This window comes from Caballeronia eucalypticola (assembly GCF_047608185.1).
Classification (GTDB): domain Bacteria; phylum Pseudomonadota; class Gammaproteobacteria; order Burkholderiales; family Burkholderiaceae; genus Caballeronia.
In genome coordinates, this window is sequence record NZ_JBLKRU010000005.1 from 113,681 (window position 1) to 170,466 (window position 56,786).

The following is a 56,786-nucleotide window of genomic DNA, read 5'->3' on the forward strand; positions in this document are numbered from 1 at the left end:
CTTAATGGTTTTTGCTCACGCGCAGCAAGCAGGTTTTCCGCCACTACGACTATCTGCTTGCGAGCCGCCGCGGCCGTTTTTGCGTTGGGTGCTGAGCACGCATCGCCGAGTGCAAAGATGTCCGGATAACGCGGGTGCACGAGCGTGGCGTGATCGACTTCGCACCAGCCGGCCTTGTCGGCAAGCGCGCTCTTGCTGATCACGTCCGGTGGCAGTTGCGGCGGCACGACATGCAGCATGTCGAACGGTTTGTCGACACGCATGACGCTGCCGGTACTGTCTTTCACGCTGAACGAAGCGATCCGGCGAGCACCGTCCACGCCGACCAGGTTCGATCCGAACGCAAGCGACGCATGATAGCGCTCGACATATTTCATCAACGACGGCACGAACGCAGCGACTCCGAAAAGCACGTCGCCGGCCAGGTTGAATTCGACGTCGAGTTGATCAAGCACACCTTGCCTGAGCCAGTGATCGCAAGACAGGTACAGCGCTTTTTGCGGGGCGCCGGCGCATTTGATCGGCATGGCTGGCTGCGTAAAGAGCGCCTTGCCGCGCTTGAGTTCGTTGACGAGTTTCCACGTGTACGGTGCGAGATCGAATCGATAATTCGACGTCACGCCGTTCGCGCCCAATGTGTCTTCCAGACCTTCGATTTTTTCCCATGCGAGCCGCAGTCCGGGGCAGACGATCAGGTGCCGATAACCAACGGCGCGCCCATCGTCGAGCCGGACAAGATGCTGCCCGGGCTCGATCGCGCTCGCACTGGCACGCAGCCAATGCGCTCGTTCCGGCATGACCGACAACATGGGCCGCACGGTGTCGTCTATGTTGAAGGCACCTCCGCCGACCAACGTCCATGCGGGCTGATAGAAATGCCGCTCGCTCGGCTCGATGATCGCGATGCGAAGATCGAGCCGCCGGCGCAGCAAGCTTGCCGCCACGCCAATACCCGCAGCGCCGCCGCCAATGACTACTACGTCGAAATTTCCTGTACTGCCTGAGGCCGCTGCATTCGTGCTCATTGCTATACCCCTGCTTCAAAGTTCAATTTCTTACCCTGCCAGACTGCTTTTGCAAACGTGCTTTAAAAGGTGTTCAACGGCAGCGTCGGATAACTCACGCCGTTGGATTCGGCCGGTGGAAAAACACCCGCGCGGATGATCGCACAGCAACTGACCGTTGCCGGCTCAACGATCGCACCCCTCCGAAAAACATCGGCGGCATTGATCGCAGATGCTCAAGTCCGAATCTCCGCGTGCCGATAAACAAACATGGCCGGCAGCAACTGATTTAAGTAACCGTTGCAAATCAGTGGGGATCAATTCGGCGCTTTCCTCTTTATGACAAAGTGTTGCGATTTTGCCGACAAGCCGCCCAAACGGGCGATCCAGGCATACAGTTAAAGTGTTTTATCAAGTTCAGGTTGCGGTGCGGGAGGTGTGTGATGAAGCGCAGGACAGCTAGGCAACTTGTTGCTCAACTCGCAGATTTAAATCATCTCGCGCGGTGTAGCGCACTGAGGGCGGCGGCGGTCAGCAGGACCATCACTCAAAGCTCGGATAAAGAAACGGGGCGTACCGCGGACGGCATCAAGCCCGCGCGAGACGAAGCCGGGCAGGCGTCATTTGCCGGAGCAGCACATGAAATCCACGCATGAATATTCGCTACGGACACAAGTCGACAAATGGTTGGCTCCCGGTCTTTCCACCCCGGTTCGAGTCACCGAGTTCAGCCGCACGCGTTTAGGCGGAAGGCGATATGTGTGTGTAGAAACTGCGTTGCCTTTTGGATCGCGCGCGCTGCTTTTCTTCCGGCATGACGACGGTTGCTGGTGCGTATTCCCCCCGGCTCTGGATCGGCCTAATATGACAATGGGACGGTTTGTTGGACATTGACCGGCGCTTTATTCGGTTCAGTGAATGCGCCAATAGTTCGGGATGCTTATTTCGTTAAGCTGTTTGTATTAAATCGATGACCACCGGACGTCGGCGGTTCGTGAGGCGGCGAGCTAATAAGCTAAAAAAGGAGGGTTATGCCAGAAACAACAATATCTTTGTACGCCAACCCCCTTTTAGCGGAAGCGGATAAGCCCATGTCGCCGCGCGAGTGCGCGCACGAACTCCAAGCTGCCGACTTTCCGCGAACTTAAAAGTCCAACGTCGGGAGAGTCACCATGTACATCGGGCTGCTTGTCTCACAGGTTCGGCAGGTTCGGGAGGTCCATTACCATCCGGACGAAGAGGTGCCGGCGGAAGTTGCGCACCCACACCGTCTCGCGTTCTGGCAAAGAATCAGGCGCTTGTTCGCGTGAAGGTTGTCTGCGGAAGAATCGTCTACTGAGTATTGAAACGTATTAAACGTCGCAGCGATGCTTGCAAAAGCCGTTTCCAACCATCGGGAAGAAACGCATTCGCTGCGATTTTCAGTTTACTGGCCCGGGTTCGACGCCTTGCACTCGCTGTGGGTGGCCGGCAATTGCCGCGGGTGGTCCCGTTCATATTTCTCGTTCTGTTGAACCACGCGGTCCAGCGCCCTTGGGCCGTCGGCTTGCGCAGCCAACGAAACGGCGGGCAGCATCAAGACCGAAGCGGCGATGACCGCGGACATAAGCTGTTTCAAGATGAACTCCCGGACCCCATGTTTGATGCAACGATCCCATCGTCATGATGGTGTCTGTGTACGGCCGCTGCGTACGGCCGCTAAGACAAGAGTAGGCGGAAATTCATAACAAAACACGAGTAAATATCCGCCGATCCGGACGAATTGACTGCTCGGGAACGACCAGTCAGCCGGGCCGGTTACCCAATATCCTCGGCATCTTCGACGAGCTCAGGCCGCAGCATTACGCGGCCCAGTAACTTACGAGCCTGGTCCGTCTGAGCATGCTCAAAGGCATCGTCGAAATCATCCAACTCGTGAGCGCCGAGACCGACGTCCGGCGTCACGGCCACTCGCCGCCATTCCATTACCGCGTCCAGGACTTCCCCAAGGATCATCCTGGCCTGTGCATCGGATAGTGAAAAATAGGCGCACGTATCCAGAAGCATCTCGACCGATTCAATAGGACCCGCATCTTCAGTAAGCCAGGTCGTGGACTCTCGCACCTTGCCGGGCATCGGATTCACGTCGAATGCCGGCGAAATGCGCCATAGGCCGTTGCCGTCATACAGAAAACCGAGGTTCTGCAGATGGTCGTCGGTGTTGGTGATGAGCAGGTTGAAAACCAGGCGGCGCCATAACTCTCGAGCGTCGTCGTCCGGATGCGAGCACTTTTGCTGCATCACATCGACGATCTCGGTGTAGGCGTGGGCATGTTGCCGCGACGCCTGCAGCATGGACGCAGCCGAAAGATAAGGGATGCGCAAGTCGCCTTCCTCCCGGTCGAATCGTTCGATGATCGCGACCGGCGTGTCATTGAGCGTGACGCACCGCGCATTGGCGGTCGTAATGCCCGCCTGGCGCGCGAGCTTGAGCGCCAGGACTTCGGCCCGGGTGACATTGATCGTGTCATTGACACTCGGAAATTTGCCGATGGCGAGCTTGCCGTTTTCATCGAGTACGGTGCATTTGGGACGCATGCCGCCGAGTGAGGTGCCCTTACCTTGCAAGTAACGCAGGTCCTCCGCAGTTTCCCGGGTTGTCTCGACCGCGCGCGTGGCCCTGTACATGCGTTCAAGTTCGATCATGGGCGGCGTCGTGCGCCGGCCTTCATCAACCGTCCTCAGATAGATCTCTTCGTCGCAAAGGCGGAGCGCGCCAATGCGGCTGAAATCGTCCACTGCACACAGATAGTCGAGCTCGTTCAGCGGGAGCAGGCGGGGATTATCCTTGCGCGCCTTGGCGTGGATACGGTTGATGACACGACGCCCCCATGCGTCGGGAGCCGTATCGGCCAATGCAAAGTGAAACACCGAATCCACGGGGTTCGTCGCCCGACGCGGCTGATAACCAGGTTCGAGGGGCAGGTCAGGAGAGACTTCAAACCGATCCGGACTGTCGAGCCAGGTCTCGTCGTATGCGAACTGCGACACTTCGCGCCGCCCCTGGCTGACGTAGTTCAAGTGGCCGACAAGCGTGCCGGTGGCCCCGAGGTGAACCTCCAAAGCCGTACTGATACCGGGCTTGCCGGACCTGGAAGGTTTGCTTTTCATCCACTTGACCCGTTAGAACGCTTTGGTGGTTTTCTTCGCGGCTCTCACCCGCTGCGGCAGCTTTTCATCCATCAACGCGAGGCCGATATCGTCTTGGCCGCTGTCGAGAAGATCATTGAGCCGCTGCAGTTCACCGAAAAAATGGAGCGCGCGCACGAGGAAATGTAATTGCACGTGCGGATCGCCGTTCTCCATGCGCTTGACTGTATTAAGTCCAGCGCCGATGCGCGAGGCGAGCGCCTGCTGCGTCAACCCTCTGCGGCGGCGCGCGCGGTTCAGGTCTTCACCGAGCTTCATGAGCGTCCGTTGCACCGGAATGGGAAGCGGTTTTCCGGCTTTACGGCCTTCAAGTGGGCTCTTAAAGGGTTTAGTAGACTCCATGCGGGCTATTATAACAATTCAGAGGCAATATGACAGGACGATCTGAATAAAAGCCCTTGTATGGACTGTTATCTAAATTTGTATTCCTTTTGAGGGCTTTTATATAGAAAGTGACGTTCGGCTTCGGAGCCGTTGTCTGCGCGATTGCGTTGCGGGTTTCATTGCACACCGCCAAGTCGTGCGCTTTCCCCGGCCCAGGTTTCGCCAGTCTGCAACCAAAAGAAAACGTCATTGAAAAAAACGTGAGCGCGTGTTTAAGTGCCCGCTGAACGTCGTTTTTCTCGCTCGCCACGAGCGTCACGCGACGGACCTTTGGCCGCCAACGTGAATTTCAATGAACGCCGTATTCAAGACTTTTCTCGCGCTGATCCGTCTTCCCGGTTATCCCGGCATTTCTCTAGCGATGTTCCTGTCAGGCATTGCGTCCTCATTCGCGGTGCCTTACACGTCGCTGTTCGGTGCGACCGAGGCGCACATGACGCCGGTTCGGCTAGGCATCTTCATGACGCTGACCGCGGTGAGCAGCGTGGTCGTGAGTACGTATCTCGGCCGTATTGCCGATCGCCGGACCGATAAAAAACGCATCGTGTTGCTGTCCATCGCGGGGTCGGCGCTGGGTTATGCATTGCTGTGCGTCACGCGCAACTACGTGCTGCTGACAATTTTCGGCTGCGTCTTCCTGAGTATCGGTGCGGCGGTGTTTCCGCAACTTTTCACGTTCGGCAAAGCGAGGCTGCACGCGGAAGGCGTCGAACATACCGAACTGCCGATGGCAACCTTGCGCACCACGCTTTCCTGCGCGTGGGTGTTTGGCCCGGCGGTGGGCGCAATCGTGCTGGGCGTATCGGGATTTAACGGGCTGTTTTTGTCGGCGGCGGGCGCGTTTGCGGTGGCTGGGTTCATCGTGTTGTGCATGCGCGAACCCAAGGCCTACGACGCCTTCGAATCCGCTGATCAAACCACCAGCGAAATTCCGCCCCAAGGCAAAAACGCGCACGTGTACGCGGCGCTGGTGAGCTTTACGCTGATTGGCATGGGCTCGGCGATCGCGACCATCATGCTGCCGGTGCTGATTGTCGATCAGTTGCACGGCACGACCGCGCACGTCGCGCAGATGGTCGGCCTCGGCGCGTTCGCCGAGATTCCGATGATGCTCCTGCTCGGCGGCGCGTCCCGTCGCATCAACAAGGCGAACATGATTGCGTTCGCGTCGCTGTCGCATATCGTGTATTTCGCGGGTATCGCGCTCGCGCCGAACCTGTGGGTGCTCGTGCCGCTGCAGATCCTGAACGCCGTCGTGGTCGCGGTGACGTCGTGTCTTGGCATGTCGTACTTTCAGGAACTGATGCCCGGCGCACTGGCTCGCGCGACCACGTTGTTTTTCAACACGATGCGCACCGGCTCCGTGCTTGCAGGCGTGGCGTCGGGATTCGTGGCGGCGACGTGGGGTTATCGCGCAGTGTTCGTGTTTTGCGTGTTGCTGGCGTCTACTGCGTCGGGTGTATTGTTCATCTTCAACTATCAGCGCGGTGCGAAGATTTTCTTCGATCCCACCCTGGAACCCGTCGATGACAGCAACGCGGTCACCACGATCGTCGCCGTTGGCGAGCGATCGGAAACCGCGTCATAACGGGTTGCTGGGGGGCTTTCTAAACCGGATGCCCGTCGGGCGGCGCATCGGGATGCTGCGGCTCCTCCGGACGATGCCCGGGCGAAGGCGGCGAGAGCGGATCCGCCTCGGGATCGCGGTTTGGATCGGCGAGCGGGTCAGGAATCGGATTGGTCTGCATATCGTATTTCCTGGGCTGCGGGATGTTCATCTGGTTCATGAGTGGCCTCGATTTGTTTTGTCGCCGACAGTCAATGTCGTCTTCTCCAGCATAGGCGCATGCGGACTGAAAGGCAGGCTCGCAAACTCCGGCCGTGCACTTTTAACCCTGCGGGGCCTTGCGGACGTTGGTTCACGCCCTCAAGCCGCCATTTTCCGCAGACGTACAGGAATCGCCTTGGCCGCCGGCACCTTGCTGCGTTTCGCGTGATGCGACACGGGAATCAGACGATTGCACTCCGGGTAATAGCCCATCACGCAGCCGGCGGGGATATCGAATGCATGTACCCGCAGCCCGCCGAGTTCGCGCAGGACGTCGTCCTTCGCGACTGTGATTGCCGTGACCGTATCGTTTTCGGCCAGGCCCAGCCGGGTCATATCGTCCTGGTTCATCAAGAGCACGTCACGCGTGTCGTACACGCCGCGGAAGCGGTCATCGAGTGCGTACACGGTCGTATTGAACTGGCTGTCGCCGCGTGTGGTCATCAGGCGCAGCGTGCGTTCGCCTTCGAAGTCCATATCGGGATCTTCACCGAAACCATCGGGCACGATGAAGTTTGCCTTGCCGGTTTTTGTTTTCCACTCACGTTTCGCGGCCGGCAATGGCCGATGAAAACCGCCGGGCTGAGTCATGCGCTGGTTGAAATCCTTGAACTGCTCGGGGTAAGTACGCTCGATGGCATCACGAACCAGCCCGTAATCGCCGACCCACGCATCCCAGTCGATAGTCGGATTCGGCGGCAAGATTGCCTTCGCCAGCCCGGCAACAATAGCCGGCTCCGACAACAAGTGTTCGCTCGCCGGCTCAGTCATCCCCTTCGATGCGTGAACGCACGCCGTGCTGTCCTCCACGGTCACCGTCTGCTCGCCGCTCGCCTGCCGGTCCACCTCGATCCTGCCGATACACGGCAGCAAATATGCCGCGCGCCCGTGGACAATATGGCTGCGGTTGAGTTTGGTCGCGATCTGCACGGTGAGCGGCATCTGTTTCCACGCCGGGTCCAGCACGCCTTGATCGGGAATCGCCCGCGCGAAATTGCCGCCGAGTCCGATAAATGCATCGAGATCGCCGTCCCTGACGGCTTCGCACGTATCCACGGTGGTCAGGCCGGTTTCCTGTGGCGGCTCGAATTGATACAGTTCCCTGAGCTTGTCCATGGGAACCAGCGCGGGTTTTTCGGTGATGCCAACCGTCCGTTGCCCCTGCACGTTCGAGTGGCCGCGGATCGGACAAATCCCGGCTCCCTTCTTGCCGATGTTCCCGCCAAGCAGCATCAGATTTGTCAGCATCTGTACGGCAAGCACGCCTTCCCGATGCTGCGTGATACCCATGCCGTACAAGATGATCACCGCTTTCGCACGCGCATATTCGGCGGCGGCCGCCTCGAGCGCGGAGCGTGTCAGCGCCGACATCGACTCGATGTCTTTCCAGTCGGCGGCGCGCATGGCGTCGGCGAAGGCATCGAAACCGTGCGTATGTTCCGCGATGAAATCCGCATCCAGCACGCGAGGTGCATTGGCTTCGCGGGCTTGGTCGTCGGCTTCTATCAGCGACTTGCAAATGCCTGTGATCGCCGCAATGTCTCCGCCGATCTTGACCTGATGGTATTGCGTGCTGATACAGGTTTGCTCGGTGGAGAGCATTTCCTTGGGCGACTGCGGATTCGCAAAACTCACCAGCCCGCGCTCGCGCAACGGATTGAACGTGATGATCTGCGCGTTGCGTTTTCTCGCTTCTTGCAGAGGATGCAGCATGCGAGGCGCGTTCGTGCCGGTGTTGTGGCCGAAGAAAAACAGGCAGTCGGTGTGTTCGAAGTCTTCGAGCGTCACCGTTCCAACCGGTACGCCGATGGTGTCGGGCAACGCCACCGACGTGCTCTCATGGCACATGTTCGAGCTATCGGGCAGGTTGTTGCAGCCGTATGAACGGGCAAGCAGCGCGTACATGTACGAGGTTTCCAGCGACGCGCGGCCCGATGCATAGAACACCACGCGTTTCGGATCGAAGCTGCGAAGCTTTTCGCCGATTTCATCGAAGGCTTGTTGCCATGGGATAGGCAGATAGCGATCGGTGGCGGCGTCGTAACGCATGGGGTGGGTGAGCCGGCCCTGTGACTCAAGCTCGAAATCACTCCAGGCTTCTAGCGCGGCCAGAGTGTGATGGTCGAAGAACTCGGGTGTCGCGCGTTTGGTGGTGATTTCCCAAGCGGTGGCCTTTGCACCGTTTTCACAGAACTCGAACAGATGCGGATCGGCTGGTTTGGCCCACGAGCAACTCACGCACGCGAACCCATCCGGTTTGTTCTGCTTGAACAACACCCGCGTGCCGTTCACGGCGACGTGTTCTTTCATGAGTATCGATGAAACGGCTTTGACCGAGCCCCAACCGCCAGCCGGGTGGTCATATTGCTCGATGCGAGGTTGTTTGCTCATGGATGTGTCGCTCCGCAGGTGAACTGGGCGAACGTCGAGAATGCGTTCGCGGCGGAATTCATCCAGCAAAAAACAGGCTCGACCCATGAGCGGAAAAATGAAAGCCGCCGGCCCGTCAATGCGGGGCGGCGGCTTTCAGGTTTATTCAGACCCGGATTTTTACCGGGGAACGACGATTTTTCTACCACGTCTTGTACGTCGGCCTTCCGCCGTGGTTCATACGGCAAAAGGCACGGCGATCAGCTTTCTGCCGGTTCTAGCCCTTCGGTTTGCGGTTTGAATGCATCGGCACGACGGCGAATTTCTTCAGCTTCCACGGTCACGAACGTCCGGTTGTCGGCGGCGAGAGCGTTTTGATACGACATGCCTTCCGGCACGCGATGCAATAGCGCGCGCAACTCGCCCTGCGTGGTTTGTTCCACGGGTTCGTAGTTGTACAGGCGCAGCGTGAGCTCGGTGCGTTCATGCAGCAGGAACAGGCACGCCGCGAACACAGCCACGCCGACCACTTCCTGAGCGCCGAAACTGAAGTCGTCTGGAACTGATGAGAACGGCAGCATTGCGACGGCGATCACGCCAGCAATACCCAGCGCGATGGTCGCGTAGAGGAAAAACTGTGCGCGGCCGACGATGCGGTCGTGCTCAGCCTTGAGTTGGCCGGCCGATCTCGGAACGAGTGCCGCGTGGCCTTGTTTTTGTCGACGTTGCTGAAGTGCTGAAAGCGGAAGGGCGGCCATGGAGTCGGTTGCCTTGGGAAGTCGTCGCCAGGATTGGCGTTGTCCACGGGTTAACGCCAAGCTTTCAGGAAAGTTGACTCGCGTTACGTGTTGTTTCAGTTAGATCTCAAAATGTTTCGGGTGGTTTTTACTCGTTAGCCGTTTGGACAGCTATCGGAGGTCAAGTGCGTGTGTAATATTTACCACATCGAAGCACCTGCCCACCGATAGTTGTAAGCAACGTTTGGTTTAACGAGGGAGAATAAAACCGATGAAAGTGGGTCAATATAAGGGAAGGCGAATCGCTGTGTTCACGAGAGACGAGCATTGTCCGCCGCATGTGCATCTGGATGGCGGCGACTGGTCCGCGCGGTTTGAATTTTCGTTTTGGCACAACGGCGTGAGTCTGCTGGATGTCATTCCGGATACAGCTTGGGTGCCTTCTCAAGTGAGAAATGACGTCATTGCCATTGTCAAAGAACGCTTGTTCGTGGCCAGGGAAGGTTGGATGGAAGCTACCAAGAATACGTGTCTGGAAAATCAGGCGTGGGACGAAACGAAACAGTATGTTGTGAAGCCGAATCTGGCGGGAAGGGCGCTGGTCAACATCCAGCGGGGAACCTATGATCCTGTCGAGCGGTTGACCGTGTTGCATTTGGCAGATTGCACGCAAGTAGGGATCAAGTTATGAAAATTATCAACGCGCCTGACGAAAAACCTGTCGATCTCGACGAGGGACGTAACACGCTTTTCGTTCTGGAGCGTCGTCCGACCGGCGCAATGTTCAAGCTCAAAGCCGCTTTCGAGACCATCCAGAGCGTCTTGCATGGATCACACTCCAGTGCCCTTCCGGGCGTTGCGGACAGCGTGGAATATCTTCCGGACCACGCGGTGATCATGATTCATTTTCCGCTTGGGAAGAGTGTCGTGATCCCGGTGGACCAGATATCGGAATTGGATAACGTTCCGGCTGAAGCACTTTCCTCTATTACGCTGTCCTTTGCGGGTACGGCGCTCACGCTGGTCGACCACAATATTGACATCTCTGTGCTCGGGCTACTGAAGTCCCATCAAGGTAAGGATGGCTCAGGATCGGCGGATGACCGCTCTAATGGGAACGCTGCGAAGCACTTCGGTTGAGCCCGCCGATTGCGAATCCCGGCGGCAGTAGCCACGTCCAAACTCTAATCTTCCAAGCTGGTCAGGAACCTGCTAACGGTTGCCAACATATTCCTGGTCTGATGGCTAATTAAGCCATCCAACGCCGTTTTCTGCGGCGCAGTCTCTCGCTGAACTCGGGAACCCGGCTAACGCGTTGCCTCTCTCTTCGCGTGCGTGTTAGTGCCAGGCTCCTAACGCCGTCGAAATATTGTCCGCGCTCCTGCCATCCTCCTAAATGTTCGCTCGCCCACGTTTCACCCGGGCGCACGTAGACCTTCCAACTCGCTTGGGAATAGCCATTGCTGTGTCTTTCCGCAACCGTGCCCGGGTCATCCGGACGCCGAAAATGCGAATGGAGAGAACGACATGCTTGGCATCATCATTCCCGCTCATGACGAAGCGGCACATATCGGGGCTTGCGTCAGCGCGGCAAAACGCGCGGCGAATCATCACGAATTGCTGGGGGAGGAGGTGCGCGTGATCGTGGTCGTCGATCATTGCAGTGACAATACTGCGGCCATCGCTGCCGCGTTAGGCGCCGAGGTGCTCAGCGTGAGTGCGCGAAATGTGGGCGTGGCGCGGGCTGAGGGGTCGCGCCACGCGTTGTCGCTGGGCGCGCGATGGCTGGCGTTCACCGACGCAGACAGTGTCGTCGCCGATGACTGGCTGGTCCGGCAACTCGATTGCCGCGCCGACGCGGTGTGCGGCGTGATCTCCGTTCATGACTGGTCTCCGCATCTGGCGGCCGTGCGGGAGCATTTCGCGCGCACTTATACCGATGCCGACGGTCATCGGCACATTCACGGCGCGAACATGGGGGTATCGGCGGAGGCTTACGTGCGCGTCGGTGGCTTCGCGCCGCTCGAAACCAGCGAGGATGTGGCGCTGGTGGAGGCGCTGATTGCGGACGGGGCATCAATTGCGTGGAGTGCCATGCCGCGGGTGGTCACGAGTGCGCGTACGGATTTCCGCGCGCTCAAGGGGTTTGGTGCGACGCTGGTGGATGTGAGCCGACGGTGCTTTTCGGCGAAGACAGACGAGGACGGGGCGTTGGCGGCTTGAGACTGACCCCATTTTCGGGCTGGAACCGGGCTTAAAGCGGAAAATTCGTCACGGTTTCGTCATTGCCGTCGGCCAGCGTGAAGGCGGTGACGTGTAAGACGCCGCGGACGAGCGCGCGTAAAACAAAACTCAATCAGGACGCAAATCCTCCGGCAAGTCCACGTCGCGCAAAATATTCGCGTCCTCCACGTCGATGCGCTCCACCGCCTCCGACATAAACAGCGCCCGCGCGCCGGCATCGCCGTCAAGGGCGCTGAGCGCGTCCAGATGCATGGCTCCAAATCCCGCCGGATGTCCCCTCTGTCCGCGATAAAACGGCGCAACAATCGATGCTCCCCCGTCCAGCGACCGGGCCACCGCTTCGACCGTCCCCGGTTCGATCCACGGCATGTCGCCCAGCGTGACCAGCCAGCCTTCCGCGTCCTGCGTCGCGCGCACCGCTGCGGCGAGCGTCGCGCCCATGCCGCGTTCGGCATCGATAGAAAACATCACGTCGCAGCCCGCTTCGTTCAACACCTCCGCCAGCTTCTCCGACCCCGGCCGCACGACGGCCATGACCCGCGACACCGCCGATAACAACCGGCGTGCGGATTGAAACGCGACCGGCGTGCCGTCGGGGAGCGTAGCGAGGAGTTTGTTGTGAAGACCGCTCGGATCGAAGCGGGAACCGTAACCGGCCGCAAGCAGAATGCCGGTCGCACTCGATGAATAACTCATGGCCGGCTTCCCGATAGTCGATGGTAAGAAGCGTCGATTCTGACAAGCGCCAAGGCATGTCGCAAGCAAGAAAAAAACCGCACGGCATGCACCGGAAGTGCACCCGCACGGTTTTCCTGGACAAAAACGTCAGACCGATGTCTTCGGCATCACTTTGTCCAGCGTGATCGGCAAATCGCGCACCCGGACGCCCGTCGCGTGATACACGGCGTTAGCGATCGATCCCGCCACCCCCGTAATGCCGATTTCGCCTATCCCCCGCGCGCCGAGCGGGTTGATGTGCGGATCGGGTTTGCCCATCAAGGTGATATCGAGCAAACCGATATCGGCATTCACCGGCACGTGATATTCGGCAAGGTTGGCGTTCGTGTAGCGGCCATAACGTGCATCGAGTTCACTTTTCTCGGTCAGCGCCGAGCCAATGCCCCACACAAGACCGCCCATCAACTGACTATGCGCGGTCTTTTCGTTGAGCAAACTGCCGACGTCATACACGCCCACAATGCGCGGCACGCGGATCGTGCCCAGGTCCGCATCGACGTGAACTTCAGTGAACACCGCGCCGAACGAGTGAAACGCGAACTGTTGTTTTTCATCGCCGGGCTTGGTGGTCGCCATGGCTTCGATCGGTTTGCCGCCGTTGCGCGCGATTATCGCGGCGGCCGGGTCACGCTTCGATGGGTCCGCTCGGCTAATGACCCAGCCGTTGTCGACGGTGACATCGTCGATGGAAGCTCCGCTTAGCGGTGACCCTGAATCCGCTATGGCCATGGCGATCAGCTTGGCGCGTGCCTGCGATGCCGCCTCGCGCACCGCCGGCGACACGCTCGCCACCGATTGCGAACCGCCGGAGACCGGCGCGTGCGGCAACGACGAATCGCCGAGCGCGAAGTCGACCTTCTCTACCGGGAAACCTAATGCATCGGCGGCCACTTGCGTCATCACCGTATAGGTTCCGGTGCCGAGATCCTGCGTGCCCGATGCGGCCATCGCCGTGCCATCCGGCAAGATGCGCGCGATCGCCGATGCCTCGCTGCGGTTCGCCGGATAGGTTGCCGTGGCCATGCCGAGACCGATCAGCGTGTTGCCGTCGCGCATGGAACGCGGCTTCGGATTACGCCGCGACCAGCCGAATTTATCGGCGCCAATCTGATAACACTCACGCAGCGACTTCTCCGACCACGGTCTCTTTTCCTGAGGCTCCATCTCGGCATAGTTCTTCAACCGGAACGCGAGCGGGTCCATGTTCAACCCGTACGCCATTTCGTCCATCGCGGATTCGAGCGCGAACGAGCCGCTCGTTTCACCGGGGGCGCGCATGAACGTGGGTGTGCCGACATCGAGTTTCACCAGCTTGTGCGTGGTCGCCTGGTTCGGCACGGCGTACAGCATGCGCGTGAGGATGGCCGAGCTCTCGTTCCAGTCCTCGAACGTCGACGTGGTCGAGATCACGTCATGACGCATGCCGGTAAGCGTGCCGTCGTCGCGGGCCGAGATCTGGATGTGCTGATCCGTGAACGGCCGATTGCCGACCATGCCGAACATTTGCGGACGTTCCAGCACGAGACGAACCGGCCGGCCGGTTTGTTTCGCGGCCATGGCGGCAAGCACGACATGCGACCACGCCGAACCCTTGCATCCAAATCCGCCGCCGACGAACGGGCAGAGTACACGCACGTTTTCTTCCTTGATGCCGAGCGTTTTCGCGACCGCGCCGCGTGCGCCGGAGACGCCTTGCGTGGCATCGTAGAGCGTGAGATTCGGGCCGTCCCAGCGCGCCAATGTTGCGTGCGGCTCCATCGGATTGTGGTGTTCGTTCGGCGTGGTGTAGACCACGTCGAGGCGCGTCGGACCCTGACGCAGACCGGCAGCCACATCGCCGCGTTGGGTGTTGATCGGCCTGCCCATCATTTTTTCCGGCTGATACGCCGTGGCTTTCGCGCGCTGATAGTCCGCGTTTGGCGTTGCGGCTTCGTATCGAATCGATGCCTGGAGTTTGCGGGCGCCATCGGTTGCGCGTTCCAGCGTATCGGCAACGACGACGGCTACGGGCTCGTTGCTGTAGCGCACTTCATCGGTTTGCAGCAGCGACAATCTGCGCACAGCTGGCGGCTCGGCATTCGGTTTGCCCCCATTGGGCAGGCGCATCGCGGTTTCATGCGTCATCACGAGCAAGACTCCGGGCATGCCTTGTATGCGCGCGGTGTCCATTGACGCGACCCTGCCGTGCGCGATCGTGCTCGTCACCAGCACCGCATGCGCGAGCTTGGCTTCGGGATTATCGGCGGAATATTTCGCCTGGCCCGTGACTTTCAGAAGACCGTCGGTGCGGTCGAGCGGTTGTCCAAGAACACTCATGCCACACCTCCTGCAGTCGACACCGCGCGGATAATCGCGCGCTGCGCCAGTTCGATCTTGAAGCCATTGTCGCGATAACTGCGTGCATCGCGAACGGCAAGCGCTGCTGCGCTACGCAACGTGTCGGGTGACAACGGCTGGCCAGTGAGTGCTTGCTCAGTCGCCGTGGCGCGCCACGGTTTATGCGCGACGCCACCCAGCGCGATGCGCGCGGTCCTCACCGTATTGCCGTCCATCTGCAATGCGGCGGCCACCGATACCAGCGCGAACGCATAGCTCGCGCGGTCACGTACCTTCAAATAGTGCGAGTGCTGCGCGAAGAGCGGGGGCGGCAGATCGACGGCCGTGATCAGTTCGCCGGGTTGCAGGGTGGTATCGACTTCAGGATGATCGCCAGCCAATCGATGAAACTCCGCGAATGCAATCGACCGTTCACCTTGGGGACCATTCACGTGCACCACGGCGTCGAGTGCGGCGAGCGCCACGTTCATATCGGATGGATTCGTCGCAATGCACTGCGCGCTCGCCCCCAGGATGGCGTGGATGCGGCTATTGCCTTCTATCGCCGCGCAGCCGCTTCCCGGAGTGCGTTTGTTGCATTGGGGAAAGCCGGTGTCGTAGAAGTAATAACAGCGCGTGCGTTGCATCAGGTTGCCGCCAACGGTCGCCATGTTGCGCAACTGCGCCGATGCCCCCGCGAGAAACGCCTGCGACAGCAGCGGATAACGTTCGCGGACCCACGTGTGATTCGCGGCGTCGCTGTTGCGAACCAGCGCACCAATTCGCAGGCCGCCGTCGGGCAGTTCGCTCACCGTGTTCAAGCCGGTTATGTGGGTGATGTCGACGAGCTTTACCGGCCTCGCGACACCGCCCTTCATGAGGTCGAGCAGATTCGTTCCGCCGCCTATAAACGCAACACCCGGCTGCTGCGCTGCCTTGATCGCCGCGCTCACATCCGTGGCGCGTTCGTAAGAAATGGCATCCATGTGCGCTCCTAAGCTTTATTGATCGCAACGGTTTTCACCGCCGCAACAATGTTCGGATACGCACCACAGCGACAGATATTGCCGCTCATGCGCTCGCGGATTTCATCGTCGGAGAGTTGGGCGGGACGGTAGCGGACATCGGCAGTCGCGGCGCTGGCGTCGCCGGCGCGGAATTCATCCATCAGCGCAGTTGCCGAACACAGTTGGCCGGGCGTACAGAAACCGCACTGGAACGCGTCGTGATTGATGAAAGCCCTTTGTATCGGACTGAGCGTAAGCGTCTGCGCGTTGGCAAGGCCCTCTACCGTGACGATCGAATCGCCGTCGTGCATGACAGCGAGCGTCAGGCACGAGTTGATGCGGCGGCCGTTCGCGATCACCGTACACGCGCCGCACTGGCCGCGGTCGCAGCCTTTTTTCGTGCCGGTGAGGCTGGCGTATTCGCGCAATGCATCGAGCAGGGTCGTGCGTGCTTCAAGCTGCATGTCGTAAGCACGGCCGTTGATGGTCAGCTTCACGGGCATTAATGGCGCGGCGGTCGTGGACGTGGGCGGTGGTGCCGACGTCGCCGCCGGTTGCTGCGCACGAGCGAGCGGCGCGGCGGTGACGGCCGCCGCTGCCGCTGCTGATTGCAGGAACCTGCGGCGCGACGGTTTGACTGCCTCGGATGATTCTTGGTCTAGGTTGCTGTCATGGGGAACGTTGACGTGGCGCATGGCGATATGAAGCTCCTCGCTCGATCGAGTGAGCGCTATGTTCGGCTGGACGCGTCGGGGTGTCGGCGTGTCTGGCGGACAGAGGCGCTGCCGCCACTCGCTTGTGTCTTGCGGGGTGCAAGCCGATGAGGCGAATGGGGACGATGAGAGTCAGCAAATCCAATGCCATCAATGAATGCGGCGCTCTCACGATGATTCCCGCTCGGGATTGCAGGTAAGGGCTACATTCATCGGTAAATCGAGATGTTTGGGAGGGTCTGGACGGCCTTAGACAAGCCGTTCGATACGGTTACCGTGGGCTTACTTTTTCATTGCCGTGTTCTGCCGCAGGGTCAAAAAACTTTGCGTGTCAAACGCCTGCAACTTGCCTGTATCGACGCGTTGACACTCCATGTCTTAATATATAAGATTGATTGTAGCAACGCGTTGATACGCAGGAGATATGTATGCTGATTCAAATTGTAAAGCGATGGGGTAACAGCCTTGCCGTTCGCATCCCGTCCAACCTTGCCATCGAAGCCTCGCTCGTTGAAGGTCAGGAAGTCGATGTTGAAGTCCACGATGGTCAACTGCTCGTGCGTGCACACAGCGCCATTCCACGGTTCTCTCGCGAGCGCCTGATTCAGCAATTTAAGGACGGCAAGCTCCAACGCCACGACGAAGTTGATTTCGGCGATCCGGTCGGTGACGAATGGGGTGGCCCGCAGGACCCGACACGCGAAGGTATGGAATGAAGAATGGAATACCGGACGCCGGCGATGTGGTCAGGTTGCACGTTGGCCCGTCCAAAGGGAATGAACAGGACGGCTATCGCGCGGTCCTGATCATCTCCGATTCAGTCGTGAATGAGATTACCGGCCGCTTTACTGGCTTGCCGATCACCTCCACCGTGAGAGAGTGGGCGACCGAGATTCCGCTCAAGAGCCTCAAGCGCCCAGGTGTGGCGCTCGTCGATCAGATCCGGAGCTGGAGCTACGTCGCCGGGGAAGTTAACTTCAGAGGCGAAACCGTAACGGCAGAGGAGCTCGACGCGGCCAAATATGCGATTAGATCCTTCCTCCAACTATGAGCTTCCGGGCTTGGAAATGAGCCCCGTGTGACCCCGCTAACCGCAAATGCAAACTGCCACCTGACGGTGGCAGTTTTGTATCGGTAACGATGCGACCTTGCTTACAAATCGCTCGGATACGGCGCCTTGAGCCACTTCGTAGAAAGCTTGTTCAGCGTGCCGTCGTTCTTAGCTTTCACCACGGCCGCATCCACTTCCTTCAGCAAACGCGTCTCGCCTTTATTCACGGCAACATGATCGGGTGAGCTGAAGAGCGCGAATTTCTGCTCCGGCGCGATCGGCGGATTACGCGCGATGATCGTTGCGCCTACGTCATTGCCCACGACCATCAACTGAACCTGCCCCGACAGAAACGCCGAAATGGCGCCATTCGGGTCATCGAAACGCTTGATCGTCGCGTCCGGCGGCGCGACCTTCGTCACGCTCAGGTCTTCCAGCGTGCCGCGCGCCACCGAAATGGTCTTGCCTGCCAGATCCTTTTCGCTTTTCACCGGCAGCGACTTCGGTCCGAACACCGCCAGATAGTACGGCGCATACGGCCGCGAGAAATCGAGCACTTTCTCGCGCTCCGGCGTCTGGCCCACGCTCAGCAGCACGTCGGCCTTGCCCGTGGCGAGATAAGCCATGCGGTTTTCGCCCGTGATCGGGACAAGATCGACTTTGACCTTCATCGTCTTGGCGAGATAGTCGGCCATTTCAATGTCGTAACCCTGCGGTTTCATATCCGGGCCGATAGAGCCGAACGGCGGATAGTCCATGAATACGCCAACCCGAAGCACGCCATTTTTTTGCACGGTATCGAGGGCATCCGCGTGAGCGAAAGTGGCCGTGGCTGCCAAGGGCACGGCGAACGCCGTAGCCACGAAGAGGCGCCGGGCAAGGCGGGAGAGGCGAGTCGTCATGATGGTGGCCTTGAGCAGAAAAGTCGGAGAGCGCGGTTTGGATCAACCTTGCGGGATTCGCCTCGCGGGATTCACTCGGATACCCTGGAGCGCTACGTGACCGTGCACGTGAAAGCACTGTAGGCAGGCCAAAAACCCGCAACAATCGAAATCTGCTCATGCCAGCCATGACCGGCGCGCATGGCTGCAGTGACGGGCATTGATGCTATTTGATGAACGCGAGTGCGTCTCGGAAACGCGGATGTTCGCAGCTTCCCAACCAGCTGAAGATCGCGGTTTCCGTCGTGGTGGGAAGCGCGCCTTCGCGCTGCGCCCTGGCCAGCGCGATTGCCTTATTCTCCGGAGCGCGTGAACCGACGGCATCGGCGATCAGCTCCACCGTGTAGCCCAGTTTCAGCAAGCCGGTAACCGTCAGCAACACGCACACATGCGCCTCGCAGCCGGCTACGAACAAGACGGATTCCTTCGTCGGCAACGCCGCCACGAAGTCCAGGCACAGGGTGGCATCGAATGTGTGCTTCTCGAATAGGCGATGCCGCTCGCCACGTTCTCCAAGCAGGCCGTCGACGCTTGCGCCCAGCCCACGTGGGTTCTGCTCGGTGACAAGTACCGGGATATCGAGCAGATCGGCGGCTTGAACCAACGCCCGGCAACGCTTCAGCACAGCCGCGCCGTTATCGATATGCGGCATCAATTTCGCCTGCATATCGATCATCACAAGTACCGGATCAGGCTTCACTTTCCATGATCCGGTCGATCAACCGCGCGTTCTCGCCCGCAGATCCAATGCCTTCGTGCTTGGCCATCGGGATGAAAAAATGCGTCTTCACGTTCGGCAAATTTGCACGATCCAGCCATTCCGTCAGATGTCGGGTGAGCCTTTGCGCGGGTATATCGACTTCAGCGCGCAACGCGGGCGGCAACTGGCTGAGATAGCGCACTTCAGTCTGATAAGGCTCGGGCGCCACGCACAACGCATCGGGACGGCCATCGGGGTCCGCAGGCAAGCGCTCCAACGCCTCGCGCAGCAATGCAACGCCCAGGCCTTCGCCGCGCCACGGTTTTCTCACTTCCCACGTGCTGATATACACCACCCGATGCATATTGAACACGCTGCACAGGCGCTCCGGTCCAAGCGCTTCGGTGGCGGCGAGCGCGAGAGACAGCATCTCGCCGGAGTAGGTATCGAGGACATACACCAGATCCGCGCTGCTCTGGATGGGCGGCACTTTCACGAGTTTCAACTCGACCGCCGCCGCGACGATATCCGTGCCCGCCTCGTGAAACACCGCGAACGCGGTGCCGAGCCGTTCGTCGTCGACCTGTGGATATTCATGCCGATATGTCATGGTCAGCAGGAACGGGCCGATTTTTTCCCGATATGCCAATGGCTTGTCGACGTCGTAATCGCTCGTGCCCTGGAGGCCGTACGGGTCATAGTCCTTCGCGGCCAATGCCGAGTCCCGATCCGAATCCGCAGCCGCTTTCAACACCGCGGCCGGTCGACGCGACTTGGGCACCAGGTCTTCCGGCAAACCTTCCCAGCTCAGGCGAAGAAACTCGCGAGCGCCGCGATAGTTCGTTTCGAATAACGACGCGATCGGCGCCATTTCGAACGGCGCAAGGATGCGTTCGGCGGATTCAAGCGCACGGTCCATCAACTGATCGGCTTCCGCGGGATCGGGTACGTGGCGCGTGCCGTCGTCGTCTGCGCCACCATCGGCGGCGTGCTGTTGGCGTGCGAGTTCAAGCCACTCGTCGGCGGCCCGTTCAGCGAGAAATCCCGCCGCAATCTGATAACCGGACAGCACGATCGACTTGCCTGTATCTCCAAGCGGGAACACGTACTCGTCGGTCATGACATCGGCGACGCGCACGTTTTTGTAATCGTTGCGCGGGGACGGCGCGTTCTCCACGGCGTCATAACGTTCGTGCGAGAGAACATAGGCGGCCAGATCGGGAGCGGCCGGCGTCGCGTACGGCCCGGTCGCGACGGCAGGCGTCGTGCCGGAGGGGAGCAGAGCCAGCAGGGATACGTGCTTCATGAGTGCCATCTCCGTCTCGTGGGGGTGTCATCGTAGCAAAATCGCGCCTTTTTGCACGTCGCCAAACCGATGCGGCGCGCCGGTTGCTACCACGCGGATTGCCACTAACATTGCTACTAAGATTGTTGCCATGCCCGCTGCTGCCAGGGTGACGAGATCCTGCATGCCAGTAGTAGATAACAGATACCAGATTATAGGGAGACTGAAATGAACGACATGATTCAGGACACCGGTCAGGAAGTTCGGCATGAAGGAGGCTGCGCGTGCGGAGCATGGCGCTTCACGGCGACGGCGGCGCCGAATCGCGTGGGTCTTTGCCATTGCATGACATGCCGCCGCGTGCATGGGTCAGCGTTTGGCGCGTACGCGGTGTACGCCGAGGAGCAGGTCACCATGTCGGGCGTGACCAAAGCCTGGCAAAGCTCAGTCGATGCCCGCCGCCATTTCTGCCCGGTCTGCGGGTCGGTTGCGTATATGGCGTACGTCAACAATGATGAAATCGACTTGCCGATTGGCGCCTTCGACGAAACCGGTTTCCTCGATCCATCGTATGAACTCTGGTGCATCCGCCGCGAGCCTTGGCTGTCCGGCGACGGACGGCGGGAATATCCTGAAGACCGGCCCTGAAGACCGGGCCTATAGACCACCCGATGAACCTGCCATTCTTCACTATTGGTCATTCGACGCGTCCGCTGCCGGAATTTATCGGCTTGCTGAGAGAAAACGCGATAAACACGCTAGTCGATGTCCGCAGCATTCCCCGATCGCGGACCAATCCGCAATTCAACCAGGACACCTTGCCGGCTTCGCTGAGTGCCGACGCTATTGCCTACGTGCATAGTCCGGCGTTGGGCGGCCGGCGCGGCAAGCGCAACACTGACTCACCATCGCCGAACGCCTACTGGACTCATCCGGCGTTCCGCAATTACGCCGATTACGCATTGAGCGAACCTTTCCGCGACGCGCTGCAGGACCTTCTGGACCTCGGCCACGCACAGCGTTGCGCGATCATGTGCTCGGAAGCCGTGTGGTGGCGATGTCATCGGCGGATCGTGGCGGATTATCTGCTCGCGCGAGGCGAGACCGTGCTGCACATCATGGGAGCGCATCAAGTCACGCACGCGACGCTCACGCTACACGCCTTGCCGCAATCCGACGGCACCGTGATCTATCCCGAATCAAGCCCAAAAGCGGGGGCGATGCCGAATTGACAGTCCTTCGCCGCCCGAGGCATAAGCAGAAGGCAATCGTTTGCCTATGCTGGAACTGCACCCGTCGCGCGGTGTCGGATAGGAGGCTTGAGCAAGATGCATGAGCCGAGACCTGTGCATGAGCCTTGAGCCTTGAGCCTTGAGCCAAGCAGAGATCATCTCGAACCTGAATCCGCGCGACACGAATTTTTCCGTACCAGCCAGGAGCCACAAGCCATGAGCAAGCATCCGATAGCCGGCAGCGACAAGTCGCAACCCGAGGGCGCACGTTGCCTCGGCGCATGCAATCCGGACGAACAGATCGAAGTAGTAGTGATGCTTCGGCGGCAAAACGAAGGCGAATTCACCCAGTTGATGCAAAAGATCAATACCGGCGCGGCCGATGCCGAGCCGGTTTCCCGCGATGAGTTTGCCAAACGCTTCGGAGCATCGGCTGCGGATGTCGCCAAGACCGAAGCGTTCGCGAAGGCGCACAGTCTGAGCGTAGTCCGCGCCGATGCAGGCTCGCGCAGCGTGGTGCTGTCGGGCACCATCGCCCAGTTCAGCGCGGCCTTCGGCGTCAAGCTCGAGCGCTTCGAACATCATGCGATAGGCGAGTATCGCGGGCGCACGGGACCTGTGAACGTGCCGGACGATATGAAGGACACGGTGACCGCCGTGCTGGGTCTGGACAGCCGCCCGCAGGCGCGCCCGCATTTCCGCTTCCGGCCGCCGTTCCAGACGGCGCGCAGCGAATCCAGCACCTCGTACACGCCGCTTGATCTCGCGCAGCTCTACGACTTCCCGAGCGGCGACGGCAGCGGCCAGTGCGTGGGCATCATCGAACTGGGCGGCGGGTATAGCGAAAGCGACCTGAGCGCCTATTTTTCGCAATTGGGCGTGGGCAAGCCGAACGTGGTTTCAGTCGGCGTCGACCAGGCCAAGAACTCGCCGACAGGCAATCCGAACGGGCCGGACGGCGAGGTGACGCTGGACATCGAAATCATTGGCGCGATCGTGCCGGGCGCGACTATCGCGGTGTATTTCACGGCCAACAGCGACGCGGGGTTTATCGACGCCGTGAACCGCGCGATCCACGACGATACGAACAAACCATCGGTCATCTCGATCAGTTGGGGCGGCCCGGAAACCAACTGGACGCCGCAATCGCAAAACGCCTTCGATGAAGTCCTGCAATCGGCCGCGGCACTGGGCGTGACCGTGTGCGTGGCCTCCGGCGACAGCGGCTCCAGCGACGGCGCCGCAGGCGGCCAGGACACCGTCGATTTCCCGGCCTCCAGCCCGTATGTGCTCGCGTGTGGCGGCACGCAATTGCGGGCGACGAAGAGCGGCATCAGCAGCGAAGTCGTGTGGAACGACGGCGACCAGGGTGGCGCAACCGGCGGCGGCGTGAGCGCCGTGTTTGCGCTGCCGGTCTGGCAGAAAGGCTTGAGCGTTACGCGGGCCAGCGGCGGGAAATCGGCGCTGACCAAACGCGGTGTACCCGATGTTGCAGGCGACGCGTCGCCGATCACCGGCTACGATGTGATCATTGGCGGGACGCAGACTGTCGTGGGCGGCACGAGCGCGGTCGCGCCGCTATGGGCGGGGCTGATCGCCCGGATCAACGCGGCGGCGGGCAACCCGGCGGGTTTCCTCAACCCCAAGCTGTACGGCGCGAAGACCGCGGGACATGACATCACGAAGGGAAATAACGGCAGCTTCGAGGCGGCAGCGGGATGGGACGCGTGTACGGGGCTCGGCAGCCCGGACGGCGCAACAGTCTCGGCTGCGCTGAAGTAGCGGTTCAGGTTGATTGGTTCAGTTTTGACAGTGCGATGACGATGGGCCAGGCAAGAACTCCAACAACACCGGCAAAGGAGCAATCATGACGAACTCCAGTTCAGCGGCGAAAAAGTCTTCAACCCCCTCTTCAACTCCGCCTTCATCCGGGGCTTCATCCGGGGCGGATCAGCCTTACTTCGATCCCACCGCTTACGGCAACGGTCCCGATGATTCCATCGATGCGACCCAGACCGATGAAAGCGCCGCCATTACGCATCACTCGGCCGTCATAGGCGGCAAGACGATCGATTACACGGCGACGGCCGGGCATCTTGTGATCGTCGATCCAAGCAGTTCCAAGCCGGACGCCAAGTTGTTCTACGTTGCATTTACGCAGGATAACCAGACCGAAGAATCGCGCCCGGTCACGTTTTTCTATAACGGCGGACCGGGGTCGTCGTCGGTATTCGTGCTGCTAGGGTCCTTCGCGCCGCAACGCATCAAGACCTCCACGCCTGCGTTCACGCCGCCCGCGCCCTACCAGATGGAGGACAACCCGGACAGCTTGCTCGACAAGAGCGACCTGGTTTTCATCAACCCGGTTGGCACCGGATATTCGGCGGCCATTGCACCGAACAAGAATCGCGATTTCTGGGGCGTCGATCAGGACGCGAATTCTCTCAAGCAATTCATCAAGCGCTTCCTGACAAAAAACAATCGCTGGAATTCGCCGAAATTTCTATATGGCGAGTCGTACGGCACGGCGCGCAGTTGTGTGCTCGCGTACCTCTTGCATGAAGACGGCGTCGACCTGAACGGCATCACGCTGCAGTCATCGATTCTCGACTACACGCAATCCGGCAATCCGGTGGGCGCGTTGCCGACCGCCGCCGCCGATGCCTGGTTTCATAAAAAGCTGGGTGTGCATCCGCGGCCCACGGATCTGCTGACGTTCGCCGAGGAAGTCGCGCAATTCTCGCGGACGGATTACATTGCGGCACTGCGAAAATTCCCGCAGACGGACAACGACACCGTGGAGAAGCTGTCCGAATACACGGGCATCGACAAAGCTACGCTGATTGCATGGAGTCTCGACGTGGCGTCCTACGACAGCCGCGGCAACTCGCTCTTTCTCACCACGCTGCTGAAGTCAAAAGGCGAGGCGCTAGGTTCCTACGATGGTCGCGTGACGGCTATTTCAACGGGGATTGCGGGCAAGATCGATCCGAACTCCGGCGGCAACGATCCCACCATGACCGCGGTGACAGGCGTGTACACGGCGATGTGGAACGAGTACCTGAACGAGAAATTGAAGTTCACGTCCACGTCTTCGTTCACGGACCTCAACGACCAGGCTTTTGCCAACTGGGATTTTCATCACAAGGATCCGACCGGCGCCGAGAAAGGGATGGACGCGCAGGGCAACATCATTCTCTACACGGCCGGCGATCTGGCTGCGGTGATGGCGCTGAATATTGATTTGAAGGTGTTGTCAGCGAATGGTTTCTACGACTTCGTGACGCCGTTCTACCAGACGATCATCGACCTGCAGGAAATGCCGCTCATCGATAAAACCGTCCGGGAAAATCTGACGGCGAACTTCTATCCGTCGGGCCACATGATTTATCTCGACGGCGGTTCGCGCACGCAATTGAAGGCGGATCTCGCGAAGATGTATCAGGCAGCGACTACCGACCACGAAGCCATGGGCCGGATTCGCGCATTGCAGCAACGCAAGATCGCAGCAAGGTAGCGAGCAATGATTTAGCGAGGGTCTGAAGGACGTCTTCAGGTACGTCTTCAGGCACGGCATTGGCGGGAACACAAGTTGCGAACGGACGAACGAGCGTATGTGAAATGCGCCACTTCAACTGCACTCTGGAGTTTCCCCAATGCCGACCTCGAAGAAGAATGCGGGCGCCGCCGCGCCGTCGAACAACACCAGCGCAGTTGCGCGCACACCGTCACAAAACAATACCAACCCCAAGCTCGACAGTCTTGAGCAGTTCCGCTCGGACGCGACGAATCAAGCGCTGACGACCAACCAGGGCGTCAAGGTTTCCGATAATCAAAACACGCTCAAAGCCGGTCCTCGCGGCCCCTCGCTGCTCGAAGATTTCATCATGCGTGAAAAAATCACGCACTTCGACCACGAGCGGATTCCGGAGCGTATCGTGCATGCACGCGGTTCGGCCGCGCATGGCGTGTTCAAGCCGTACAAGGCGCATACGGACCTGACGAAAGCGGCTTTCTTGCTGGATCCGAATAAAGAAACGCCGGTGTACGTACGATTCTCGACGGTGCAAGGTTCACGTGGATCGGCAGACACCGTGCGCGACGTGCGTGGTTTCGCCGTCAAGTTCTACACCGACGAAGGCAACTTCGACCTGGTCGGCAACAACATGCCTGTCTTCTTCATTCAGGACGCGATCAAGTTCCCCGATTTCGTTCATGCAGTCAAACCTGAACCGCATAACGAAATGCCGCAGGGCGGCTCGGCGCACGACACATTCTGGGACTTCGTCTCGCTTGTGCCGGAGTCCGCGCACATGGTGCTGTGGACCATGTCCGACCGCGCGATCCCGCGCAGCCTGCGCACGATGGAAGGGTTCGGTATCCATACGTTTCGTCTGGTGAATGCAGAGGGCAAGGGGAGGTTCGTGAAATTCCACTGGCGCCCGACCATTGGTTCGGCTTCACTCTTGTGGGACGAAGCGCAGAAGCTGGCCGGCAAGGATGCGGATTTTCATCGGCGCGATTTGTGGGAAGCGATCGACATGGGCGACTACCCGGAATGGGAGCTGGGCGTGCAGATTGTGGAAGAGGACGACGAACACTCGTTCGACTTCGATCTGCTCGATCCGACCAAGATCATTCCCGAGGAAACCGTGCCGATCACCATGCTCGGCAAGCTCACGCTGAACCGCAATCCGGATAATTTTTTCGCGGAAACGGAACAGGTGGCATTTTGTCCGGGGCATATTGTGCCGGGTATCGACTTCTCGAACGATCCGCTGCTTCAAGGGCGTTTGTTCTCGTACACGGACACGCAGATCAGCCGCCTCGGTGGTCCGAATTTCCACGAGATCCCCATTAACCGCACCATTGCGCCGATGCACAACAACCAGCGCGACGCGAAACACCGGATGACGGTGAATCGCGGACAGGCTTCGTATGAACCTAATTCCATCGATAGCGGCTGGCCAAAGGAAACCGAACCAGCGGCAATTGGCGGTGGTTTCGAGACCTATCCGGAACGCGTGGATGCCGTGAAGATCCGTCAGCGCAGCGAGTCCTTCGCCGATCATTATTCGCAAGCCACGCTGTTCTGGAACAGCATGACGAAGCCGGAAAAGGATCACATCGTGGGTGCGTATTCGTTCGAGCTCAGCAAGGTCGAGCGCAAGTTTATCCGCGAGCGGCAATTGGGGATCCTGGCGAATATCGACAGCGAACTCTGTGCGCGTGTTGCCGATAACCTCGGCTTGCCGGCGCCGAAAGCGAGCGCCGGCGCGGCGGAATTGGGCAAGTCGTCGCTGGCTGCGTCGCCGGCGTTGAGCCTTGTCGCGAAGGCCAAACCGTCGGTGAAGACGCGCAAGGTCGCCATCCTAGCCGCGAAGGGTGCGGATATCGCCAGCATCAAGGCGATCAAGGACGCGCTGGCGGCCGAAGGTGCACATGCGAAGGTGATCGCGCCGCAGCTAGGCACCCTGGGCGACGGCGTGGAAGTCGATGCCACCATTCTCGCGTTGCCATCGATCATGTTCGACGGCGTGGTGGTAGCAGGCGGCGCGGCGAGTGCGAAGCTCCTGTCTGAATCCGGCGATGCCCGGCACTACGTATTGGAATCGTTCAAGCATCTGAAGGCGATTGGCGCGGTGGGCGACGGCGAGGACGTGCTGGCGGCCGCGCATCTGCCAACTGGTGACGAAGGCATCAGCGTAGGCAGCGACACTAAGAAGGTGATGAAGGCGTTTATCGCGGCGATGTCGAAACATCGCGTATGGGCGCGGGCTGAGAAGGCGGAGAGCGTGCCGGCGTAATGGGTGGCACGGGGGTGACACGGGCGTTGCCCGTCATGGTGTGCAACAGGAATCCGCGGAGGATGACATGGTCAAGACAGCATTGTGGGTCCGGTTAGAAGCAAAACCCGGCAAGGAGAAAGAGGTCGAGGCGTTCCTGCTTGGCGGCCTTGCGCTAGTCGAGCAAGAGCCTGCGACGACCGCGTGGTTCGCGCTGCAGCTGAGTGCAAGCACGTTTGGCATCTTCGATGCCTTCCCCGATGAAGCCGGCCGCGATGCACATCTGTCCGGCAAGGTGGCCGAGGCGCTGATGGCGAAGGCGGGCGATTTGTTCGCCTCGCCGCCGCAGATCATGAAAGTCGATGTACTGGCCTCCAAGCTGCCGGGCTGAACTCGCCCGGTTCACACGGCACGTGAACGGTTTGCTGCGGCGTCGAGTGCCGCAGCAAACTTTCATCTCATCAATGATGCATCAATGATGATCGTTGAAATCCGCGCGCGGCTTCGGCGTTGCGGGCATCTTCGCGTATTCAAACTCCGGCAGCGCCTTGATTGCTGCCTTCGTCGCTCCAGCCAATACGATCTTGCCGCCGACTATATCGAGTTGCTCGATAGGAATGGCGACGTCGTGATGCGAGACGCCGGCGAACTGGCTGGCCGCGACAATCGCAAACGACACCGCCTTGTCCGGCGCCACGATGATGTCGTGGATCACGCCGACCCGGTCGCCGTTCTCATTGACAACCGGCTTGTTAAGGATGGATTTCTTGACACTCCAGCCGCCGAGGATGGCTGTGGATTCCTCCACGCTGATGCCGAGCGTCTGCGAGCCGGCAACTTGCGCCTGCGAAGGAAGGGCGACTTGAGCGAGCGCTGCTGCAAGTAGCGCTGCGATGAGTTTCGTCTTCATGTGTGTCCTCTTGCGCGAGTGAATGAGCAGGCAGGCGGTGCGTGCATGCATGGCTTTAGTCAGGAAGACCGAAAGACATACCTGCGCTGCCCGCCGGAAATACCATCGACTGAAAGTTGATAGCGGATGGTCACGGGTGGAGCGTTTTACTAATAGCGAAGACTTAAGCCACAACTAAATGAAAAAGACGGCTTGATACGGGCGATACAAAATACATGGGGAAAAGCGAACGAGCATGCTTACGTCGATCAGGTCGAATATTGCGTAGCCCGGATAGCCCCTCAAGCGATGTGACACTGATGTGTCTGGTTTCGCAATAAGCGAGCTGATTGGACACGGCAACAGAACCTTGCCGAATGTTAGCGGCGAAATAAGTTTCTGTCAGGGAACAGCTAGCGGATGCTTCGAGGGATGGGCTGAGACGGGCGCGGCGGTATGCCGATTTATTCATGAAGTGCTGCTGGTGAGACCGAAACAAAAAGAGCCGCTATGTAGCGGCTCCTTTCATCAATGCAATTTAACTAACGCGTTAATTTTTCTCTGAGGCACTCGAATCATTGGTGCCGGCGTTCAATGCCCGAAATACACCGAACGTGTCGACGCGGGTTGCGCCATTGGAGTACTGCGCGCGCCGGCGGCATACGAACTATCGGTCGGTGAACCGTACGACGTTGCCACGACTCCGCTGTTCGCTTGCACGCGTTGCTCCGCTGCCTGGGTCTGCGCCGGGTAGGTGGCGTGATCGCCTTCTACGTTATAGCCGGACTGCTCTATCCGAACAAGATCGGCCTTGACTGAAGCGCGGCTTACCGAGTCCGCGTCTTGCGCATAAGCGAATGCCGGTGCGCCTAGCGCGGAAGCAAGCACGATTGCGGGAACCAGTGACTTGAACATGATGGAATCTCCTCTCTTGTGTGTGTCGAGTTCGTTCCAGGACCAATGAGGTCATGCTGAACAATCTCAACAATGAAGTGTAGGTAAGTAAGTGTTGATGCATTAGCTGTGTATCTGTCGAAATAGTTTTGTGTGTCTTGCAATAATGAATCGATAAATGCACTGCAGCGGTGCGAATGCTGACAAATTAACCGCACGGTTAATGACCAGGCTTACGGTTTTGTCAGCGACTCAACGCTAGCAATCACCAGCGTGAACGTTAGCCTGATCGCTAGCTTGTCAACGTGACTGTTTCATTTAGGCAGACTGATCGTTTCAAATCGCCAATTGGCGTGGTTGCTGGTATTTGCGACACTGGCGCTCCTTTCAAGAACGCGTCTAGCGTCGTGCGCAGGCAATCACGTTATGAGTTGGCTAAGGACACACGCAAGAACACACGCAAGGACTCACGTCGCGACACGTAGCATCACTGCGTTGCATCAGATAATCGTCTTCGCGTGCCCGCTGGCACTGTCCATTGCAGTCAATGCCGCAACGCCCAGGCCGTTTATCGTGGGCGCGGTTCCGGGCGCGTTGCCGCCAATGGAAATGAACGATCCAGATGATTCCGCTTTGCGCGTTCGCGGTGTCTCTGCCGATTTCGCGCAACGCGTGGCCATTGCGTTGCAAAGGCCGCTTGAATGGCGGACCTTTCCTGACCGTCCCGCCATGATGGACGCGCTGCGCCATCATCGGATCGATGCCGCGACCAGTGCGACCGGCAATGACGCAGGACCGGCGCTGCGTTATAGCCGGCCTTATGTTGTGACCAAGCAAGTCTTCGTTGAACGGCGCATCGAGGGCCGTCGTACAGGACGTGTTGCTTATGTCGAGCAGCAAACGTCGGCGCAACGGCTACGCGATGCTTATCCCGCGCTGCGCGCCGTGGGCTATCGCGACACGCTGAGTGCGCTGCTGGCTGTGTCACTCGGCGACGCGGACGCGTTTGTGGGAGACCTCGCCACGACGGGTTACACGATCGATCATCTGGACCTGGTGAGCCTCACCATCCCGGGCTTTGCCGCATTCGACGAAGCCGGCTACAGCTTCGCCTTCGCCGCCGACTCCGCCGGTGACTTGCAGCGTCAACGTGTGGATGCGGCGCTCGCCGCGCTGCCGCCGCGCTTTCTGCTGGAGGTGCGGGCGCGGTGGTCTGCCGCCGCCGCGGTGACGTTCAACCGGCCACTTATGTTGAGCGATGCGCAACGAGCGTGGATCACCGCGCATCCGGTGATCGACTACTCCATGTATGCAGACGCTGCGCCCATGACATTCCGCGATGCAAGCGGTAAGCCCGCGGGTCTGGCGGTCGATATGCTTGGCGCCATTGGCGCGCTCACGGGCCTTAACTTCGAAGGCCGCCTGCGCAGTTCGACAGAGCGTGTGACCGATGACCTGAGCGATGGCCGCGCGAGCCTGATCGCCTACGGGCTGAGCGCCGGCGACATTCCGCCGCAGTTCGCGCCCAGCAAACCGTATGGCGAAGGCGTGCTTGTGATCCTGACGCGCACGGGAGCGGAGCCGCTGCGCGACGCGCATGCGCTGGCGGGCAAACGCGTTGCGCTGTGGCGTAATCATGCGCTCATGAGCATGTTGCGCGAGCGCATGCCTTCGGTGCGTATTGTCGAGACATCGCCGATCAATGGCCAGTTCGACGCCGTGGTGAACGGCCAGGCCGATGCCACCATCATCGACCTGACCTTCGCCAACTATGCAGTCGGCAATCCGTATCGCAACAAGCTCGTCATCACGGGCGCGTTTTCGGATCAGCATGTGCAGCACGGTTTTCTCATCGCGCGTGATCAGCCGATGCTGCTGGAAATCATGAACCGCGCGATCGAACACATGCAGCCGACAGAGCTCGACGCGATCCGCCGCCGCTGGATGCTGGTCGAGCACCCGGATAGCCAGTGGGAGCGGCGGCGTCCGCAAGTCATTTTTGGGGCGCTGCTGGGGGCGGCGCTGCTGGCATTGCTGATCGGCTGGGGCGTGTCGTTGAAAGCGCAGATCGCACGCCGGCGTGCGGCCGAACAGGCGATGCGCGCGGCCAAGGAAGAAGCCGAAACCGCGAACCGCGCGAAGTCGATCTTCCTCGCTGCCATGAGCCACGAAATCCGCACGCCGATGAACGCCGTGCTCGGACTTCTCGAACTCGAATTGCGCAGCCCGGGGGACCGCGCATCGACGCAGCGGGCGCTCGGGACGGCACATCAGGCGGCGCATGACCTGCTTGGAATGATCGACGATATTCTCGACATGGCGAAGATCGAAGCAGAGCGTCTGGTGTTGACGTCGGCGCCGCTGGAATTTGCTGAGTGGGTGAAAGGCGTGGCGGCGATCTATGAGCCGGCGGCGCGCAGCAAAGGCGTCGCGCTCGTGGTGCGCGCGCGTGGCCGTCAGGAGCACGAGCACGTTTGGGTGATGGCCGACGCGCTGCGCCTGCGGCAGGTGCTGGGCAACCTGTTGTCGAATGCGATCAAGTTTACGGATGCGGGACACGTGACGCTCGAGTATGCGATCGGGGCCGTGAAGCAAGGCAATGCTGGCGCGCATCGCGAACTCTTAATGGCGGTCTCCGACACCGGCATCGGTATCGCGGCGGATCAGCAAGCGTTGCTGTTCGCGCCCTTCGCGCAGGCGCGACAAGAGCGGCCCGGCCGTTTTGGCGGCACCGGTTTGGGCCTCACCATCTGCCGCCGCTTGATGACCATGATGGGTGGCACGATCCGATTGTCCAGCAAGCCTGGACAGGGAAGCCGCTTTACCGCGCGGGTACGGTTTCCTGTAGCCCGCCCGCCGTTGAACACGGCAGCGCCAGCACTCACGCTTGCTCTCGATACACATGACTTGCTCGGTCTGCATGTACTCGTTGTCGACGATCATCCCGCCAATCGCATCCTGCTGGCGAGCCAGTTGAAAACGCTTGGCTGCGTGATTGAAACCGCGAATGACGGTGTAGATGCTTTTGCGCGCTGGGAGCGGCGGCGGCAGGAGAGCACTTCGTTCGACTTGATCCTGACCGATTGTTCGATGCCCACGATGAGCGGCGAGGATCTCGCGCGCGCAATTCGTGAGCGTGAACTCGAGCGTGAACCGATGCCAACGTTGACGCGTAGGAACGCCAGGCCAAAGCCGACACCCATCATCGGCGTGACCGCGAATGCTCAACCCGAGGCGGTTACTCAAGCGCTCGACGCCGGCATGACGTTGTGCCTCGTCAAGCCTCTTGGGCTCGACGCGCTGGGCCGCGCGCTGGTGCTTGCCATGCACGATGAGCGAGAGTCGAAGGCCGCGGCGCCGAGCAGAGCCTTCTTCGATCGCGTTGTGGGTGCATCACCCATGCATGTGTCGACCGCATCGATTGGTTCTGCGAGATCCCTCGCGCCAGGCCATGTTCATTCCGATACCTATGGCCCCACTCAAAACTTCCCGGCGAACAGAGCGGTCTGCAGGGCCGTTTCAGCCGCATACAGCATGTCCCTTTCCTCTCCGGGGCAACTAGACACCACATCCGATAACGCCTCGGACACAGCGTCTGAACCGGCTCAACCGGCAGTTGCTGAACCAGACTCGGCTCCTCCGTCCACGGCCCCGCGTTTCGACGCAGACCAGGTCAACGGCTTCGGTGATCAAGCCGCTGCCCTGATCGATGCAATGCTGTCGGCGAACCGCCAGGATCTGGAGGAAGCGGGCAGGGCGTTCGCATCGGGCGATTTCCATCGTCTGCTCGAACTGGCGCATCGGATGAAGGGAGCGGCGTTCGTGATCGGCGCCACGTCTTTCTCCGACGCCTGCCTGAGCCTGCAGCGTGCATGCGCGCTCAAGCCAGGACAAGGCTACGACACCGCGGCAATCCGCGCGGCCTATGCGCATTTCGTCGATGAAGCAATCGCGCTCAAGACGGCGCTCGAGCAGCACACTGCCTAAGCACGCAGATAGCCGCCTAGCCATCGACTGGCGTCGACCGCACGGGTCATTCCACCGCCGTGATTAATGACGATTCCGTTCCGGGAACGCGCATGTGTTTTAATTAGCCCCTCCTCTCGCTCCGACATATGGCCGTCGCGTCTCCGGCGCGGCCCGATCGCCGAATGAATAGAAGGTTTTCTCCGCATCATCGTTACCGCCGCCATGGTCGCCGGCGCGTTGCCACTGTCTGGTTCCTGCTCGCGCTGTCCGCCGGCGGTATGCCGGCGCACGCGCAAAAAGCCGAGCTGCTTGATCCGCGCGTGACCCAGACGACCATTGTGGACACGATCTGCCGTCCCGGTTATGCCGACGATGTCTTGCCGCCCTTCGACACCCTGCAGCACCAGAAGGAACAACTGCTGACTCAGCGCCATGTGGACCCGAAGACTGCATCGGACTACGCGCTCGATCACCGCATGCCGATCCTGCTTGGCGGTTCGCCGACCGCCGCCGCGAACCTCGACATCCGCCGCTGGGACGGGCGTGCCGGGCAACGCCGCAAGGAGCGGCTGGCGGTGTTTCTGAAGCGCTGCGTGTGTACGGGCGATATGCCGCTGGCAGCGGCACAGGCGGCCATGTCGGGCGACTGGCCGAACCGTTTCCGCAACTTGTCGAGCCCTACTTGTAATGGGTCGTGAGAACGCCGGGACCCAAGTCACTCCATGGTGAAGGTGTCTAGCGGTTCGTTGGCTTGCGTATCGATTGCGAAACGTCTCGCAAGCTGGTCGTGGAGACGGCGGGCTTCGTCGAGTGTCAGGTCGATCCAGTAGGGGTCTCCCGCCCCGTCATTCAACCGCTCGGGCGGAAACTGAATCTCCAGGACAATGCCTTTCTTGTAGCTCATCGTTGAACACCCAGCGCAGTCGCATAAAAGAACAGGCGTCGATGTTACCGGGCGCGAGCGCCCTCATTGCCATGCAGCGAGGAAACAGACTCTTGCCGCTGGTTAAATGACGTGGCTTAGGGGTAGGGAAGCCCCCAAGGGAAGCCCCAAGGGAAGCCCCTTGATGCCGGGGCCTCGCACCGCCCGGACACGTCTCTGCGACAAGTTGTCACGCCGTGGGCAGCGCCGCCCCGTCGATCAAATGACTGACGACGCGCTCACCCAGCGCCGGTCCGACGCTCATGCCCACGCCGCTATGCATGAACACACCGGTCACATTGGGCGCGGCGCGCAGAACAGAAAACGGTGCGTCCGACATCCCGGTGCGCGCGCCATATACGCCTTGCCACCGCTCGACGACCCGCAGCGTGCCGCCGAGCGTGTCCTCGGCCAGACCGAGCAGGATGTCATCGATAGCCTGCGCATTGAAGGGCGACGGATCATCGCCATAATCGTGTGAATCGCCGACGATCAGGTCGCCTCGAGGCGTCGGACTCGCCAGCAGATGGATACCGTGCTCAAGCAACTCGGGTGCGCGCGTTGCCACTTCAGCCTGCAGCGCGGCGGCTTCGGGAAGGTCCGAGAACGCACCGTAATGCAGGCAGCTCAGTCCGGTCAGCACCGCGTGATCGAGGGTGAAAGGTGTGGTTGGCCGTACGCGCAGCATCTGCAAACGGCACACGCGCGGCTCAAGCCCGGCGATTTGCGGCGCGAGCAACGACAAATAGTCGTGTCCCGCGCAAACCACCACGTGCTCCGCGCGCCACTGACCCGCTGTCGTCTCGATCCGCCCGCCATCTACATCCTGCACGAGCGTCCCGAAGCGAAAATCCACGTTGAACACAAGCCGCAAGTAACTGATTAACGCAGGCACCGCTTCGCGCGAAAACACCTGCAAATCAGCGTGCCCATGGAGTGCCGCGCGATGTTTCTGGAAGCGGCCATCGTAGAGATCATCGAGCGCGGCGCGGGAAAGCAACGCGGCGTCGTAACCCGCTTCTTTGGCACGGGTTGCGGCGAACGCTTCCATAAGCTGCACTTCGGCCGCGCTGCGCGCAAACATGAGCGAGCCCGAACGCCGGACATGCAACGCCGCACCGGCCGCCCAGTCGAGCCATATTTTCCGCGATGCCTGCGCAAGCGCATGCATTGCGCCCGGCGGCTGGCCGGTCACCAGCACCATGCCAAAATTTCTGATCGACGCACCAACCGGCGTGCCGCTGCGCTCGAATACGGTGACGCGCAAGCCGCGTTTGGCGAACGCATACGCATGCGCCAGCCCGAGAATGCCCGCGCCGACAATCGCGACATCGGTATGAAGGGGAGTGAGTGTTGTTGTCATGGTCATCCGTATGACGGCCCTTCGCGTACTACAATACGCGCGGTCCCGTGGTTATTCCTTTGCTTGTTCATTCATTGCCGGCATGCCCGGCCGCACTCGATGCTCGCCGAACAACGTCATCAATACATCCTGTCGGAGCTGTCGAAAAACGGCGCGTTGTCGGTCGCCGAACTCGTGCGTGCGCTCGACGTGTCGCGGGAGACCATCCGCCGCGACCTCAACGCACTCGCCGAACGCGGCCTGATCGCGACCACCCACGGCGGCGCGCTGTCCAATGACCGTCGCGAGCCCGACCTCGATGTGCGCGAAGCGGCGAACGCCGCCGCGAAGCGTGCGATCGGCGAGCGGGCTGCCCAACTCGTCCCCGACGGCGCGTCGGTGATCATCGACTCGGGCAGCACGACGCAAGCTGTCGCGCGTGCACTGGGTGACCGGCACCGCTTGGTGGTCTATACCAACGACTGGCGCATCGCGCTGCTGCTCGGTCGCCGCAACGACAACAAGGTCACGCTGTTCGGCGGTGAGCTCTCCGACCATGAGGACGCGGTATTCGGGCTCGACACCGTGCAGCAACTCTCGCAGTACCACGTGGATTTTGCGTTTGTCGGCGCGGGCGCGATCACGCCGGAAGGCTTCCTGACCGACTACTCGCGCCTGGCCGCCGAAGTACGCAGCCGCATGATTTTGGCGGCGAGCGCAGCGGCTATCGTTGCGGACAACTCGAAGTTCGGCAACGTCACGCCCGTGCGTATCCGCGACTTCGAGAAGGCGCGTTATGTGATCACGGAAGTCGCGCCCGATAAAGCCATGCGCCGCGCCATCGCCGCGCGCGGGCCGGAATTGATGATCGCCTGAAAGCCGGCACTGTGCGTGTTCGCGCGGTGAAGTCACGCTGGCGTCAGGTCCGTCATGCCCACTTTCAGCGCGTCGAGCGCCCGCCCGATTGCCGCGACCGCGTTGTACATTTCGTTCGCATCAATAGCCCCGATGCACCCCACGCGGAACGTCTCCACCTCCGTCAGCTTGCCGGGATAAAGCACATAACCCGCATCGCGGACGGCTTCATAAAAGCGCTTGAAATCGTAGGACGGATCGCGCGGCGCATGGAACGTGACGATCACGGGCGCTTGCACCGCGGCGTCCAGGAACGGCTTGAAACCGAGCGACGCCATGCCGTCGATCAACGCGGCGCAATTGCGTTTATACCGCGCGCCGCGAGCCGGCTGACCGCCTTCGTCGATGAACTGATCGAGCGCCGCGCGCAACGCGGCGACTACATGCGTTGGCGGCGTAAAGCGCCATTGCGTGGTCTTCAGCATGTACGCGTATTGATCGTGGAGATCGAGCGCAAGAGACCGCGAAATGCCCGCCGACGCTTCCAGCAACGCGCGCCGTACGATCACGAAACCCATCCCCGGAACGCCTTCGAGACACTTGCCGCTGGCGGAAATCACGGCGTCGATTCCCCCCTTCGATACATCGATAGGCAATGCGCCGAACGAACTCATTGCGTCGACGATCAGGCTCTTGCCATGTTGCTTGCACAACGCCGCGATCTCATCGAGCGGGTTCAGCAAGCCCGCGCTCGTTTCCAGATGCACCTGCGCCACATGCGTGATGCGCGGCTCGCGGCGAAATGCTTCCTCGATCCGCGCGACGCTGGCCGGTTCGTCATCGCGAAACTTCAACTCGATCGACGCCAACCCCAGCCGCTCCAGTATTTTCAGTAAGCGCGTGCAGTATGCGCCGTTGTTTGGCACGAGCACCACGGCGTCGCGCGGCACGAGCGAACCGAGCGCGGCTTCCACCGAAAATGTGCCGCTGCCTTGCATGGGGACGCACACGAAATCTTTTTGACCGGACACGATGGCAAGCAGGTCGCGGCAGATATCGCTTGTCATCCGGTTGAAAGCTGCGTCCCAGGAACCCCAGTCGCGCAGCATCGCCTGGCGGGTGGCAGGCGATGTAGTCAGTGGGCCGGGGGTCAGTAAAATCGGGTCGCTTCCGTTGATCACGGTTTCCTCCATTCATAGCTTCAGGCACCGCTTCGACGGCTTGGTCGACTTCGGTCGACGCTTAAGTCTCCTGCGGCAGGTCTGAAATAGTCTACGTCGGAATTTTGGCGAAATGTGGTCTTTGTTGGAAAAATGTGGCATCGTCACGTCGCTGTCATGAAGTTCTGTGATCCTTCGTTCGGGTTGCCGGCGGACTGAAATCCTGGAACGCTGCACCAATGAATCATCGGACGCATCGGACGAAAGAAGAGTCGAGCCGATGTTTAGAAAAACGTGCAAGAAAACGTGCATCTAACCTCACGCCATCTGGTCGTATCCGCCTTCCCGGAGAAACAAGCACCATGACAAAAAATCGCTTCCCCGCATCCCGTTTTGCAAAGCGCGTGTTGCCGGCACTCGCCGTTGCCGCTTTCGCGAGCGTTGTGACCGTGCCGGCTTTCGCCGCCGATGCAGTCGTGCTGTACAGCGCCGACGGCCTGGAAAACTTGTACAAGGACGTATTGCCGGCCTTTGAAAAGAAGGAAGGCGTGAAGGTCAACATCGTGATCGCGGGTAGCGGGGAAGTCGTGAATCGTGCGACGGTGGAAAAGGATTCGCCGAAAGCGGACGTGCTCGTCACGTTGCCGCCGTTCATCCAGCAGGCGTCGCAAGCCGGCTTGCTGCAGCCCTACCAGAGCGTCAACTACGCGAACGTGCCGGCGATCGCGAAAGCGCCGGACGGCGCCTGGGCGACCTTCGTGAACAACTATTTCTCGTTCGCGATCAACCCGGAAATCACGAAGACCGCGCCGAAGACCTTTGCTGATCTGCTGCATCCCGACTTCAGCGGCAAGATTGCGTATTCGAATCCGGCCACCGCGGGTGACGGCATGGCCGTGATCATCCTGACGAGCGCACTGATGGGCGAAGACAAAGCGTTCGACTACCTGAAGAATCTGGAAAAGAGCGCAAAATTCCACACCAAGGGCACGGGTTATCTCGACGTCCTGCTCTCGCGCAATGAGATCGCATTCGCCAACGGCGACTTGCAGATGGACCTGGACGACTCGACCAACGGCGGCCTCTCGCTCAAGCCGGTCTTCCTGTCGGCCAAGCCGGGCGACGCACCGACGACGTTCCAGTTGCCCTACGCAATCGGCCTGATCAAGGGCGGCCCGAACCAGGCTGAAGGCAAGAAGCTGGTGGACTACCTGATGTCGAAGGAAGTGCAGGCGAAGGTACCGGATATCTACGGTATTCCGGGCCGTACCGACGTGCCGCTGGCAGGCAAGAATGGCGAAACGGTCAAGCAGGCGATCGCGGGCGTGAAGCTGATTCCGGTGGACTGGAACCAGGTGATGGAGAAGAAGGCCGCATGGACGACGCGCTGGAAAAACGACGTGATCGGCAACTCGGACAAACAGCTCGAAGTCGTCAAGCCGAAGTCTTAAGCCGTTGCTAATTTAGACCTTCGGGCTCGTCCTGTTTCCACCAGCCTTTCAAGGATGCGAACCGTGAACACTTTGACGCTGGCTCCGGCCGCTCGCGAAGTTCCCGCCGTGGATTCAAATCAGCACGCGCACGGCGGCGTGCGTATCGACCGCTTGAGCGTGCGCTTCGGCACGCGCACGGTGCTCGACGATCTGTCGCTGACTATCGAGCGCGGGGAATTGCTCACCGTGCTCGGCCGTAGCGGCTGCGGCAAGACCACGTTGCTGCGGTTTATAGCAGGCTTTATTGAAGCGGACGGGCTCGCGGGAACGCTGACGGTGGCGGGGCGGGACCTCACGCACGTGCCGCCGTTCAAGCGCAATCTCGGCTTGCTGTTCCAGAGTTACGCGCTGTTTCCGCATTTGTCGGTGTACGACAATGTCGCGTTCGGTTTGCGGGCGCGGCGCTTGAAAGCCGGTGAGATCGCACGGCGGGTAGCCGATGCACTCAAACTCGTGCAACTCGGCGACGCTGGGCATGTGATGCCCGCGCAGCTGTCGGGCGGCATGCAGCAGCGCGTTGCGTTGGCGCGCGCGCTGGTGATCGAGCCGGATGTGCTGCTGCTGGACGAGCCGCTATCCGCACTTGATGCCAACCTGCGCGCCTCCGTACGTACCGAACTCAAGGCGTTGCATGAGCGTTTGCCGAACCTGACTATTGTCTGCGTGACGCACGATCAGGACGACGCGCTGGTGCTTTCCGACCGCACATTGCTGATGCGCGATGGCCGCATTGCGCAACTCGGCACGCCGCGCGAACTCTACGACAACCCGAAGGACGCGTTCGTCGCGCGCTATCTTGGCGCGGCGAATTTGTTGCCGCCATCGATCATGTTTCCCATCGGCGATGCCCGTCACGACGATCGCGAGCATGTAGCGTGCGTGCGCCCCGAGTGCCTCAAGATCGTGCCGCTCGGCGATGCTCAACTGCATGGCACCATCGCTTCAGTGGAGTGGTACGGCGCGGCGTTGTCGGTATCGGTGATGCTAGACGCGCTGCCCGATCAACCCGTGCTGGTCACCATGCAGCGTGCCCACGGCCCGATGCCCGTGAAGGGCGCGCGCGTTTCCCTACGCCACGAGGTTGACGATGTCGTCCTTATCAGTGAGTGAACACGTAGTCGACGACGTTGCGCATACCGCGGCCAAGCGGCGTCGCGAACGCCTGGCACAGTGGCATTTGTGGTTCATTCTCGTGGTCGTACTCGGCCCGCTGGTCATCTATCCGCTGCTGCAACTCCTGATCCTCAGCGTGAGCGGTGCGCATGGCATGAGCTTTCATGCCTACACCGCGTTCTTCAGCAATCCTGAGACTAGCGGGGTGATTGGCACAACGCTGGGCATTCTCTTTGCCAGCGCGACACTCGCTTCATTGCTCGGCGTGCTGCTCGCGGCCATGCTGTTTTTCAAGCCATTCCCGGGCGCGAAACTGGTCACGCGGTTCCTCGAATTATTCGTCGCGTTCCCGTCGTTCCTGGTGGCGTTCACGCTGATCTTTTTGTATGGCTCGCAGGGGTCGGTGAGCATCGGCTTGCAGCGGCTTTTCAACACGCAGGACCCGCCGCTCAACTTCTTGTTCGGTATTGGCGGCGTGATTCTCGCGGAGGTCGTGTTCTACGCGCCGTTCGTCGTGCGGCCCACGCTGGCGTCGTTCGCGACGCTCGACATGCGCTTGATCGAAGCCGCCAAGAGCCTTGGCGCGAACGGCTGGATGGTTGCGTTCAAGGTAATCCTGCCGCTCGCGTGGCCCGGTATTGCCGCAGGCACAATCCTCTGTTTTCTGCTGACGCTCAACGAATTCGGCATTCTGCTGGTGCTCGGCAGCGCACATCTGATTACCTTGCCAATGGCCATTTATAGCTCGGCTACGGTCGATCTCGACTTGCCGACGGCCGCCGCCGGCGCGGTCGTGATGCTTGCGATGTCACTCTCGTTGTACGCGCTGTATAGACGGGTCAATCGACGCACGGGAGGCCGCAATGGCAACTGAATTTACGCTGCCCGCAAGCACGTCGAAGCCGTATTCGCTGAAGCGGATCGGCGGGTGGATATTCACGGTTTTTGCCGCACTGCTCTGCTTCTGGTTGTTCGTGCTGCCGGTGATCGTGGTGGCGCTGTCCAGCGTGGCGTCGCACTGGTCGGGAACCATCTTCCCCGATGGTTTCAGCATGCGCTGGTTCGAACGTTTGGGCGGAAGTGATCTCGATGCGTTGACCACGAGCCTCGAAGTCGGCTTCGGCGTCGCAGTGTTGGGTACGGTGCTCGGCCTGTGGCTGGCGCTTGCGCTGGAAGGCCGTGACCGCCGCGGCGTGGGCGCGTGGGTCGACACCATCGCGATGATGCCCAATGGCGTGCCGAGCGTCGTGCTCGGCCTTGCCGTGTTGATTGCGTATCACAAGAAACCGCTGGATATATCGGGGTCGGCGGCAATCGTCGTGCTTGTGCAGCTCGCGCTTGTGCTGCCGTTTTGTTATCGATGCGCGGCCGCCGCGCTGCGCCCCGAACTGACCATCTTGCGAGAAGCCGCTGCAAGCCTCGGCGCGCCGCCTTCAATGGTCCTCTCGCGCGTTGTCCTGCCGCAGCTTGTCCCCGCGATCCGCGCGAGCCTTGCGTTGGGATTCGCGTTGTCGCTCGGCGAACTGGGCGCGACGCTGACCGTTTATCCGCCGGGTTTCGCCACCGTGCCGATCGTGGTGGTCGGGCAGGTGAATCGCGGTTATTACTTGCCGGCATCGGCACTTTCGCTGATCTTGCTGGCCGTTTCACTCGCGGCATTGCTGCTGATCGCGGCAAAAGTGCCACGGCGGCGGATGGCCTGATCCAGGCCGGTCCCGCTGAAAGTCCCATTTTTCGGGACTTTTTTATGTCGAAAAATGTGGCAAATATTGGCGTTGTGCATCAAAATATGGAATCGCGTTTTAACCGCAACGGTTAGAAGAATCGCTGGTTCATCACGGGAAGGAACCTCATGTCCACGTCCACCGAAATGCTTATGGAAGTTAATGGCCGCGCTTATGGGCCGGCGCGCGCGCTGACCGTGGTCGTCTGCGTCGACGGCTGCGAATACGATTACCTGGAAGCGGCGGTTGCAGCGGGTGTCGCGCCGTTTATCGGCACCATGCTGCGGGGCGGGTCGGCCTTTCGCGCCGACTGCGTGATTCCATCGTTCACCAACCCGAATAACTTGTCGATCGTGACGGGTGTTCCGCCTTCCGTGCATGGCATTTGCGGCAACTATTTCTTCGATCCGCAAGCGAACGGCGGCAAGGGCGGCGAAGTGATGATGAACGACCCGGCGTATCTTCGCGCCGGTACGATCCTCGCGGCCGCGGCGCAACGCGGCGATAAGGTCGCGGTGATCACGGCGAAGGACAAACTGCGCCGGTTGCTTGGCTGGCAACTCGACGGCATCTGTTTCTCGGCGGAGAAAGCGGACGCGGTGACGCTCGCGGAGAACGGCATCGAAAACGTGCTTGAGCTGGTCGGCAAGCCGGTGCCGGACGTCTATAGCGCCGATCTTTCGGAGTTCGTTTTTGCGGCCGGCGTACGGCTTGCCGAAACCCGCAAGATTGACCTCATGTACCTGTCGACCACGGACTACGTGCAGCATAAATGCGCGCCCGGCACGGACGGCGCGAACGCGTTCTACGCAATGATGGACGGCTACCTCGCGCGCCTCAACGAACTCGGCGCGGTGATCGGGCTGACCGCAGACCACGGCATGAACGCTAAACACGACGTCACGACCGGCGAGCCGAACGTGGTGTATCTGCAAGACTGGCTCGACGAAACGCTGGACGCACCGAACGCGCGCGTGATCCTGCCGATTACCGATCCCTACGTAGTCCACCACGGAGCGCTTGGTTCGTTCGCAACTATCTACCTGCCAGGTTCCGTCGATGCAAAAGCGTTAGCAGCGCGCATTGCCGAACTGCCGGGCGTGGATACCGTGCTCGACAACAAGGCCGCGTGCGAGCGCTTCGAATTGCCGAATGATCGCGTGGGAGATCTGGTCGTCGTGAGCGGCCGCAACACGGTCCTCGGCACCCGGCGCGCGGAGCACGACCTGTCAGGATTGACCGTACCGTTGCGCTCGCATGGCGGCGTGTCCGAGCAGGAAGTACCCTTGTTGTTCAATCGTCCAACCGATGGTTTCGAGGCGAAGCGTGACGGGAAGCGTCTGCGCAACTTCGATGTCTTCAGCATCGCGTTGAATCATCTGGAGCTTGCATCATGAGCGCCGTTCTTGCGGTTGAGCAACATGCGCTACGGGTCGAAACGCTGCGCCTGAAGGGCGAGCGTGCGGCGCGTGCTCGCACTATCGATGTTCTCGATCCGTACACGAATACACGCATAGGCACCGTGCCAATGGCGAGCGTCGACGACGTGCGCGACGCATTCGAGTACGCCGCGAATTACCGCTCCACGCTGACGCGCTATGAACGCTCGCAGATTCTCGAACGCGCTGCTGCGTTGCTGCGTGAGCGCACGGAAGAGGCGTCGGATCTTATTTCACTTGAATCGGGTTTGTCGAAACAGGACTCGCGTTATGAAATTGGCCGCGTGGCCGACGTGTTCAAATTCGCCGCGATGGAAGCGTTGCGCGACGATGGCCAAAGTTTTTCCTGCGACCTGACCCCGCACGGCAAGGCCCGCCGCGTGTTTTCGCAACGTGAACCGCTGGCCGGTGTGATCGTCGCGATCACACCCTTTAATCATCCGATGAATCAAGTCGCGCATAAGCTTGCGCCGGCTATTGCGACGAATAATAGGGTGATCCTGAAGCCATCGGAGAAGGTGCCGTTATCGGCTTATTACCTCGCCGATATTTTGGCCGAAGCCGGTTTGCCCGCACCCATGCTGCAGGTTTTAACGGGCGACCCGCGCGAGATCGCTGAAGAACTCGTCACCAACCGCTATGCCGACCTCGTCACTTTTACCGGCGGCGTAGCGATTGGCAAGGCGATTGCGGCGAAGGCGGGGTACAGGCGCGTGGTCCTGGAACTCGGCGGCAATGATCCGCTGATCGTGCTGGACGACGCCGACCTGGAACGTGCAGCAACGCTTGCCGTGCAGGGCTCGTACAAGAACTCCGGACAACGCTGCACGGCGGTCAAGCGCATGCTGGTGCAGAAGAGCGTGGCCGCCCGGTTCACTGAACTCGTGGTGGAAAAAACGCTTGAGTGGACTTACGGCGATCCCTTCGATCCCGCCAACCAGATGGGCACGGTGATCGACGAAACCGCGGCCAGGTCATTCGAAGCACGTGTGAACGAAGCGGTATCGAATGGAGCGCGATTGCTCTGCGGCAATCACCGCCACGGCGCGCTGTATTCGCCCACGGTGCTTGATCGCGTCGATCCATCGATGACGCTGGTGCGTGAGGAAACCTTCGGGCCGGTGTCGCCGATCATCGAATTCGATACCATCGATGACGCCATCCGCATCAGCAACGGCACCGCGTTCGGGTTGTCGTCCGGCGTGTGTACGGACCGCGCGGACCTGATCACGCGCTTTGTGAACGAACTGCGCGTGGGCACTGTCAACGTGTGGGAAGTGCCGGGTTACCGGATCGAGTTGACGCCGTTCGGCGGTATCAAGGACTCGGGTCTCGGTTACAAGGAAGGCGTTCAGGAAGCGATGAAAAGCTTCACGAACCTCAAGACTTTTTCTTTGCCCTGGGCTTGAATCATGGCGCTTACGCTCACTGATATCCGGCATCTCTTCGACACTTACGGCGCCATTGCTTATAGCGGTGAACCGGTCACGCAACTCCAGCACGCACTGCAGACGGCGGCGCTGGCCGAGGAAGCGGGCGCAGACGAAACGCTCGTTGGCGCGGCATTCTTGCACGACCTGGGACACTTGCTGAACCTCCAGGGGGAGACGCCAAGCGAGCGGGGCATTGACGACTTGCACCAGTATTTCGCGCTGCCCTTCCTGCGGCCGTTGTTCGGTAATGCCGTGCTCGAACCGATCCGCCTGCACGTGGACGCAAAACGCTGTTTATGTGCAATTGATGACGAATATTTTTCGACCTTATCCGCCGATTCAGTCCGTAGCCTGAAATTGCAGGGAGGCATTTTCAGCCGGGAAGAATCGGATGATTTCATGCGCAAACCCTTCGCGCAGGAAGCACTTTCATTGCGCCGCTGGGATGATCTTGCAAAGAGTCCCGAGCGCGTTACGCCCTCGCTCGATCACTATATTCAGCTAATCGAAAGGCTGGCTGACAGCCACAACGCCGCGTCATAAAGGCGCGTTCAAATGGGGAAATGATCAGGAAACCAAAATAATTTAACAATTCTGTTTCAAGATCAGCTCAACTGCTTCCGATGACGGAAATGCGACAAAGGACGGACTGCCGGCGGATGTCGTGCCAGTTCCACGGCCCCCGCGGCCAATACCCAAAAAAATAAAAATAGCGTAACCTGCCTGTTCACCCGGCCCCGTCCCGCTTGACAGAACGCGGCTCGTACCTAGCGCGTTGTCCAGCAATGCATTTCTGGAGAGTTCGATGACATCCGTCGACCTGGAATTCGAACAGCTGAACAGCACCGTCGATGCGCTCAGGCGCTCCATTTCCAACCGCCTCATGTACGGCGTCGGCAAAGATGCCGTCACCGCGCAGCCACGCGACTGGCTTCATGCCGCCGAACTGGCGGTCCGCGACCGGCTAGTGGCGCGCTGGATGAAAACCACGCGCCAGCAATACGAGCAAGACGTCAAACGCGTTTATTACCTGTCGATGGAGTTCCTGATCGGCAGGACGTTTACCAATGCATTATTAGCGCTGGGCATTCACGACGAAGTCCGTGAAGCCCTTGCCGGCCTTGGCATAGACCTGAATACGCTAGAGAACCTGGAACCCGATGCCGCGCTCGGCAACGGCGGCCTGGGCCGCCTGGCCGCGTGTTTTCTCGACTCCATGGCGACCGTCGGCATTCCCGGTTTTGGCTATGGCATCCGTTACGAATACGGCATGTTCCGGCAGACCATCGTTGACGGCAATCAGGTCGAAACGCCCGATTACTGGCTGCGCGCCGGCAATCCTTGGGAGTTCCCGCGCCCCGAAGTGAACTATGTGATTCATTTTGGCGGACGTACGGTCCGTCATGATGACCGGACCGAATGGATCGATACGGAACACGTGAACGCCATGGCGTACGACACGGTGATCCCCGGTTTTGCCACGACCGCGACCAATACGCTGCGGCTCTGGTCGGCGCGGGCGACCGATGAATTCGACCTGTCCGCGTTCAACCAGGGCGATTATCGCCGGTCGGTGGAAGCGAAGAACACCTCGGAACACGTATCGCGCCTGCTGTATCCGGACGACTCCACGCAGGCCGGCCGCGAGCTGCGTTTGCGCCAGGAATACTTCTTCGTATCCGCGACGATGCAGGACCTGATCCGCCGCTATCAACGCACGCATACGCATTTTGGGCGGCTGGCGGAGAAGGTGGCGGTGCACCTGAACGACACCCATCCGGTGCTGGCCATCCCCGAGCTGATGCGCTTGCTGGTCGATACGCATCACGTGCCGTGGGACAAGGCATGGAAGCTGATTCAGCAAATGTTCTCGTACACGAACCACACCTTGATGCCCGAGGCGCTGGAAACGTGGGACGTGGAAATGCTGTCGCGGCTGTTGCCGCGCCACCTCGAGATCATCTTTGATATCAACGCCGATTTTCTCAAGCAAGTGGGCGAAAAGTTTGGACGCGACGTCGACCTGATCCGCCGCATTTCGCTGGTGGACGAATACGGTCAGCGGCGTGTACGCATGGCGCATCTTGCGATTGTTGCGAGCCACACGGTGAACGGCGTGTCGAAGCTGCATTCGCAGTTGATGACGCAGAATATTTTTGCCGATTTCGCGCGCATGTACCCCGAGCGTTTCACGAACGTGACGAACGGTATTACACCGCGCCGGTGGTTGTCGCAGGCGAGCCCGAAGCTGTCGTCGTTGATCGATGAACGGCTTGGACCGCGGTGGCGGACTGACTTGTTCGAGTTGGCCCGGCTGCGCGAATGGCGCGACGACCCTGAATTTACCAAAGCCTTTCATGACGCGAAGTTCGCGAGCAAGGTCCGGCTTGCCGCACGAGCGAAGCTTGAGACAGGGGCGATCATCGACCCGAATGCGTTGTTCGATTTGCAGGTCAAGCGCATTCACGAATACAAGCGTCAGTTGCTGAACATTTTGCATGTGATCGTGCGCTACAACCGGATTCGCGAGGAGCCGGAGAAGGCGTGGACGCCGCGCGTGGTGATGTTTGCCGGCAAGGCGGCATCGGCCTACAAGATGGCCAAGACGATCATCAAGCTGATTAACGACGTGGCGGAGAAGGTCAACAACGATCCGTTGATTGGTGACCGGTTGAAGGTCGGTTTCATTCCGAACTATGGCGTGAGCGTGGCCGAACTGATTATTCCGGCAGCGGATTTATCGCAGCAGATTTCGATGGCGGGGACCGAAGCGTCGGGCACGGGCAACATGAAACTCGCGTTGAACGGGGCACTGACCATTGGCACGCTGGATGGCGCGAACATCGAGATTTGCGATGCCGTCGGGCGCGAGAACATGTTTATCTTTGGGCACTCAACCGAAGAGATTGATGCGTTGCGGGCGACCGGATACAGGCCGCGTCATATCTACGAAGAGAATCCTGAACTCAAGCTGGCGCTTGACCAAATCCGGCTTGGGCACTTTTCGCCGGACCAGCCGCATCGCTTCTATGACATCTTTCATACGCTGGTGGATTGGGGCGACCATTACATGGTGCTGGCGGACTTCGAGAGTTTCGACAAAGCCCAGGCAGACGTCGATGCGAAATTTCTCGATAAGGAAGCGTGGACGCGCAGTGCAATTGAAAACGTCGCGGGGATGGGGATTTTTTCGTCAGACCGGACGATTGCGGAATATGCCAAGCATATTTGGCACGTTGAGCCTTTGATCGTTTAACGTTTAACGTTTGATGTTTTAGCTCGCGCCGGTGGACGGGTTTTGAGGTCCATCGGTGCGAGTAGATCAAACCAAAAACTAAAACTAAAACCGACATTAGCGACGCAGTGTGAACGTCGTCGCGTGGCCCAAGGTTGCCTGCTCAAACCGGGACGTCACCACGCCAATCACATCGCTTAACGTCCGCGACGGCACTTCAACGTGCAACGTGACGCATTCATGCCGGCGATCTGTTGCTACCACCTGCATACGCGCTTCGCCGCCCAACGCCTTCTGCAAAACGCGCCGCGGCCCGCTGGAGTCAAGCCCCGGCAGGATGAGATCAAACGCAATAACCGTCTGGAGCTTACGCGTGGCCCGTACGAACGGCTTGGGCACAGGAACAGCAGATGAACGGACCGGGGAAGCAACGCTTGCCTGAAGCATCGGATGGTGCACCGTCTCGCGACGGGCGGTGGTTAGAACACGACCACTTTAGCGAGCCGCGCATTAACAATAGGCATGGATCGCGGCGGTCCGTGTAAAGAAAGTATTAATTCGACTCGGGCGCAGATGAGGGCCCCGGCGTGGTTGTGGAAGCAGGCGCTGCCGGAATTCCTTCGCGCACGAGCTGCGCCACGCGCTGCGCGAACTCTTCGTCCTTCGTCGTGAAGACCTCACGCTCGCCTGCCGGCGTAGTGACGTACATCCTGTAGATCACGTCCTGCGTGATCCACGACAAATATCCCACTACCGCGATCATCACGCCCAGCAGCAACGCCGGTCCTGAACCGAGAATTCCTCCCGTTACCGCCACGATCAAACCAATGACACCCAGTGCGATCGGCAAGGGCTTCTGCTTTGGCACCATGACCACCGTCGCGCCGCGCAAATCACGCAACGGAAAGAGCTGGCCCGCCGCGCTCAGGCCGGCGCGGGCAAACGTAATACCTCGTTCGTTGAAAGGGAGATCCTGTTGCATGGTTCGAAGTCTTGTCGGCGGAAAGAAAGGCGCAGATTAACAGACGCGCCCAACCCCGGCATCCCGCCGATCGTCGCACGAGATCTCACACGGTCGCAAAGGCGGCAAGCACCGCCGTCCCGTCCGTTACATTTCGAAACTTTTTTCACCGCGTTTTCTGTCGATTTCGGCTTTGCTCGCGCGTCTAGCAGGTGAAGCCAACCCAAACCGGAGAGACCGATGAAATTCCTGTGCTTCATTTTCTTCGACGAACACGTGCTCGACGATCTGTCGAAACGGCAGTACGACGCACTAGTCGACGAATCCCTGGCATACGACGAACGCCTGCGAGAGAGCGGCCATTTCATCGCGGCGCAGGCGCTGCAATCCGCGAAGGAAGCGGTCACGTTGCGGGTTCGCGGTGAGCATGTTTCGATCACGGACGGTCCATTCGCCGAAACGAAGGAGCAGGTGGGCGGCTTTCTTCTTATCGAGGCACGCGACATGAATGACGCCATGCGCGTGGCTTCCGGCTTTCCCGGCGCACGGCTGGGCGGCGTGGAAGTGCGTGCGGTGAAGGAGTTGCGCGCGTCGTGGTCGGACGCATGAGTTGCACAATCTTAAAGGAGCAAACAATGGCAACGCTATTGAAAGACAGTCACGCTTTTAGCGGCTTTGCGGTGAAGGATCTTGCCGAAGCAAAGGCGTTTTACAGCGATACGCTGGCCCTCAAGGTGACGAGCGAGCCCATGGGCATTCTCAAGCTGCATCTCGCGGGCGGTAACCATGTACTTGTCTATCCCAAGGCCGATTACGTGCCGGCAACCTACACCGTGTTGAACTTCCCGGTCGATAGCGTGGAGCAGGCAGTCGATACGCTGAGCGCACGCGGCGTGAATTTCGAACACTACGACATGCCAGGTCTCAAGACCGATGCCAAGGGGATTTGCCGAGGCTCGGAAGGCCCGGTAATTGCCTGGTTCAAGGACCCGGCCGGCAATATTTTTTCGGTGCTTGAAGATCGATAGAAGTACCAGCTACGTTCACGCTTCCATCGTCGACTCGCTGGACACCAGCCGCAATTCGTCGGCAATGATGGCTATCAGCGCTTCCGCCGCCGCACTTAGCGGACGTCGCGGATGACTGATCCGCACGATATGACGCACGATCCGCGGCGCAAGAATGGGATACACGCGCAGCGTTCCCAGCCGCACCGCGCGCTCGACCACGATGCGCGGCAGGATAGTCGCGAAGCGCGTGCTTTCCACCAGCTTGACGATCGTGCTCAGCACGTCGATCTCGAAGCGCGGCGCGAGCAGCACGTCTTCGTGCTGCGCGGCGGTATCCAGTACGCCGCGCAAGCCATGACGTTTCGTGGGTAACACCAGTTCAAGATCAGGAAGCTGCGCAAGCTCGATGACATGCGGCAAGTCAGGGCCATGCACGGCGCTGGTGACGAGCACCATCTCTTCATCGAGCAAGGGCTGCGAGTCGAGCGACAGCCGCGAGCGAGGTTTGTTGATGAGCGCAGCGTCGAGTTGGCCGCCCGACACCCAGTCGATAAACGTCGCGCTGTAACCGTCTGCCACGGTGACTTCCACATGCGGATAACGAGCGTGAAATCGCGACAATGAATCCGCCAGCACGCTTTCCGTCACCGACGCAATCAAGCCGATCGATACATGCCCCGTCACCACTTCGTCGCGCTGCACCAGTTGCTGTCGCGCGTGTGCGAGATCCCGCATGATCGGCAGAAAGAGGCGGTACATCAGCCGTCCCGCTGCGGTTGGCGCCATGCCATGCGCGCCGCGTTCAAAGAGCTGCTGATGCAGTTCGTCCTCCAGCTTGGCGATCTGCATGCTCAACGCGGGCTGCACGATGTTCAGCCGCTTGGCGGCCCGCGTGACGGAGCCGTCCTCGAACAAGGCGATGAAATACTGAATCTGCTTCAGGTCCATGTAGGTCGCCTCAAAAAGAACAGGTCCGAAGTGCGGGCTATCAATAAGTCTAATACAGCAACCGCTATTTATCAGACGCCGCCCCGCAGGGTACCGCGCCCAAGCCCCATGCTATTGATATTCCACTAACAAAAGACTTTCATTGGGGCAAACACGGATATCACGGAGACTGATCGAAAACATCAAAAAACAGTATTAGAAGTTATGTCGCGTTGTCGTTACGCTTGATTTCAGAAACTAAGGAGACGCGATGGAGACGCAGATGAATCGACGTGACGCCGCGACGAACGGCCCCGCAACGACCCCCTTTGACACATTGTCGCTGCGTGGCTGGCTCGCGCACCTTTCCGCCACCGGACGCGTTGCGACTATCGCTAAACCGGTCGCGCTGAAACATGAGCTCGCGGCCGTGGCGAAGCGGCTCGACGGCAAGCAGGCAGCAATATTCCTCGCGCCGGGTGGACATGACATGCCGGTGGTCAGCGGCTTCATGTCCAGGCGCGCATGGATTGCCGAGGCCATGGGCGTAGCGGAGAAAGACCTGTTGCAGCGTTTCCGCGATGCGGCAGATCATCCCCTGCCATGGAAAGAAGTGCGCGCCGGCGAAGCCGCATGCCAGCAGGTCGTGCATACCAGCGGAATCGACCTTCACGCGTTGCTGCCGATCCCCACTCATAGCGAGCACGACAACGGTCCGTATATCACCGCAGGTCTTGTGATTGCGCGCAATCCGCGTACAGGCGTGCAGAACGTTTCGATCAACCGTATCCAGGTGCACGCTCGCGATCGCATGGCGATCTTGCTGCTGCCGCGCCATCTTCATGCGTTCCAGAAGACCGCGGAAGCTGCGGGCGATGCGCTCGATATTGCGATTGCTATCGGTGTCGATCCCCTGACCATGCTCGCGTCCCAGGCCATTTCGCCCATTGATTTCGATGAGCTGGAGATCGCCGGCGCACTGCACGGCGCGCCGCTGCCTGTCGTTAAATGCGTGACAAACGAGGTGCGCGTGCCGGCGTTCGCGGAGATCGTGATCGAGGGCCGCATCCTGCCCGACGTGCGCGAAGCGGAAGGCCCGTTCGGCGAATTTCCGAAGTACTACAGCGCACAGGAAGCACGCGAAGTGATCGAGGTGACGGCGGTCACGCATCGGCGGAAACCGGTTTATCACACCATCGTGCCGGCAGAAATGGAACACTTGCTGCTCGGCGGCATTCCGCGCGAGGCGACGCTTTTATCGCACCTTCAACGCAGTCATCCCGGCGTGACCGACGTGCATCTTTCAGTCGGCGGCGTATGCCGATACCACCTGTGGGTGCAGTTCGCGAAGAAGCGCGAGGGCGAGGCGAAGAACGTGATCCTGTGTGCATTCGGCGCGCATTACGACATCAAGCAAGTCGTGGTGGTGGACACCGACGTCGACATCCATGATCCCGCCGAAATCGAATGGGCGATCGCCACGCGTTTCCAGGCGGACCGCGATCTTGTGTTAATCGAAGGCGCGCAAGGCTCGCCGCTGGATCCATCGACAACCGTTGGTCATCCTGACGATGCCCCTCCGCATCTGCAGGGCATCAGCGCGAAGATGGGTCTGGATGCCACGCGGCCGGTGGCCTATTCGGGCCACGTGTTCACCCGCGTGCGGATTCCCGGCTACGACGCGGTCGATCTCGACACATTGGTCGCGCCCGATAACGCCGGCTTCGATACCTACCTGAGCGAGAGTTGATGAGCGCCGACCAAAAGCCGCGTCTGGTTGTCGGCATCTCGGGAGCGAGCGGCGCAGTCATTGGCGTGCGTCTGCTTGCTGCGCTGCGCCGGATGGGTACGCACGAGACGCATCTGATCGTGTCGGCATCGGGTGCGGTGACAGCCGCGCAGGAACTCGGCATCACGCGCCAGGATCTCGATGCGATGGCTGACGTCGTGCATAACGTCCGCGATATTGGCGCGTCGATTGCGAGCGGTTCCTTCGTCACCGCAGGCATGGTCGTGGCTCCCTGCTCGATGAAAACACTGGCTGCGGTGGCGAATGGATTTGCCGACAACCTGCTCGCGCGCGCGGCCGACGTGATGCTGAAAGAGCGCCGCCGCCTGGTGCTGGTGGCGCGCGAAACGCCGCTCAATCTGGCGCACTTGCGCAACATGACCATGGCGACTGAAATGGGCGCGATCGTGATGCCGCCGGTGCCGGCGTTCTACGCGCATCCGAAAACCATCGAAGACGTTGTTGACCATACCGTCGGACGCATTCTCGATCTGTTCGGCATTGAGCATCGGGAAATAGCCCGGCGATGGAGCGGTCTTGCCGATGAGTTCGGTGCACGGCACACCGAAGGAGCGGACGAATGAACCAGCGCGAACAGACCGGCTTTGCCGGTGTCGACGCGCGAGCGTCAGAGGCGCTCGACACAGCGCACGAGGCGCAAAACGCGCCGAAGCCGAAGAACACTTACGTCGGGAAGTCGCTCGAACGTTTTGAAGACCCCGCCATCCTGACTGGCCGCGGGCGATATGGCGACGACCTTGCGATCAAGCCGGGCACGCTGCACGCGGCCGTGCTGCGCTCGCCGCACGCCCATGCCGAACTGGTTTCCATCGATACTACCGCGGCGCTTGCATGTGAAGGCGTTCGAGCAGTGCTGACGCGTGACGATCTCGCCGCGTGGTCACGTCCGTTCGTGGTCGGGGTGAAGTCGAAGATGGAACAGTGGGCGCTCGCGACCGAGCGTGTGCGCTACGTAGGCGAACCCGTTGCAGTGGTGATGGCCGAATCGCGTGCGCTGGCCGAGGACGCGCTCGACCTGATCAAGGTGGAATACAAGACGCTCGACCCGGTGACATCGATAGAAGGCGCGCTTAAAAGTGACGCCGCGGTGCTGCATCCGAACGTCGACACCAACGTGATCAGCGACCGAAGTTTCCGGTATGGCGAGCCCGAAACGGCATTCAGGAACGCGCCACATCGCGTGACACTTGAAGCGCACTATCCGCGCAATACCTGCGCGCCGATCGAATGTGCCGTGGTAATCGCCGAGTATCTTTCCGGCGACGAAGGGTATGACGTCACCTCCAATTTCATGGGGCCGTTCTCGCTGCACGCAGTGATGGCGCTCGCGCTGAACGTTCCGGCCAACCGCTTGCGTCACAAGGCGCCGCGCGATTCGGGCGGCAGCTTCGGTGTGAAGCAGGCCGTATTTCCCTACGTCGTGCTGATGTGCCTGGCATCGCGCAAGGCGAACGCACCGGTCAAATACGTGGAAGACCGGCTCGAGCACCTGAGCGCGGCGACCTCCGCTACGGCGCGGCTGACCACGCTCGAAGCAGCCGTGGAAAACGATGGCCGGATCACCGCGCTCAACTATGACCAGATCGAGGATTGCGGCGGGTATCTGCGCGCGCCGGAGCCTGCCACGTTTTATCGCATGCACGGCTGTTTAACGGGCGCGTACGCCATTCCCGCGCTGCTGGTGCGGAACAGGGTTGTCCTGACCAACAAGACGCCTACGGGCCTCGTACGCGGTTTCGGCGGGCCGCAGGTTTATTTCGCGCTCGAGCGCCTGATGCAACGTATTGCGATCGAGTTGAAGCTTGACGTGCTGGACGTGTACCGGCGCAATTTTGTTCCCGCCAATGCCTTCCCTTATCGCGCGGCGGCGGGCGCATTGCTGGACTCGGGCAACTATCAGGAAGCATTGAAACGCTCGCTCGCCGAGGGTGGATACGACGAGCTCAAGGCGCGCCGCGACGCTGCGCGCAAGGAAGGCCGTTTGTATGGCATCGGCTTTGCGGCGATTGTCGAGCCGTCGATATCGAACATGGGGTACATCACGACGGTGATGCCTGCCGAAGCCCGCAAGAAGGCAGGACCGAAGAGCGGTGCTATTGCGAGCGCGACGGTCAGCGTCGACCTGCTTGGCGGCGTGGTGGTGACGGTGGCGTCGACACCGGCGGGGCAAGGACACATGACCGTTTGCGCGCAAGTCGTGGCGGATGTGCTCGGACTCGCGCCGCACGAGATCGTGGTGAACGTGGAGTTCGATACGCACAAGGATGCGTGGTCGGTGGCGTCGGGAAACTATTCGAGCCGCTTTGCAGGGGCCGTCGCGGGCACGGTGCATCTCGCGGCCATGCGCGTGCGCGACAAGCTGGCGCGCATTGTTTCATCGCAGCTTGCGTGCAAGCCCGATGACATCCGTTTTGAAGGCGGACGCATCTATAAAGCAGGCGATGAAACGCATGCAATGCCCTTTGGCCGCGTCGCGAGCAATGCACCGCATTGGGCGCCTGCATTGCTACCCGAAGGCGAAGAGCCGGGTCTGCGCGAGACGGTGTTCTGGACGCCGGAAAACATGGATGCGCCTGATGAGCAGGACCGCATCAATACATCGGCGGCGTATGGTTTTGCCTTCGATATGTGCGGTGTTGAAGTGGACCGTGCAACGGGGCGCGTGCGGATCGACCGCTATGTCACCGCGCACGATGCCGGCACGTTGCTGAACCCCGCACTCGCCGATGGCCAGATCCGCGGCGCGTTCGCGCAGGGGCTCGGTGCGGCGCTGATGGAAGAGTTTCGTTATGGTGCCGACGGTAGCTTCCAGTCGGGCACATTGGCCGATTACCTGATGCCGACGACCTGCGAAGTGCCTGATCCTATGATCATTCACCTGGAGACGCCATCGCCGTTTACGCCGCTGGGCGCTAAGGGCTTGGGCGAAGGCAACAACATGAGCACGCCGCCTTGCATTGCAAATGCAGTGGCGGACGCGCTCGGTGTCGATGACATTCGTTTGCCCCTGACGCCTTCGAAGGTGATGGCGCTGGTGGGTATAGAGGATCCCGAACCTTCGCGGCCCGAGTTCCGGGAGACGCAGCAAAAGAAGCCGGTGTTGCCCGGCGGCAAGGCGTTGACCGCGCAAGGCAGCGTGGGTCTCGCGGCATCGCCGGAAGCGATCTTCGCGGTGCTGCTCGATCCCAACGCGCTCGCCAAGGTGATCCCGGGTTGTCACGCGCTTGAAGCGAATGGCGAGAATTCTTATCGCGCCGATGTGACCGTGGGCGTGGGCATGATCAAGGCGCGTTTCGAAGCGCAGATCACGCTGTCCGACCTCGATCCGCCGCATCGATTGCGGCTCGCCGGGGCGGGCATGTCGTCGCTTGGCAGCGCGCGTGGCAATGGCCTCGTGGAACTCACGCCCGTTGGTACTGGCACGCGGCTCACCTATGACTACGAAGCGCAGGTCTCGGGCAAGGTTGCAGCCGTGGGCGGACGGATGCTTGAAGGCGCGGCGAAGGTCGTGTTGCGTCAACTGTTTGAATCACTGGGACGTCAGGCAGCAGGGAAGCCCGTAAAAAGCGGCGGTTCGTGGCTAGGCCGGCTCGTTGCACGTTTTAGGAGAACGCCATGAAGCCGGCGCCATTCGATTACCTGCGCGCCTTTTCCACGCACGACGCGCTCGAAGCGCTCGCGCAAACCGGTGAAGAGGCCCGCATTCTTGCAGGCGGCCAGTCCCTGATGGCCGTGCTGAACATGCGGCTTGCGCAACCGCGGGTGCTGATCGATATCTCTCGCACGGAGGAACTCGATCGCGTGAGCATCGACCGTGATTCTCTTGTCGTGAACGCGGCGGCTACTCAGGGCAGCGTGGAGTGGCGTCCGACGCTTCAGGACGAAGTGCCCTTGCTTGCGCTCGTGTTCCCGCACATTTCGCATTTTCAGATTCGCAATCGCGGCACCGTGTGCGGGTCCATCGCGCATGCCGACCCGAGCGCTGAGCTGCCGCTGGTGCTTTCGGTGCTCGGCGGCGACGTGATGCTGCGATCGAGGAAACGCAAGCGCGCGCTCAAGGCAGAGGACTTTTTCCAGGGCATGTT

At 60.3% G+C, this 56,786-nt stretch carries 52 protein-coding genes (2 of these 52 running past the window's edge); 30 read left to right on the plus strand and 22 right to left on the minus strand.

The annotated features are described in order from the left end of the window. Positions 1-1,025, minus strand: the 5' portion of a protein-coding gene (locus ACMX25_RS08385) for an NAD(P)/FAD-dependent oxidoreductase (protein WP_414949203.1). The gene continues 214 nt to the left of window position 1, outside the view; only the first 1,025 of its 1,239 coding nucleotides appear in the window; it begins with the start codon at positions 1,023-1,025; the stop codon falls past the left edge of the window. A 618-nt stretch (positions 1,026-1,643) separates the two neighbouring features. Between ACMX25_RS08385 and ACMX25_RS08390 the strand changes: the two genes are divergently transcribed. Continuing rightward, entirely contained in the window at positions 1,644-1,898 is a 255-nt protein-coding gene (locus tag ACMX25_RS08390; protein WP_414949205.1) for a hypothetical protein, read from the plus strand. A gap of 532 nt (positions 1,899-2,430) precedes the next feature. Here the strand turns inward: ACMX25_RS08390 and ACMX25_RS08395 are convergent. The 3 genes from ACMX25_RS08395 to ACMX25_RS08405 form a co-directional block, all read right to left on the minus strand. After that, positions 2,431-2,622 carry a hypothetical protein gene (locus ACMX25_RS08395; RefSeq protein ID WP_414949206.1) on the minus strand — a complete coding sequence of 64 codons (192 nt, stop codon included), beginning with the start codon at positions 2,620-2,622 and terminating at the stop codon, positions 2,431-2,433. 179 nt (positions 2,623-2,801) lie between these two features. Continuing rightward, on the minus strand, positions 2,802-4,154 hold the full coding sequence (locus ACMX25_RS08400; protein WP_414949207.1) for a type II toxin-antitoxin system HipA family toxin: 1,353 nt from the start codon (positions 4,152-4,154) through the stop codon (positions 2,802-2,804). Positions 4,155-4,166: 12 nt separating this feature from the next. After that, entirely contained in the window at positions 4,167-4,451 is a 285-nt protein-coding gene (locus ACMX25_RS08405) for a helix-turn-helix domain-containing protein (RefSeq protein WP_414949208.1), read from the minus strand. A 418-nt stretch (positions 4,452-4,869) separates the two neighbouring features. On the opposite strand from ACMX25_RS08405, the gene ACMX25_RS08410 reads away from it, so the two are divergent. Beyond that, positions 4,870-6,165 (plus strand): sugar efflux transporter, encoded by a 1,296-nt coding sequence (locus ACMX25_RS08410; RefSeq protein WP_414949209.1) that lies wholly within the window; start codon positions 4,870-4,872, stop codon positions 6,163-6,165. A gap of 19 nt (positions 6,166-6,184) precedes the next feature. Here the strand turns inward: ACMX25_RS08410 and ACMX25_RS08415 are convergent, their stop codons facing one another. The 3 genes from ACMX25_RS08415 to ACMX25_RS08425 all read right to left on the minus strand — a co-directional run bounded on the left by ACMX25_RS08415 (position 6,185) and on the right by ACMX25_RS08425 (position 9,533). After that, positions 6,185-6,364, minus strand: coding sequence for a hypothetical protein (locus tag ACMX25_RS08415; RefSeq protein ID WP_414949210.1), 180 nt, complete (start codon positions 6,362-6,364; stop codon positions 6,185-6,187). A 140-nt stretch (positions 6,365-6,504) separates the two neighbouring features. Then, the gene (locus tag ACMX25_RS08420) at positions 6,505-8,796 is read right to left on the minus strand and encodes an FdhF/YdeP family oxidoreductase (RefSeq protein ID WP_414949211.1); all 2,292 of its coding nucleotides are present in this window, start codon (positions 8,794-8,796) and stop codon (positions 6,505-6,507) included. Positions 8,797-9,035: 239 nt separating this feature from the next. Beyond that, complete coding sequence (locus tag ACMX25_RS08425; protein ID WP_414949212.1) at positions 9,036-9,533, minus strand: hypothetical protein; 498 nt, start codon at positions 9,531-9,533, stop codon at positions 9,036-9,038. Positions 9,534-9,783: 250 nt separating this feature from the next. On the opposite strand from ACMX25_RS08425, the gene ACMX25_RS08430 reads away from it, so the two are divergent. The 3 genes from ACMX25_RS08430 to ACMX25_RS08440 all read left to right on the plus strand — a co-directional run bounded on the left by ACMX25_RS08430 (position 9,784) and on the right by ACMX25_RS08440 (position 11,735). Beyond that, positions 9,784-10,203: a DUF4160 domain-containing protein gene (locus ACMX25_RS08430; RefSeq protein WP_414949213.1), complete on the plus strand. Its 420-nt coding sequence runs from the start codon at positions 9,784-9,786 to the stop codon at positions 10,201-10,203. Continuing rightward, positions 10,200-10,652 carry a DUF2442 domain-containing protein gene (locus ACMX25_RS08435; RefSeq protein ID WP_414949215.1) on the plus strand — a complete coding sequence of 151 codons (453 nt, stop codon included), beginning with the start codon at positions 10,200-10,202 and terminating at the stop codon, positions 10,650-10,652. Before ACMX25_RS08430 ends, ACMX25_RS08435 begins: the two co-directional genes overlap by 4 nt. Positions 10,653-11,039: 387 nt before the next feature. Then, complete coding sequence (locus ACMX25_RS08440) at positions 11,040-11,735, plus strand: glycosyltransferase family 2 protein (protein WP_414949216.1); 696 nt, start codon at positions 11,040-11,042, stop codon at positions 11,733-11,735. A gap of 129 nt (positions 11,736-11,864) precedes the next feature. On the opposite strand, the gene ACMX25_RS08445 is transcribed toward ACMX25_RS08440, so the two are convergent. The 4 genes from ACMX25_RS08445 to ACMX25_RS08460 all read right to left on the minus strand — a co-directional run bounded on the left by ACMX25_RS08445 (position 11,865) and on the right by ACMX25_RS08460 (position 16,512). Then, complete coding sequence (locus ACMX25_RS08445) at positions 11,865-12,452, minus strand: nucleotidyltransferase family protein (RefSeq protein WP_414949217.1); 588 nt, start codon at positions 12,450-12,452, stop codon at positions 11,865-11,867. 129 nt (positions 12,453-12,581) lie between these two features. Further along, a complete protein-coding gene (locus ACMX25_RS08450; protein ID WP_414949218.1) occupies positions 12,582-14,810 on the minus strand; it encodes a xanthine dehydrogenase family protein molybdopterin-binding subunit in 2,229 nt (742 codons plus the stop codon). Then, positions 14,807-15,796: an FAD binding domain-containing protein gene (locus ACMX25_RS08455; protein WP_414949219.1), complete on the minus strand. Its 990-nt coding sequence runs from the start codon at positions 15,794-15,796 to the stop codon at positions 14,807-14,809. The genes ACMX25_RS08450 and ACMX25_RS08455 overlap by 4 nt, the downstream gene beginning before the upstream one ends. Positions 15,797-15,804: 8 nt before the next feature. After that, the gene (locus ACMX25_RS08460; RefSeq protein ID WP_414949220.1) at positions 15,805-16,512 is read right to left on the minus strand and encodes a 2Fe-2S iron-sulfur cluster-binding protein; all 708 of its coding nucleotides are present in this window, start codon (positions 16,510-16,512) and stop codon (positions 15,805-15,807) included. Positions 16,513-16,958: 446 nt separating this feature from the next. On the opposite strand from ACMX25_RS08460, the gene ACMX25_RS08465 reads away from it, so the two are divergent. Further along, complete coding sequence (locus ACMX25_RS08465; protein ID WP_414949221.1) at positions 16,959-17,246, plus strand: AbrB/MazE/SpoVT family DNA-binding domain-containing protein; 288 nt, start codon at positions 16,959-16,961, stop codon at positions 17,244-17,246. Beyond that, the gene (locus tag ACMX25_RS08470) at positions 17,243-17,581 is read left to right on the plus strand and encodes a type II toxin-antitoxin system PemK/MazF family toxin (protein WP_414949222.1); all 339 of its coding nucleotides are present in this window, start codon (positions 17,243-17,245) and stop codon (positions 17,579-17,581) included. The genes ACMX25_RS08465 and ACMX25_RS08470 overlap by 4 nt, the downstream gene beginning before the upstream one ends. Positions 17,582-17,682: 101 nt before the next feature. Here the strand turns inward: ACMX25_RS08470 and ACMX25_RS08475 are convergent, their stop codons facing one another. From ACMX25_RS08475 to ACMX25_RS08485, 3 genes are all read right to left on the minus strand, one after another. Beyond that, on the minus strand, positions 17,683-18,483 hold the full coding sequence (locus tag ACMX25_RS08475; RefSeq protein ID WP_414949223.1) for a transporter substrate-binding domain-containing protein: 801 nt from the start codon (positions 18,481-18,483) through the stop codon (positions 17,683-17,685). Positions 18,484-18,688: 205 nt separating this feature from the next. Continuing rightward, entirely contained in the window at positions 18,689-19,222 is a 534-nt protein-coding gene (locus tag ACMX25_RS08480) for an isochorismatase family protein (RefSeq protein ID WP_414949225.1), read from the minus strand. Beyond that, positions 19,212-20,528 carry an inositol monophosphatase gene (locus ACMX25_RS08485; RefSeq protein WP_414949226.1) on the minus strand — a complete coding sequence of 439 codons (1,317 nt, stop codon included), beginning with the start codon at positions 20,526-20,528 and terminating at the stop codon, positions 19,212-19,214. The genes ACMX25_RS08480 and ACMX25_RS08485 overlap by 11 nt, the downstream gene beginning before the upstream one ends. Positions 20,529-20,735: 207 nt before the next feature. On the opposite strand from ACMX25_RS08485, the gene ACMX25_RS08490 reads away from it, so the two are divergent. The 6 genes from ACMX25_RS08490 (at position 20,736) to ACMX25_RS08515 (ending at position 27,916) form a co-directional block, all read left to right on the plus strand. Next, a complete protein-coding gene (locus ACMX25_RS08490) occupies positions 20,736-21,155 on the plus strand; it encodes a GFA family protein (RefSeq protein WP_414949227.1) in 420 nt (139 codons plus the stop codon). Positions 21,156-21,178: 23 nt separating this feature from the next. Next, positions 21,179-21,739 (plus strand): DUF488 domain-containing protein, encoded by a 561-nt coding sequence (locus tag ACMX25_RS08495; RefSeq protein WP_414949228.1) that lies wholly within the window; start codon positions 21,179-21,181, stop codon positions 21,737-21,739. A gap of 216 nt (positions 21,740-21,955) precedes the next feature. Next, positions 21,956-23,521 (plus strand): S53 family peptidase, encoded by a 1,566-nt coding sequence (locus tag ACMX25_RS08500; RefSeq protein WP_414949230.1) that lies wholly within the window; start codon positions 21,956-21,958, stop codon positions 23,519-23,521. 85 nt (positions 23,522-23,606) lie between these two features. Continuing rightward, positions 23,607-25,256: a S10 family peptidase gene (locus ACMX25_RS08505; protein WP_414949231.1), complete on the plus strand. Its 1,650-nt coding sequence runs from the start codon at positions 23,607-23,609 to the stop codon at positions 25,254-25,256. Positions 25,257-25,395: 139 nt separating this feature from the next. Further along, positions 25,396-27,546 carry a catalase HPII gene (gene katE, locus ACMX25_RS08510; RefSeq protein WP_414949232.1) on the plus strand — a complete coding sequence of 717 codons (2,151 nt, stop codon included), beginning with the start codon at positions 25,396-25,398 and terminating at the stop codon, positions 27,544-27,546. Positions 27,547-27,613: 67 nt separating this feature from the next. After that, complete coding sequence (locus ACMX25_RS08515) at positions 27,614-27,916, plus strand: putative quinol monooxygenase (RefSeq protein ID WP_414949233.1); 303 nt, start codon at positions 27,614-27,616, stop codon at positions 27,914-27,916. A gap of 81 nt (positions 27,917-27,997) precedes the next feature. On the opposite strand, the gene ACMX25_RS08520 is transcribed toward ACMX25_RS08515, so the two are convergent. Further along, complete coding sequence (locus ACMX25_RS08520; RefSeq protein ID WP_414949234.1) at positions 27,998-28,435, minus strand: PRC-barrel domain-containing protein; 438 nt, start codon at positions 28,433-28,435, stop codon at positions 27,998-28,000. Positions 28,436-29,005: 570 nt separating this feature from the next. Next, the gene (locus ACMX25_RS08525; protein WP_414949236.1) at positions 29,006-29,329 is read right to left on the minus strand and encodes a DUF4148 domain-containing protein; all 324 of its coding nucleotides are present in this window, start codon (positions 29,327-29,329) and stop codon (positions 29,006-29,008) included. A 474-nt stretch (positions 29,330-29,803) separates the two neighbouring features. Here ACMX25_RS08525 and ACMX25_RS08530 point away from each other — a divergent pair, with 474 nt between their 5' ends. Continuing rightward, the gene (locus ACMX25_RS08530; RefSeq protein ID WP_414949238.1) at positions 29,804-33,295 is read left to right on the plus strand and encodes an ATP-binding protein; all 3,492 of its coding nucleotides are present in this window, start codon (positions 29,804-29,806) and stop codon (positions 33,293-33,295) included. A gap of 164 nt (positions 33,296-33,459) precedes the next feature. Further along, positions 33,460-33,975: a hypothetical protein gene (locus ACMX25_RS08535; protein WP_414949239.1), complete on the plus strand. Its 516-nt coding sequence runs from the start codon at positions 33,460-33,462 to the stop codon at positions 33,973-33,975. A gap of 17 nt (positions 33,976-33,992) precedes the next feature. Here ACMX25_RS08535 and ACMX25_RS08540 read toward each other — a convergent pair whose 3' ends face one another. Then, on the minus strand, positions 33,993-34,181 hold the full coding sequence (locus tag ACMX25_RS08540; RefSeq protein ID WP_414949240.1) for a hypothetical protein: 189 nt from the start codon (positions 34,179-34,181) through the stop codon (positions 33,993-33,995). 208 nt (positions 34,182-34,389) lie between these two features. Next, positions 34,390-35,574, minus strand: coding sequence for a TIGR03364 family FAD-dependent oxidoreductase (locus ACMX25_RS08545; RefSeq protein ID WP_414949387.1), 1,185 nt, complete (start codon positions 35,572-35,574; stop codon positions 34,390-34,392). 87 nt (positions 35,575-35,661) lie between these two features. Here ACMX25_RS08545 and ACMX25_RS08550 point away from each other — a divergent pair, with 87 nt between their 5' ends. Next, on the plus strand, positions 35,662-36,417 hold the full coding sequence (locus ACMX25_RS08550) for a DeoR/GlpR family DNA-binding transcription regulator (RefSeq protein WP_414949241.1): 756 nt from the start codon (positions 35,662-35,664) through the stop codon (positions 36,415-36,417). A gap of 32 nt (positions 36,418-36,449) precedes the next feature. Here ACMX25_RS08550 and ACMX25_RS08555 read toward each other — a convergent pair whose 3' ends face one another. Next, the gene (locus ACMX25_RS08555; RefSeq protein WP_414949243.1) at positions 36,450-37,589 is read right to left on the minus strand and encodes a 2-aminoethylphosphonate--pyruvate transaminase; all 1,140 of its coding nucleotides are present in this window, start codon (positions 37,587-37,589) and stop codon (positions 36,450-36,452) included. Between the two features lie 329 nt (positions 37,590-37,918). Between ACMX25_RS08555 and phnS the strand changes: the two genes are divergently transcribed. From phnS to ACMX25_RS08595, 8 genes are all read left to right on the plus strand, one after another. Further along, on the plus strand, positions 37,919-39,007 hold the full coding sequence (gene phnS, locus ACMX25_RS08560) for a 2-aminoethylphosphonate ABC transporter substrate-binding protein (RefSeq protein WP_414949244.1): 1,089 nt from the start codon (positions 37,919-37,921) through the stop codon (positions 39,005-39,007). A 63-nt stretch (positions 39,008-39,070) separates the two neighbouring features. Beyond that, positions 39,071-40,159, plus strand: coding sequence for a 2-aminoethylphosphonate ABC transport system ATP-binding subunit PhnT (phnT, locus tag ACMX25_RS08565; protein ID WP_414949245.1), 1,089 nt, complete (start codon positions 39,071-39,073; stop codon positions 40,157-40,159). Beyond that, a complete protein-coding gene (locus tag ACMX25_RS08570; protein ID WP_414949246.1) occupies positions 40,137-41,036 on the plus strand; it encodes a 2-aminoethylphosphonate ABC transporter permease subunit in 900 nt (299 codons plus the stop codon). The genes phnT and ACMX25_RS08570 overlap by 23 nt, the downstream gene beginning before the upstream one ends. Next, positions 41,026-41,865 (plus strand): 2-aminoethylphosphonate ABC transport system, membrane component PhnV, encoded by an 840-nt coding sequence (phnV, locus tag ACMX25_RS08575; protein WP_414949248.1) that lies wholly within the window; start codon positions 41,026-41,028, stop codon positions 41,863-41,865. The genes ACMX25_RS08570 and phnV overlap by 11 nt, the downstream gene beginning before the upstream one ends. 149 nt (positions 41,866-42,014) lie before the next feature. Then, entirely contained in the window at positions 42,015-43,283 is a 1,269-nt protein-coding gene (gene phnA, locus ACMX25_RS08580) for a phosphonoacetate hydrolase (RefSeq protein ID WP_414949250.1), read from the plus strand. After that, positions 43,280-44,734: a phosphonoacetaldehyde dehydrogenase gene (gene phnY, locus ACMX25_RS08585; protein WP_414949252.1), complete on the plus strand. Its 1,455-nt coding sequence runs from the start codon at positions 43,280-43,282 to the stop codon at positions 44,732-44,734. Before phnA ends, phnY begins: the two co-directional genes overlap by 4 nt. A 3-nt stretch (positions 44,735-44,737) precedes the next feature. Continuing rightward, the gene (locus ACMX25_RS08590; protein ID WP_414949253.1) at positions 44,738-45,301 is read left to right on the plus strand and encodes a phosphonate degradation HD-domain oxygenase; all 564 of its coding nucleotides are present in this window, start codon (positions 44,738-44,740) and stop codon (positions 45,299-45,301) included. 262 nt (positions 45,302-45,563) lie between these two features. Then, positions 45,564-48,014, plus strand: coding sequence for a glycogen/starch/alpha-glucan phosphorylase (locus ACMX25_RS08595; protein WP_414949255.1), 2,451 nt, complete (start codon positions 45,564-45,566; stop codon positions 48,012-48,014). A 96-nt stretch (positions 48,015-48,110) separates the two neighbouring features. Here ACMX25_RS08595 and ACMX25_RS08600 read toward each other — a convergent pair whose 3' ends face one another. Next, positions 48,111-48,440, minus strand: a complete 330-nt coding sequence (locus ACMX25_RS08600) for a hypothetical protein (protein WP_414949256.1) — start codon at positions 48,438-48,440, stop codon at positions 48,111-48,113. A 106-nt stretch (positions 48,441-48,546) separates the two neighbouring features. After that, the gene (locus tag ACMX25_RS08605) at positions 48,547-48,975 is read right to left on the minus strand and encodes a DUF6232 family protein (RefSeq protein ID WP_414949258.1); all 429 of its coding nucleotides are present in this window, start codon (positions 48,973-48,975) and stop codon (positions 48,547-48,549) included. 219 nt (positions 48,976-49,194) lie between these two features. On the opposite strand from ACMX25_RS08605, the gene ACMX25_RS08610 reads away from it, so the two are divergent. Both ACMX25_RS08610 and ACMX25_RS08615 read left to right on the plus strand, forming a co-directional pair. Continuing rightward, positions 49,195-49,563, plus strand: coding sequence for a YciI family protein (locus ACMX25_RS08610; RefSeq protein ID WP_414949259.1), 369 nt, complete (start codon positions 49,195-49,197; stop codon positions 49,561-49,563). 26 nt (positions 49,564-49,589) lie between these two features. Continuing rightward, positions 49,590-49,982 (plus strand): VOC family protein, encoded by a 393-nt coding sequence (locus tag ACMX25_RS08615; RefSeq protein WP_414949261.1) that lies wholly within the window; start codon positions 49,590-49,592, stop codon positions 49,980-49,982. Positions 49,983-49,997: 15 nt separating this feature from the next. Here ACMX25_RS08615 and ACMX25_RS08620 read toward each other — a convergent pair whose 3' ends face one another. Further along, a complete protein-coding gene (locus ACMX25_RS08620; protein WP_414949262.1) occupies positions 49,998-50,912 on the minus strand; it encodes a LysR family transcriptional regulator in 915 nt (304 codons plus the stop codon). Positions 50,913-51,174: 262 nt separating this feature from the next. Between ACMX25_RS08620 and ACMX25_RS08625 the strand changes: the two genes are divergently transcribed. The 4 genes in view from ACMX25_RS08625 to ACMX25_RS08640 are tightly spaced (each overlapping or abutting the next) and all read left to right on the plus strand, a layout consistent with a single transcriptional unit that may run on beyond the window. After that, positions 51,175-52,641, plus strand: coding sequence for a UbiD family decarboxylase (locus tag ACMX25_RS08625; RefSeq protein ID WP_414949264.1), 1,467 nt, complete (start codon positions 51,175-51,177; stop codon positions 52,639-52,641). Continuing rightward, positions 52,641-53,264, plus strand: coding sequence for a UbiX family flavin prenyltransferase (locus ACMX25_RS08630; protein WP_414949265.1), 624 nt, complete (start codon positions 52,641-52,643; stop codon positions 53,262-53,264). Before ACMX25_RS08625 ends, ACMX25_RS08630 begins: the two co-directional genes overlap by 1 nt. Continuing rightward, entirely contained in the window at positions 53,261-56,320 is a 3,060-nt protein-coding gene (locus ACMX25_RS08635) for a xanthine dehydrogenase family protein molybdopterin-binding subunit (RefSeq protein ID WP_414949267.1), read from the plus strand. The genes ACMX25_RS08630 and ACMX25_RS08635 overlap by 4 nt, the downstream gene beginning before the upstream one ends. Next, positions 56,317-56,786, plus strand: partial view of an FAD binding domain-containing protein gene (locus ACMX25_RS08640; RefSeq protein WP_414949269.1) — the 5' portion only. It continues 346 nt past the right edge of the window; 470 of the gene's 816 nt are visible here — the first part of the coding sequence; the start codon lies at positions 56,317-56,319; its stop codon lies off the right edge, out of view. Before ACMX25_RS08635 ends, ACMX25_RS08640 begins: the two co-directional genes overlap by 4 nt.

Bases quoted from the DNA above. Each gene is read 5' to 3' on its own strand.
- ACMX25_RS08390 (WP_414949205.1), top strand. From the start codon at position 1,644: ATGAAATCCACGCATGAATATTCGCTACGGACACAAGTCGACAAATGG.
- ACMX25_RS08400 (WP_414949207.1), bottom strand. From the start codon at position 4,154: ATGAAAAGCAAACCTTCCAGGTCCGGCAAGCCCGGTATCAGTACGGCT.
- ACMX25_RS08405 (WP_414949208.1), bottom strand. From the start codon at position 4,451: ATGAAGCTCGGTGAAGACCTGAACCGCGCGCGCCGCCGCAGAGGGTTG.
- ACMX25_RS08410 (WP_414949209.1), top strand. From the start codon at position 4,870: ATGAACGCCGTATTCAAGACTTTTCTCGCGCTGATCCGTCTTCCCGGT.
- ACMX25_RS08415 (WP_414949210.1), bottom strand. From the start codon at position 6,364: ATGAACCAGATGAACATCCCGCAGCCCAGGAAATACGATATGCAGACC.
- ACMX25_RS08420 (WP_414949211.1), bottom strand. From the start codon at position 8,796: ATGAGCAAACAACCTCGCATCGAGCAATATGACCACCCGGCTGGCGGT.
- ACMX25_RS08425 (WP_414949212.1), bottom strand. From the start codon at position 9,533: ATGGCCGCCCTTCCGCTTTCAGCACTTCAGCAACGTCGACAAAAACAA.
- ACMX25_RS08430 (WP_414949213.1), top strand. From the start codon at position 9,784: ATGAAAGTGGGTCAATATAAGGGAAGGCGAATCGCTGTGTTCACGAGA.
- ACMX25_RS08435 (WP_414949215.1), top strand. From the start codon at position 10,200: ATGAAAATTATCAACGCGCCTGACGAAAAACCTGTCGATCTCGACGAG.
- ACMX25_RS08440 (WP_414949216.1), top strand. From the start codon at position 11,040: ATGCTTGGCATCATCATTCCCGCTCATGACGAAGCGGCACATATCGGG.
- ACMX25_RS08445 (WP_414949217.1), bottom strand. From the start codon at position 12,452: ATGAGTTATTCATCGAGTGCGACCGGCATTCTGCTTGCGGCCGGTTAC.
- ACMX25_RS08450 (WP_414949218.1), bottom strand. From the start codon at position 14,810: ATGAGTGTTCTTGGACAACCGCTCGACCGCACCGACGGTCTTCTGAAA.
- ACMX25_RS08455 (WP_414949219.1), bottom strand. From the start codon at position 15,796: ATGGATGCCATTTCTTACGAACGCGCCACGGATGTGAGCGCGGCGATC.
- ACMX25_RS08460 (WP_414949220.1), bottom strand. From the start codon at position 16,512: ATGCGCCACGTCAACGTTCCCCATGACAGCAACCTAGACCAAGAATCA.
- ACMX25_RS08465 (WP_414949221.1), top strand. From the start codon at position 16,959: ATGCTGATTCAAATTGTAAAGCGATGGGGTAACAGCCTTGCCGTTCGC.
- ACMX25_RS08470 (WP_414949222.1), top strand. From the start codon at position 17,243: ATGAAGAATGGAATACCGGACGCCGGCGATGTGGTCAGGTTGCACGTT.
- ACMX25_RS08475 (WP_414949223.1), bottom strand. From the start codon at position 18,483: ATGACGACTCGCCTCTCCCGCCTTGCCCGGCGCCTCTTCGTGGCTACG.
- ACMX25_RS08485 (WP_414949226.1), bottom strand. From the start codon at position 20,528: ATGAAGCACGTATCCCTGCTGGCTCTGCTCCCCTCCGGCACGACGCCT.
- ACMX25_RS08490 (WP_414949227.1), top strand. From the start codon at position 20,736: ATGAACGACATGATTCAGGACACCGGTCAGGAAGTTCGGCATGAAGGA.
- ACMX25_RS08495 (WP_414949228.1), top strand. From the start codon at position 21,179: ATGAACCTGCCATTCTTCACTATTGGTCATTCGACGCGTCCGCTGCCG.
- ACMX25_RS08500 (WP_414949230.1), top strand. From the start codon at position 21,956: ATGAGCAAGCATCCGATAGCCGGCAGCGACAAGTCGCAACCCGAGGGC.
- ACMX25_RS08505 (WP_414949231.1), top strand. From the start codon at position 23,607: ATGACGAACTCCAGTTCAGCGGCGAAAAAGTCTTCAACCCCCTCTTCA.
- katE (WP_414949232.1), top strand. From the start codon at position 25,396: ATGCCGACCTCGAAGAAGAATGCGGGCGCCGCCGCGCCGTCGAACAAC.
- ACMX25_RS08515 (WP_414949233.1), top strand. From the start codon at position 27,614: ATGGTCAAGACAGCATTGTGGGTCCGGTTAGAAGCAAAACCCGGCAAG.
- ACMX25_RS08520 (WP_414949234.1), bottom strand. From the start codon at position 28,435: ATGAAGACGAAACTCATCGCAGCGCTACTTGCAGCAGCGCTCGCTCAA.
- ACMX25_RS08525 (WP_414949236.1), bottom strand. From the start codon at position 29,329: ATGTTCAAGTCACTGGTTCCCGCAATCGTGCTTGCTTCCGCGCTAGGC.
- ACMX25_RS08535 (WP_414949239.1), top strand. From the start codon at position 33,460: ATGAATAGAAGGTTTTCTCCGCATCATCGTTACCGCCGCCATGGTCGC.
- ACMX25_RS08540 (WP_414949240.1), bottom strand. From the start codon at position 34,181: ATGAGCTACAAGAAAGGCATTGTCCTGGAGATTCAGTTTCCGCCCGAG.
- ACMX25_RS08550 (WP_414949241.1), top strand. From the start codon at position 35,662: ATGCTCGCCGAACAACGTCATCAATACATCCTGTCGGAGCTGTCGAAA.
- ACMX25_RS08555 (WP_414949243.1), bottom strand. From the start codon at position 37,589: ATGGAGGAAACCGTGATCAACGGAAGCGACCCGATTTTACTGACCCCC.
- phnS (WP_414949244.1), top strand. From the start codon at position 37,919: ATGACAAAAAATCGCTTCCCCGCATCCCGTTTTGCAAAGCGCGTGTTG.
- ACMX25_RS08570 (WP_414949246.1), top strand. From the start codon at position 40,137: ATGTCGTCCTTATCAGTGAGTGAACACGTAGTCGACGACGTTGCGCAT.
- phnV (WP_414949248.1), top strand. From the start codon at position 41,026: ATGGCAACTGAATTTACGCTGCCCGCAAGCACGTCGAAGCCGTATTCG.
- phnA (WP_414949250.1), top strand. From the start codon at position 42,015: ATGTCCACGTCCACCGAAATGCTTATGGAAGTTAATGGCCGCGCTTAT.
- phnY (WP_414949252.1), top strand. From the start codon at position 43,280: ATGAGCGCCGTTCTTGCGGTTGAGCAACATGCGCTACGGGTCGAAACG.
- ACMX25_RS08590 (WP_414949253.1), top strand. From the start codon at position 44,738: ATGGCGCTTACGCTCACTGATATCCGGCATCTCTTCGACACTTACGGC.
- ACMX25_RS08595 (WP_414949255.1), top strand. From the start codon at position 45,564: ATGACATCCGTCGACCTGGAATTCGAACAGCTGAACAGCACCGTCGAT.
- ACMX25_RS08600 (WP_414949256.1), bottom strand. From the start codon at position 48,440: ATGCTTCAGGCAAGCGTTGCTTCCCCGGTCCGTTCATCTGCTGTTCCT.
- ACMX25_RS08605 (WP_414949258.1), bottom strand. From the start codon at position 48,975: ATGCAACAGGATCTCCCTTTCAACGAACGAGGTATTACGTTTGCCCGC.
- ACMX25_RS08610 (WP_414949259.1), top strand. From the start codon at position 49,195: ATGAAATTCCTGTGCTTCATTTTCTTCGACGAACACGTGCTCGACGAT.
- ACMX25_RS08615 (WP_414949261.1), top strand. From the start codon at position 49,590: ATGGCAACGCTATTGAAAGACAGTCACGCTTTTAGCGGCTTTGCGGTG.
- ACMX25_RS08620 (WP_414949262.1), bottom strand. From the start codon at position 50,912: ATGGACCTGAAGCAGATTCAGTATTTCATCGCCTTGTTCGAGGACGGC.
- ACMX25_RS08625 (WP_414949264.1), top strand. From the start codon at position 51,175: ATGAATCGACGTGACGCCGCGACGAACGGCCCCGCAACGACCCCCTTT.
- ACMX25_RS08630 (WP_414949265.1), top strand. From the start codon at position 52,641: ATGAGCGCCGACCAAAAGCCGCGTCTGGTTGTCGGCATCTCGGGAGCG.
- ACMX25_RS08635 (WP_414949267.1), top strand. From the start codon at position 53,261: ATGAACCAGCGCGAACAGACCGGCTTTGCCGGTGTCGACGCGCGAGCG.